Annotated in this window: 65 protein-coding genes (2 of these 65 only partly in view); 24 read left to right on the top strand and 41 right to left on the bottom strand. The window is 62.9% G+C overall.

Annotated elements, in window-relative coordinates; all coding sequences use genetic code 11:
- The 7 genes from ACVMIH_RS00580 to ACVMIH_RS00550 form a co-directional block, all read right to left on the bottom strand.
- Positions 1 to 791, bottom strand: partial view of a glycosyltransferase family 4 protein gene (locus tag ACVMIH_RS00580; protein ID WP_456860350.1) — the 5' portion only. It extends 325 nt beyond the left edge of the window; the window shows 791 of its 1116 coding nt (coding positions 1-791); its start codon is at positions 789 to 791; the stop codon falls past the left edge of the window.
- Positions 792 to 794: 3 nt separating this feature from the next.
- Positions 795 to 1553, bottom strand: a complete 759-nt coding sequence (locus tag ACVMIH_RS00575) for a class I SAM-dependent methyltransferase (RefSeq protein WP_456860348.1) — start codon at positions 1551 to 1553, stop codon at positions 795 to 797.
- On the bottom strand, positions 1550 to 2392 hold the full coding sequence (locus ACVMIH_RS00570) for a hypothetical protein (protein WP_456860346.1): 843 nt from the start codon (positions 2390 to 2392) through the stop codon (positions 1550 to 1552). The genes ACVMIH_RS00575 and ACVMIH_RS00570 overlap by 4 nt, the downstream gene beginning before the upstream one ends.
- Entirely contained in the window at positions 2376 to 4649 is a 2274-nt protein-coding gene (locus ACVMIH_RS00565; protein ID WP_456860344.1) for a polysaccharide biosynthesis tyrosine autokinase, read from the bottom strand. The genes ACVMIH_RS00570 and ACVMIH_RS00565 overlap by 17 nt, the downstream gene beginning before the upstream one ends.
- 129 nt (positions 4650 to 4778) lie before the next feature.
- The gene (locus ACVMIH_RS00560; protein WP_456860342.1) at positions 4779 to 5444 is read right to left on the bottom strand and encodes a hypothetical protein; all 666 of its coding nucleotides are present in this window, start codon (positions 5442 to 5444) and stop codon (positions 4779 to 4781) included.
- 58 nt (positions 5445 to 5502) lie between these two features.
- Positions 5503 to 7017, bottom strand: a complete 1515-nt coding sequence (locus ACVMIH_RS00555; protein WP_456860340.1) for an O-antigen ligase family protein — start codon at positions 7015 to 7017, stop codon at positions 5503 to 5505.
- Between the two features lie 31 nt (positions 7018 to 7048).
- Positions 7049 to 8233, bottom strand: a complete 1185-nt coding sequence (locus ACVMIH_RS00550) for a polysaccharide biosynthesis/export family protein (protein WP_194295410.1) — start codon at positions 8231 to 8233, stop codon at positions 7049 to 7051.
- A gap of 221 nt (positions 8234 to 8454) precedes the next feature.
- Here ACVMIH_RS00550 and ACVMIH_RS00545 point away from each other — a divergent pair, with 221 nt between their 5' ends.
- From ACVMIH_RS00545 to ACVMIH_RS00535, 3 genes are all read left to right on the top strand, one after another.
- The gene (locus tag ACVMIH_RS00545; protein WP_143271189.1) at positions 8455 to 8763 is read left to right on the top strand and encodes a hypothetical protein; all 309 of its coding nucleotides are present in this window, start codon (positions 8455 to 8457) and stop codon (positions 8761 to 8763) included.
- Between the two features lie 104 nt (positions 8764 to 8867).
- Positions 8868 to 9152 carry a hypothetical protein gene (locus ACVMIH_RS00540; RefSeq protein ID WP_143271187.1) on the top strand — a complete coding sequence of 95 codons (285 nt, stop codon included), beginning with the start codon at positions 8868 to 8870 and terminating at the stop codon, positions 9150 to 9152.
- A 109-nt stretch (positions 9153 to 9261) separates the two neighbouring features.
- Positions 9262 to 10545, top strand: a complete 1284-nt coding sequence (locus ACVMIH_RS00535) for a hypothetical protein (RefSeq protein ID WP_456860338.1) — start codon at positions 9262 to 9264, stop codon at positions 10543 to 10545.
- On the opposite strand, the gene ACVMIH_RS00530 is transcribed toward ACVMIH_RS00535, so the two are convergent.
- Complete coding sequence (locus tag ACVMIH_RS00530; RefSeq protein ID WP_456860336.1) at positions 10517 to 10651, bottom strand: hypothetical protein; 135 nt, start codon at positions 10649 to 10651, stop codon at positions 10517 to 10519. The genes ACVMIH_RS00535 and ACVMIH_RS00530 overlap by 29 nt on opposite strands.
- A gap of 34 nt (positions 10652 to 10685) precedes the next feature.
- Between ACVMIH_RS00530 and ACVMIH_RS00525 the strand changes: the two genes are divergently transcribed.
- Together ACVMIH_RS00525 and ACVMIH_RS00520 are read left to right on the top strand one after the other, a co-directional pair.
- The gene (locus ACVMIH_RS00525) at positions 10686 to 11330 is read left to right on the top strand and encodes a metallophosphoesterase (RefSeq protein ID WP_456860334.1); all 645 of its coding nucleotides are present in this window, start codon (positions 10686 to 10688) and stop codon (positions 11328 to 11330) included.
- A 16-nt stretch (positions 11331 to 11346) separates the two neighbouring features.
- Positions 11347 to 11931, top strand: a complete 585-nt coding sequence (locus tag ACVMIH_RS00520) for a hypothetical protein (protein ID WP_057020211.1) — start codon at positions 11347 to 11349, stop codon at positions 11929 to 11931.
- 29 nt (positions 11932 to 11960) lie between these two features.
- Here the strand turns inward: ACVMIH_RS00520 and ACVMIH_RS00515 are convergent, their stop codons facing one another.
- A complete protein-coding gene (locus ACVMIH_RS00515; protein ID WP_245311754.1) occupies positions 11961 to 13379 on the bottom strand; it encodes an undecaprenyl-phosphate glucose phosphotransferase in 1419 nt (472 codons plus the stop codon).
- 119 nt (positions 13380 to 13498) lie between these two features.
- Here ACVMIH_RS00515 and ACVMIH_RS00510 point away from each other — a divergent pair, with 119 nt between their 5' ends.
- Positions 13499 to 13804 (top strand): hypothetical protein, encoded by a 306-nt coding sequence (locus ACVMIH_RS00510; RefSeq protein ID WP_016841787.1) that lies wholly within the window; start codon positions 13499 to 13501, stop codon positions 13802 to 13804.
- 13 nt (positions 13805 to 13817) lie between these two features.
- Here the strand turns inward: ACVMIH_RS00510 and ACVMIH_RS00505 are convergent, their stop codons facing one another.
- Entirely contained in the window at positions 13818 to 14192 is a 375-nt protein-coding gene (locus ACVMIH_RS00505; protein WP_018270679.1) for a helix-turn-helix domain-containing protein, read from the bottom strand.
- A 667-nt stretch (positions 14193 to 14859) separates the two neighbouring features.
- Between ACVMIH_RS00505 and ACVMIH_RS00500 the strand changes: the two genes are divergently transcribed.
- Positions 14860 to 15048: a hypothetical protein gene (locus ACVMIH_RS00500; RefSeq protein WP_028331611.1), complete on the top strand. Its 189-nt coding sequence runs from the start codon at positions 14860 to 14862 to the stop codon at positions 15046 to 15048.
- Positions 15049 to 15234: 186 nt separating this feature from the next.
- On the opposite strand, the gene ACVMIH_RS00495 is transcribed toward ACVMIH_RS00500, so the two are convergent.
- From ACVMIH_RS00495 to ACVMIH_RS00460, 8 genes are all read right to left on the bottom strand, one after another.
- A complete protein-coding gene (locus ACVMIH_RS00495) occupies positions 15235 to 15444 on the bottom strand; it encodes a hypothetical protein (protein WP_016841790.1) in 210 nt (69 codons plus the stop codon).
- Positions 15445 to 16210: 766 nt separating this feature from the next.
- A complete protein-coding gene (locus ACVMIH_RS00490; RefSeq protein WP_225641843.1) occupies positions 16211 to 16468 on the bottom strand; it encodes a hypothetical protein in 258 nt (85 codons plus the stop codon).
- 182 nt (positions 16469 to 16650) lie between these two features.
- Complete coding sequence (locus tag ACVMIH_RS00485) at positions 16651 to 17679, bottom strand: NAD-dependent epimerase (protein WP_456860333.1); 1029 nt, start codon at positions 17677 to 17679, stop codon at positions 16651 to 16653.
- A 94-nt stretch (positions 17680 to 17773) separates the two neighbouring features.
- Positions 17774 to 18190, bottom strand: a complete 417-nt coding sequence (locus ACVMIH_RS00480; RefSeq protein ID WP_057020208.1) for a hypothetical protein — start codon at positions 18188 to 18190, stop codon at positions 17774 to 17776.
- Between the two features lie 55 nt (positions 18191 to 18245).
- Complete coding sequence (locus ACVMIH_RS00475) at positions 18246 to 18524, bottom strand: hypothetical protein (RefSeq protein ID WP_057020207.1); 279 nt, start codon at positions 18522 to 18524, stop codon at positions 18246 to 18248.
- A gap of 169 nt (positions 18525 to 18693) precedes the next feature.
- A complete protein-coding gene (locus ACVMIH_RS00470) occupies positions 18694 to 19008 on the bottom strand; it encodes a hypothetical protein (RefSeq protein WP_141342555.1) in 315 nt (104 codons plus the stop codon).
- A gap of 44 nt (positions 19009 to 19052) precedes the next feature.
- Positions 19053 to 19211, bottom strand: a complete 159-nt coding sequence (locus ACVMIH_RS00465) for a hypothetical protein (RefSeq protein ID WP_168856472.1) — start codon at positions 19209 to 19211, stop codon at positions 19053 to 19055.
- 415 nt (positions 19212 to 19626) lie between these two features.
- Complete coding sequence (locus tag ACVMIH_RS00460) at positions 19627 to 19779, bottom strand: hypothetical protein (RefSeq protein ID WP_016841798.1); 153 nt, start codon at positions 19777 to 19779, stop codon at positions 19627 to 19629.
- Positions 19780 to 20032: 253 nt separating this feature from the next.
- Here ACVMIH_RS00460 and ku point away from each other — a divergent pair, with 253 nt between their 5' ends.
- Both ku and ACVMIH_RS00450 read left to right on the top strand, forming a co-directional pair.
- Positions 20033 to 21010: a non-homologous end joining protein Ku gene (gene ku / locus ACVMIH_RS00455; protein ID WP_057020206.1), complete on the top strand. Its 978-nt coding sequence runs from the start codon at positions 20033 to 20035 to the stop codon at positions 21008 to 21010.
- Positions 21011 to 21064: 54 nt separating this feature from the next.
- On the top strand, positions 21065 to 21292 hold the full coding sequence (locus tag ACVMIH_RS00450) for a hypothetical protein (protein WP_016841800.1): 228 nt from the start codon (positions 21065 to 21067) through the stop codon (positions 21290 to 21292).
- Between the two features lie 30 nt (positions 21293 to 21322).
- Here ACVMIH_RS00450 and ACVMIH_RS00445 read toward each other — a convergent pair whose 3' ends face one another.
- Positions 21323 to 21487 (bottom strand): Flp family type IVb pilin, encoded by a 165-nt coding sequence (locus tag ACVMIH_RS00445; RefSeq protein WP_016841801.1) that lies wholly within the window; start codon positions 21485 to 21487, stop codon positions 21323 to 21325.
- A gap of 424 nt (positions 21488 to 21911) precedes the next feature.
- On the opposite strand from ACVMIH_RS00445, the gene ACVMIH_RS00440 reads away from it, so the two are divergent.
- Both ACVMIH_RS00440 and ACVMIH_RS00435 read left to right on the top strand, forming a co-directional pair.
- Positions 21912 to 23546 carry a thiamine pyrophosphate-requiring protein gene (locus ACVMIH_RS00440; protein WP_057020205.1) on the top strand — a complete coding sequence of 545 codons (1635 nt, stop codon included), beginning with the start codon at positions 21912 to 21914 and terminating at the stop codon, positions 23544 to 23546.
- A gap of 82 nt (positions 23547 to 23628) precedes the next feature.
- Positions 23629 to 24843, top strand: a complete 1215-nt coding sequence (locus ACVMIH_RS00435; protein WP_456860331.1) for an NAD(P)/FAD-dependent oxidoreductase — start codon at positions 23629 to 23631, stop codon at positions 24841 to 24843.
- Positions 24844 to 24998: 155 nt separating this feature from the next.
- Here ACVMIH_RS00435 and ACVMIH_RS00430 read toward each other — a convergent pair whose 3' ends face one another.
- The 7 genes from ACVMIH_RS00430 to ACVMIH_RS00400 all read right to left on the bottom strand — a co-directional run bounded on the left by ACVMIH_RS00430 (position 24999) and on the right by ACVMIH_RS00400 (position 33656).
- The gene (locus ACVMIH_RS00430; RefSeq protein WP_456860329.1) at positions 24999 to 26243 is read right to left on the bottom strand and encodes an ABC transporter substrate-binding protein; all 1245 of its coding nucleotides are present in this window, start codon (positions 26241 to 26243) and stop codon (positions 24999 to 25001) included.
- Positions 26244 to 26284: 41 nt separating this feature from the next.
- Positions 26285 to 27763 carry an ATP-binding cassette domain-containing protein gene (locus ACVMIH_RS00425; protein ID WP_141342550.1) on the bottom strand — a complete coding sequence of 493 codons (1479 nt, stop codon included), beginning with the start codon at positions 27761 to 27763 and terminating at the stop codon, positions 26285 to 26287.
- Complete coding sequence (locus tag ACVMIH_RS00420) at positions 27764 to 28690, bottom strand: branched-chain amino acid ABC transporter permease (RefSeq protein WP_057020202.1); 927 nt, start codon at positions 28688 to 28690, stop codon at positions 27764 to 27766.
- A gap of 1 nt (position 28691) precedes the next feature.
- On the bottom strand, positions 28692 to 29567 hold the full coding sequence (locus ACVMIH_RS00415; protein ID WP_050424320.1) for a branched-chain amino acid ABC transporter permease: 876 nt from the start codon (positions 29565 to 29567) through the stop codon (positions 28692 to 28694).
- 94 nt (positions 29568 to 29661) lie between these two features.
- A complete protein-coding gene (locus tag ACVMIH_RS00410) occupies positions 29662 to 30885 on the bottom strand; it encodes an ABC transporter substrate-binding protein (protein ID WP_456860327.1) in 1224 nt (407 codons plus the stop codon).
- 479 nt (positions 30886 to 31364) lie between these two features.
- Positions 31365 to 32960, bottom strand: coding sequence for an MDR family MFS transporter (locus ACVMIH_RS00405; protein ID WP_456860325.1), 1596 nt, complete (start codon positions 32958 to 32960; stop codon positions 31365 to 31367).
- Between the two features lie 159 nt (positions 32961 to 33119).
- Positions 33120 to 33656 carry a YcgN family cysteine cluster protein gene (locus ACVMIH_RS00400; RefSeq protein WP_076833185.1) on the bottom strand — a complete coding sequence of 179 codons (537 nt, stop codon included), beginning with the start codon at positions 33654 to 33656 and terminating at the stop codon, positions 33120 to 33122.
- A gap of 288 nt (positions 33657 to 33944) precedes the next feature.
- On the opposite strand from ACVMIH_RS00400, the gene ACVMIH_RS00395 reads away from it, so the two are divergent.
- From ACVMIH_RS00395 to ACVMIH_RS00385, 3 genes are read left to right on the top strand one after another with little or no spacing between them, the layout of a single operon-like run.
- Positions 33945 to 36230, top strand: coding sequence for a transglycosylase domain-containing protein (locus ACVMIH_RS00395; protein ID WP_456784353.1), 2286 nt, complete (start codon positions 33945 to 33947; stop codon positions 36228 to 36230).
- A 1-nt stretch (position 36231) separates the two neighbouring features.
- Positions 36232 to 36810 (top strand): DUF1214 domain-containing protein, encoded by a 579-nt coding sequence (locus ACVMIH_RS00390; protein WP_057020198.1) that lies wholly within the window; start codon positions 36232 to 36234, stop codon positions 36808 to 36810.
- Entirely contained in the window at positions 36807 to 37427 is a 621-nt protein-coding gene (locus ACVMIH_RS00385; RefSeq protein ID WP_057020197.1) for a DUF1254 domain-containing protein, read from the top strand. Before ACVMIH_RS00390 ends, ACVMIH_RS00385 begins: the two co-directional genes overlap by 4 nt.
- Here ACVMIH_RS00385 and ACVMIH_RS00380 read toward each other — a convergent pair.
- Complete coding sequence (locus tag ACVMIH_RS00380; RefSeq protein ID WP_456860323.1) at positions 37424 to 38266, bottom strand: MBL fold metallo-hydrolase; 843 nt, start codon at positions 38264 to 38266, stop codon at positions 37424 to 37426. The two genes, ACVMIH_RS00385 and ACVMIH_RS00380, sit on opposite strands and share 4 nt — an antisense overlap.
- Positions 38267 to 38357: 91 nt before the next feature.
- On the opposite strand from ACVMIH_RS00380, the gene ACVMIH_RS00375 reads away from it, so the two are divergent.
- Positions 38358 to 39218 carry a LysR family transcriptional regulator gene (locus tag ACVMIH_RS00375; protein ID WP_057020195.1) on the top strand — a complete coding sequence of 287 codons (861 nt, stop codon included), beginning with the start codon at positions 38358 to 38360 and terminating at the stop codon, positions 39216 to 39218.
- Between the two features lies 1 nt (position 39219).
- Here the strand turns inward: ACVMIH_RS00375 and ACVMIH_RS00370 are convergent, their stop codons facing one another.
- Complete coding sequence (locus ACVMIH_RS00370; RefSeq protein WP_038379546.1) at positions 39220 to 39987, bottom strand: hypothetical protein; 768 nt, start codon at positions 39985 to 39987, stop codon at positions 39220 to 39222.
- 16 nt (positions 39988 to 40003) lie between these two features.
- Complete coding sequence (locus ACVMIH_RS00365) at positions 40004 to 40198, bottom strand: hypothetical protein (protein ID WP_026192521.1); 195 nt, start codon at positions 40196 to 40198, stop codon at positions 40004 to 40006.
- 238 nt (positions 40199 to 40436) lie between these two features.
- Here ACVMIH_RS00365 and ACVMIH_RS00360 point away from each other — a divergent pair, with 238 nt between their 5' ends.
- From ACVMIH_RS00360 to ACVMIH_RS00350, 3 genes are read left to right on the top strand one after another with little or no spacing between them, the layout of a single operon-like run.
- Positions 40437 to 41450, top strand: coding sequence for a hypothetical protein (locus ACVMIH_RS00360; protein WP_456860321.1), 1014 nt, complete (start codon positions 40437 to 40439; stop codon positions 41448 to 41450).
- Positions 41450 to 41656: a hypothetical protein gene (locus ACVMIH_RS00355; RefSeq protein WP_456860320.1), complete on the top strand. Its 207-nt coding sequence runs from the start codon at positions 41450 to 41452 to the stop codon at positions 41654 to 41656. Before ACVMIH_RS00360 ends, ACVMIH_RS00355 begins: the two co-directional genes overlap by 1 nt.
- 3 nt (positions 41657 to 41659) lie before the next feature.
- The gene (locus tag ACVMIH_RS00350) at positions 41660 to 42019 is read left to right on the top strand and encodes a hypothetical protein (RefSeq protein WP_456860319.1); all 360 of its coding nucleotides are present in this window, start codon (positions 41660 to 41662) and stop codon (positions 42017 to 42019) included.
- A 662-nt stretch (positions 42020 to 42681) separates the two neighbouring features.
- On the opposite strand, the gene ACVMIH_RS00345 is transcribed toward ACVMIH_RS00350, so the two are convergent.
- A complete protein-coding gene (locus tag ACVMIH_RS00345; protein ID WP_456860317.1) occupies positions 42682 to 42840 on the bottom strand; it encodes a hypothetical protein in 159 nt (52 codons plus the stop codon).
- Between the two features lie 78 nt (positions 42841 to 42918).
- Between ACVMIH_RS00345 and ACVMIH_RS00340 the strand changes: the two genes are divergently transcribed.
- The 6 genes from ACVMIH_RS00340 to ACVMIH_RS00315 all read left to right on the top strand — a co-directional run bounded on the left by ACVMIH_RS00340 (position 42919) and on the right by ACVMIH_RS00315 (position 46682).
- Entirely contained in the window at positions 42919 to 43104 is a 186-nt protein-coding gene (locus ACVMIH_RS00340; RefSeq protein WP_456860315.1) for a hypothetical protein, read from the top strand.
- A complete protein-coding gene (locus ACVMIH_RS00335) occupies positions 43101 to 43487 on the top strand; it encodes a hypothetical protein (RefSeq protein WP_456860313.1) in 387 nt (128 codons plus the stop codon). Before ACVMIH_RS00340 ends, ACVMIH_RS00335 begins: the two co-directional genes overlap by 4 nt.
- 440 nt (positions 43488 to 43927) lie before the next feature.
- Positions 43928 to 44137: a DUF551 domain-containing protein gene (locus ACVMIH_RS00330; RefSeq protein WP_456860311.1), complete on the top strand. Its 210-nt coding sequence runs from the start codon at positions 43928 to 43930 to the stop codon at positions 44135 to 44137.
- Positions 44138 to 44762: 625 nt separating this feature from the next.
- A complete protein-coding gene (locus ACVMIH_RS00325; protein WP_456860309.1) occupies positions 44763 to 45323 on the top strand; it encodes a hypothetical protein in 561 nt (186 codons plus the stop codon).
- A gap of 283 nt (positions 45324 to 45606) precedes the next feature.
- Positions 45607 to 46026, top strand: a complete 420-nt coding sequence (locus ACVMIH_RS00320) for a hypothetical protein (protein WP_456860307.1) — start codon at positions 45607 to 45609, stop codon at positions 46024 to 46026.
- A gap of 137 nt (positions 46027 to 46163) precedes the next feature.
- Positions 46164 to 46682 (top strand): acyltransferase, encoded by a 519-nt coding sequence (locus ACVMIH_RS00315; protein ID WP_456860305.1) that lies wholly within the window; start codon positions 46164 to 46166, stop codon positions 46680 to 46682.
- Between the two features lie 112 nt (positions 46683 to 46794).
- Here the strand turns inward: ACVMIH_RS00315 and ACVMIH_RS00310 are convergent, their stop codons facing one another.
- The 11 genes in view from ACVMIH_RS00310 to ACVMIH_RS00260 are tightly spaced (at most 52 nt apart) and all read right to left on the bottom strand, a layout consistent with a single transcriptional unit that may run on beyond the window.
- Positions 46795 to 47046 carry a hypothetical protein gene (locus tag ACVMIH_RS00310; protein WP_456860303.1) on the bottom strand — a complete coding sequence of 84 codons (252 nt, stop codon included), beginning with the start codon at positions 47044 to 47046 and terminating at the stop codon, positions 46795 to 46797.
- Positions 47043 to 47435 carry a hypothetical protein gene (locus ACVMIH_RS00305; RefSeq protein WP_456860302.1) on the bottom strand — a complete coding sequence of 131 codons (393 nt, stop codon included), beginning with the start codon at positions 47433 to 47435 and terminating at the stop codon, positions 47043 to 47045. Before ACVMIH_RS00305 ends, ACVMIH_RS00310 begins: the two co-directional genes overlap by 4 nt.
- Positions 47436 to 47447: 12 nt before the next feature.
- Positions 47448 to 47612 (bottom strand): hypothetical protein, encoded by a 165-nt coding sequence (locus ACVMIH_RS00300; RefSeq protein WP_456860300.1) that lies wholly within the window; start codon positions 47610 to 47612, stop codon positions 47448 to 47450.
- Positions 47609 to 48130 carry a hypothetical protein gene (locus ACVMIH_RS00295; protein ID WP_456860298.1) on the bottom strand — a complete coding sequence of 174 codons (522 nt, stop codon included), beginning with the start codon at positions 48128 to 48130 and terminating at the stop codon, positions 47609 to 47611. Before ACVMIH_RS00295 ends, ACVMIH_RS00300 begins: the two co-directional genes overlap by 4 nt.
- Positions 48127 to 48369: a hypothetical protein gene (locus ACVMIH_RS00290; RefSeq protein ID WP_456860296.1), complete on the bottom strand. Its 243-nt coding sequence runs from the start codon at positions 48367 to 48369 to the stop codon at positions 48127 to 48129. The genes ACVMIH_RS00295 and ACVMIH_RS00290 overlap by 4 nt, the downstream gene beginning before the upstream one ends.
- A complete protein-coding gene (locus tag ACVMIH_RS00285; protein ID WP_456860294.1) occupies positions 48369 to 49295 on the bottom strand; it encodes a peptidoglycan-binding protein in 927 nt (308 codons plus the stop codon). Before ACVMIH_RS00285 ends, ACVMIH_RS00290 begins: the two co-directional genes overlap by 1 nt.
- A 52-nt stretch (positions 49296 to 49347) precedes the next feature.
- Complete coding sequence (locus ACVMIH_RS00280; RefSeq protein WP_456860292.1) at positions 49348 to 50190, bottom strand: hypothetical protein; 843 nt, start codon at positions 50188 to 50190, stop codon at positions 49348 to 49350.
- Between the two features lie 9 nt (positions 50191 to 50199).
- Complete coding sequence (locus ACVMIH_RS00275; protein WP_456860290.1) at positions 50200 to 51897, bottom strand: hypothetical protein; 1698 nt, start codon at positions 51895 to 51897, stop codon at positions 50200 to 50202.
- Positions 51894 to 52451 carry a hypothetical protein gene (locus tag ACVMIH_RS00270; RefSeq protein ID WP_456860288.1) on the bottom strand — a complete coding sequence of 186 codons (558 nt, stop codon included), beginning with the start codon at positions 52449 to 52451 and terminating at the stop codon, positions 51894 to 51896. Before ACVMIH_RS00270 ends, ACVMIH_RS00275 begins: the two co-directional genes overlap by 4 nt.
- Positions 52448 to 52789, bottom strand: a complete 342-nt coding sequence (locus ACVMIH_RS00265) for a hypothetical protein (protein WP_456860286.1) — start codon at positions 52787 to 52789, stop codon at positions 52448 to 52450. Before ACVMIH_RS00265 ends, ACVMIH_RS00270 begins: the two co-directional genes overlap by 4 nt.
- Before the next feature lie 7 nt (positions 52790 to 52796).
- Positions 52797 to 53539 carry the 3' portion of a hypothetical protein gene (locus ACVMIH_RS00260; RefSeq protein ID WP_456860284.1) on the bottom strand. 409 nt of this gene lie beyond the right edge of the window, so 743 of the gene's 1152 nt are visible here — the last part of the coding sequence; its start codon lies beyond the right edge, outside the window; its stop codon occupies positions 52797 to 52799.

Genomic DNA, 53539 nt, shown 5'->3' with positions numbered 1-53539 from the left:
AACAGCCGCGACTGCAGAAAAGCGTCCGATATCGCCTGCCACGGCAGATAGCGGTCGTGGCTGACATCGATGCCGGCACCGCCGAGCCGCGCCAGCATGCGCCGCTCGGCTGCACCCGACCCGACCACGCGCACCTTCAGTCCGGGCACGATCCGGCCAAGCGCGATCGCGACGTTCTCGAAGAAGATCGCGTTCTTGGCGTCGTCATTGAGGCGGGCGCACCAGAGCAGATGAAATGGACGGTCGTCGAATGCCGGCACAATCGCCGGCGGATCCCATGCCGGCACCAACGGCACCACGAACAGATCGTCGGCGCGAACGCCTTCGCCGCGGAAATACGCCCTGCCCTTGTCGCTGCAACACACCACTGCGTCGCACTGGCGCAGCAGCCAGGGTCGCGCCAGACGGTGATAGGCGGTGTTGGGCATCGTCTCGCGCCAGCCGTCGATCGTCAGCGCGAGCGCCTTGCCGTTGGCGCGCGCCCATGCCGCGCCCGCCAGCATCGAGGGATAAAGACCGTTCACGAACAGCAGGTCGGGCGCGAGCGCATTCAAGGCGCGCCCAACCCCGATATTGACATGGGTGTGACGCGACCGCGACAGCGGAATCGATACACCCGGCACCGTGCGCGTGATGTAGCGCGGCGTGAACGAGCCGGCCCAGGAGCGATCGGCCTCCTGCTGTGTACAGGACAGCACGGCGAGATCCAGCCCGCGGCTGGCCAGCTCGTTGTAGAGACGGTTGGTGTAGGGTGTGATCATGTTGTTGAAGACGACCACGCGCGGCGCCATGGCTTACCGGTCCCGAGGCAGCGCCTGCGCCTCGTCACGCCGGCAGAGCGCCCCGCAATGATAGGTCGCAAGCCTGGTCGCGAACGCCGGGCCGACCGACAACAGCGACTTCCGCACAATGCTTTTGGCGAGCCCCTTCACCCGCGACGAATGGAACGCATGAACCGGCAGGCTGTGATCATAGGTGCCGAAGCCGGTGACGCGGAGCCCGGCCGTCTCCAGCACCAGGCGGAACGTGTCGGGCGTGTAGAAATTGATATGGCCGATGTCGAGCGTCGATTGCAACGCCCGGCGATTGGTCCGCGCATGCAGCTCGCACGGCACCTCGACATAGACGAAGGTCCGCGCGACCCGGGCAAGCTCGTGCAGGAATGCGCGCGGTTCGGACACGTGCTCCAGGACGTGGCTGGCATAGACGAGGTCGAACGATCCGTCGGCGAACGGGATCGTCACGCCGTCATAGCTGGACCAGCGAAACGGGGCTGAAGCGGCGCCGTCGATCTCCAGATTGGTCGCGGGATCGATCACGTCGATGCCGGTGAAGTCGCGGCCGATGCCGATCGCCGACAGCCGCGCCAGCACGGCGCCGGTGCCGCAGCCGACCTCGAGCACATTGCCGACCTTCGCGGCGGCTGCGCCGAGCAAGCCGGCGATATGATCGGCCTTGTCGACCGCGCAGACGCGGCGCCAGTCGCGCTCCTCCGCCGAATAGACGCCCTCATAATGCGCGTTGTGCTGTCCGATGCAAAATTCCATCGTCATGGCCTAGCGCTCGCCTCCGGCGGCATTCGGGCAGGCTCGTCGAGGCGGTCGTTCGATTTGCGCTCCCAATTGCGCCGCTCCGCCGGCGAGCGGCGGTCGAGATCGTATCCAATGTCAGCCATGGTGCGGGTCAGGATATCGACGTTCCGTTGCGGAACAGCTGCAAGGCCGGCGAGCAACGTGTCACGGTGCGCCCAGCCCGGTCCCTTCAGCAGATCGATTGCCTCCGTGTACAACTCAGTCTTCACGAGACGCGCGAACTCGGCAACCACGTCGGACGAAAGATCAGGCGGCAGCGCGTCGAACATTGCGAGCGCCATCGCGCTGCGCTTGACCACGATCCAGCCCTCATTGGGTCCGAGCCGGTACGACATCCGCAGCAGGTCGAAATTGGCGTCGCTCAAGCCCTGCCGTATATTGCGAAGCCAGAACAGCACGAGCCAGAGATAGGGATCGGCCGGCGCGCAGCCCAGCGATTTGCGGACGGCCGCGTCGAGCTCGCCCATCCGGTCATCCAGTCGATCGCCGGATGCAAGCGCGTTCTCGGCGAGCCGCAGCCGGATCACCGCCGCGCTGCGATCGATGGCCGGCATGCAATCCCTCTCCGCCACGGCGCGCGACAGCAGCAGACCGAGGTCATCGAGCTCGGCGTCGCTGACCGGTACGTTGCGAAGGATCAGGTCCTTTGCGCCGTCGAGTCGGGTCTGGTCGACAAAGTCCGGCAAGGTGGTCGTGCCCCAGGCGACGGACGAGCACGCGACCGCGGCCAGCAAGCCGCGCGCAAGCCAGGCGGCTGCGCGCCCGGGCAACCCGCCGTGCGTCTCACTCGGTGTAGCCATATCGCCCATAGTGCGAGTTGTAATAGTAGTTCTTGCCGCCATAGCCGCTATAGCGGCTCATCGCGGCGATATCGGCCTTGTTGAGCACGATGCCGAGCAGGTTCTCGTTGACCGCTCGCGCACTGCGCAGCGCACGCTCGACCACCTGCACCTGGGTCTTGCCCCATTCCACGATGAAGACGAAGGAATCGACGAAGTGGGCGGTGATGCGGACATCGACCACCGGCGTGAGCGGCGGGAAATCGACGATCACGTAGTCATAATGGCTGCGGGCCCCGTCGATGAAATCCCTCATCTGGTCGGAGGCCAGCACTTCGTGCGAATGGGCGATGCGCGATCGCGTGGCGCCAGGCAGGAAGGCGAGGCCGGTCTCGGGATCGCGCCAGAGCGTGTCCTGCAAGGTCGCATTGTTCGACAGCACGTCGAGGATGCCGCGCTCGGCAGTCGCGGCGACCTTGCGGCTGAGCGATGGATTGCGCAGATCGCAATCGATCAGGAGCACGCGGGCCCCGCTCTGGGCAACCAGTTGCGCAAACACGAAGGCCAGCGTCGACTTGCCCTCGTTGGGCAGCGCCGAGGTCAGCCCGAGGATCTTCGACGGCTTGGTGACGTTGAGGTCGGCATTGACCTTGATCGAGCGGATCGCTTCCGAGAACCGCGAGAACGGCGAATCGATCGCCGCCCACAGCACCGGCTCGTCGCCGCGCCGGATCGTGCGCGGACCGATCGGCAAATTGGGACGACTGGCGACCGGCGCCTTGATCTGGCCCGGCGAGACGCGGGGAACGATGGCGACGCAGTCGGCCTCGAGGATCGTCTCGACCATTTCAGCGGTGCGGAACACCCGGTCATAGAGGTCGCGCAACACGCCGAGCCCGAGCCCGGCGATCAGGCCGCCGAGCGCCGAGAGCGCGAGCACGACCAAGGTCTGCGGATGGCTCTTGCTGAGCGGACGCGAAGCGCGGGTGATCACCCGCGCCTCGCTGACCGGGAACGACTGTTGCTGCACGTTTTCCATGTAGCGCTGCAGGAAATTGTCGTAGAGCGAGCGATAGGTCTGCGCCGAGCTCTCGAGCTCGCGGAGCGTGACCTGCGCCTGGTTGGTCGACTGCGACTGCGACACCGAGTCGTTCACGGCGCGCTCGATCTCGTTCTGGCGCTGCAGGGCGATCGCATAGTCGCTCTTGTAGCTCTCGGCGAGCCGCTTCAGTTCATCGATGATCGACGACTGGATCTCGCGCATCTGGTTGCGCAGGTTGACGGCGGCCAAATGATTGTAGCCGTAGCGCGACGACCAGTCGGCCTCGCGGTTGGCCAGCTCGAGATATTGCGAGCGCAGCTTGGTGATGACCTGGTTGTTCAGGGTATCGGCCACCGTCGCATCGGGGACGCCCCCCTTCACCACCGCCTCGATGCGGTCGAGCTTGGCCTTGGCGTCGGTGACCTGCGACTTCACGTGGAGCAGCTGGGTGTTGAGTTCGCCGAGCTGCTGCTCGTTGAGCAGCTTGCCGCTGGAGGTGACGATGTTGTTGGTCTTCTTGTAGTCGAGCACCGCGCGCTCGGCGTTGGATGCCTGCGTGCGCAGCTCCTGGATGCGGTCCTGCAGCCAGACACTGGCGCGGCGCGTCGCCTGATATTTGGAATCGAGCTGATCGACGATATAGGCGTCGGCGACGGCGTTCGCGATCTGCGCCGCGCGCTCGGGATCGAGCGAGCGGAAGCTGACCTCGATCACATAGGTCATGCCGCGGCGGCGGACGTCGAGCTGCTTCTGGAACGTGCGGACCGCGCGCCGGGTCCGGTCGAATTCGGTGGGCGGCGCCCCGCCGGCGAGCAGGCCGGACACGAAATCGAGCACGGCTCCTACCGCGCCGGCCCTGGAGCCGACGAATTCCGGATCCTCGTCGAGCTTGAGGTCGCGGATCACCGCGAGCGCCACATTCTCCGACTTCAGGATTTCGACCTGGCTCTCGACCGCGGCGGAATCGACCGGGGCCTCGCTCACCGGCGATTGCTGCTGGAAGGCCTGGAATTTGCGCGTGTCGATGATCATCGTGGCAAGCGCCGTATAGCTCGGCGCCGCCGTCGCCAGATAGCAGATGCCGCCGAACAGGCAGAGCGCGGCGGTCCCGAGGATGACCCAGTATTGCCGGAGCAGATAGGTGACGAAGGCGTCAAAGGTTTCCGCCAGCGACGGCAATTCAGCCGGACGATTTCTCAGATCGACAGACGGCGAAATCTGGTTGCGCTGAAGCATCTCGTCCTATCGCCGCGCCGGCAGGATGGATCCTGCCCTCGCGCCCTCCAATGATCCTGGGAAGCGTCCCGCCGCCGACACCGAAGCGCGTTGCTGCAGAAAGTTCTCCATTGGCGATCGGACGTCCGCTCAGGGGGTAACTGTTGAAATGAGTGTGGTGCCGGTGCCCGTGGCGGTACCGGTCGTCGTGCTGCCCGAACTGCTGACCGACGAGGTGAAGCTGAAGATGCCGGTGTTCACGCTGTTGCCGTCGATGGCCTCGAGCGTTCCGCCGCCGGCGCCGCTGGCGCCCAGCGCGCTGGTCTGGCCGCCGGATGCACCGGCGCTGCCCGCGCCGCCGGCGCCGGTCGCCGCGATGCCGCTGTCACCCGACGCAGCGGCAAACGCCATCACGGTGTCGAGATCCTTGGTGTCGGCAATCGCCTGCTGGATGCGCGTCGCGTAGGGCTGGTTGCTGCGCACCACGATGCGCGCGGCCTGGGCGAGGCCGGCAGCGATCGCCGTCTTCTGGTCCTTGCTTGCCTTGGCGAGCAGCGCAATCAGCGGATCGAGCGATGTCGGATCGTTGAGGGCGAAGTCGCGCGCCCGCGAGGTCAACTCCACGCCTGCATTCGGATACTGGGTCAGCAGCTGCTCGGGATTGGCCTTGAAATTGGTGACCGCCTGGGACAGCTGGATAAGCCCGCCAGGTGTCTCCGCCAGCGCCGCGCCACCGGGTGTCGCGAGCACCAACATCACCACCAACGTCGCCAGGCGCGGGGCGGAAAAGCCGCCGGATCGCTCAAATGTGAACACAGCTATCTCCCTAACGAATACTAACAGTTCGTTAGCATAGTCAGAGTTATCGCGCCAATTAAATAGCCGCGCCGGCCGCGGCCGGGCCGTGTCGCGCGAAATCAGCGTTAACCGGCAGCCCGACCGTAACACTGGCGTCACGGTCGGAGCCGCCACCGCCGGCGCCCCGGCCGGAGCGGAAGGATTGCGACAGGCCTGCCCCGAGCAAGGCCGCGATAACAACGGCATAGCCGGTGATCTGGAGCGAGAAATCGATCATCGAATGGAGTGCGCCGGCGACCGACGCGCAGAGCGCCGCGAGCGGCACGATCACGTCGCGGCGACGGGTCCGCACGCCATGCGCGAGCACGACGAACGCCGCGAGCAGCGCGATCATGGCGGCGCCGGCCATTAACATTCCGCCGTCGGACGCCAGTTCGAGCCAGCTGTTGTGTGCCCGGTTCCAAGTCCCGCGCAGCGAGATGTCGTCGGTGCGATAGGCCGGATAAACCCATTCGAAGGTCCCGAAACCATCGCCGAGCCACGGGTGATCCCAGATCATCCGCAACGTTGCGCGATAGGTCGAGAACCGTCCCTCATCGGACAGGCCCATCGTGCTGAAGCGCGCGCCGACACCGCCGCCGAGAAGCTGCAGCAGTGCCAGCGCGACCATGCTGCCGACCCCGAGCGCCACGATCATGCCGCAGCGGCGCGGCACCCGGTTGCGAAAAAAGATCGCGACAGCCGCGACCGCGGCGAGCAGCGAGACCCCGACGCCGCCGCGCGAGCCGGTCAGAAACATCGCCAGCAGGCAAGCGAGCCAGCCGAACGCATGGCCGGCGAGCCGGCGCCGCGCCGGCATATCGAGGCGCGCGAGCAGCCGTGACAGGCCGGCACGGCGCGGCGGCCAATGCCGCTCGATCAGCTCGCAGCCGAACAACAGCCAGATCAGCGCACAGCAACCGTAATAGATGCCGGCAGTGTTGCGATTGACGAAGGGAGATGTCAGCCACGCCAGGTGCGCCTGCTTCTCGTGCAGCAGGTAGATCCGGGTGGGATCGATCACGAAAGTGATGATGCCGCAGATCGCATAGACCAGCCCCGCCGCGGCCACCGCCCGCAACAGCCCCCGCGCCAGTCTGCGGTTGGCACCGAGCACGACGCCGATGGCGAAGCTGAGCAGGCAAACGATTCCGACGCCGATCGAATAGAACGGCTGACCGCGCGCGATCGACACGGCCGGCGGCAGCTCGGCAGGCAGCAATCTGCCGGCCTGCGCCCACAACGCGTTCGGCGCCGCACCCGACCAGGGCCGGACGACCGACTGCTCGTGCAGCACCAGCATGGCAAGCGCCGTCAACAACGCCGTCACGGCGAGGATCATGAGCTGACTGCCGCGCAGGCGCATCGGTAACACCCCGAGCAGTGCAATCCCGAGCAGGATCGACCAGATCGCGGGCGCAACCGTACCGACCGAGCCGAGCGGCAGCGGCGCCAAAGCGACGACGGCGCAGAACAGCCACGATGACCAGCGCACCGGCCACGGCAATGCCGTCGCCTCGCTTGAGCCGGAAGCTAATCGCAAACGTGTCATGAAGCCGGCCGTGCCGGCTCACGCCCAAATATCAGGGCGCAAGCTTGATCGAATTACGAAGTAGGGTTGCGTTGTAGGCGGCCACGATCGGATCGTTCGCCGTTGCGGTCACGAGGCGGATCTGCTGCATCACCTTGGCGTCCTCGACGGATGCCGCGTTCGACGCATAGAGCACGTCCTTGTTGCGCAATTGGAAACGCGTGGCCAGGAAATAGCCGGCCGGATCGCGGAAATTGATGTTGTAGACGACCGGGATGATCGGCCCTGAATATTTGCTGACGTCGACGCCAAGCTTGGCGGCCACTTCCGGCAGTTCGCCGCGATAGACGAACACCGAGGCCGGATCGGCCGAGGAGTCGTTCAGGCCGCCCGCCTTGGCAACGGCTTCGGCGAGCGAGATGCGCCAGGCCTCGAAATTGAACTGGCCCTGCGCGCCCGACGCGCCGAAGGCGACGAAGGTTTGCGGCTCGCGGTAGACATAAATGGTGTCGCCGGGATGGGCGTAGATATTGCTCTTGGGCTCGTAGACCAGCTGGCCGAACGGCACCGTAGTACGTTTGCCGTCGCGCTCGAGCATGACCCATGTGTCAAAACCCTGCCCTTTCGGGCCGCCGGCGCGCGTGATCGCGTCAAGCACGTGCTCACCCGCGGCATTGGCGGGGAAGCGGTTCGGCGAATTGACCTCGCCGAGCACGGAGATCAGCGAGGTGCGCTGCTCGATCAGGGCGACCACGGCCTGCGGCTCGATCGCGCGATTCTTCAACGCATCGACGATCGAGCGCTGCACTTCGGTCGGTGTGCGGTTCTTGGCGCGGATCGCGCCGGCATAGGGCACCGAGATATTGCCGTCGGTATCGACGTTCTGGTTCGGCAGCGTGATGTAGTTGCCGGGACGCACGCCGGCCTCGACCGGAATGAACAGGCCGCCGGCGGCGGCCTCGAAGATCGTGACGCTGACGACGTCGCCGATGCCGAAGCGGATGTCCTTCGGCGGCGGGCCCTGGATGCCACCGGCGAGTTGCGGCGCGAACGACGCCAGCACGTTCTCGATCTGCGGTGTGATCTTGACCATCGCATAGGGCAGGCTTTCAGGATCGCGCTGCCCGGCCACGACATCGGAGCTCGTCGGACCGTTGGTCGGCATGTAATGGCAACCGCTGACCCAACAGGCGGCCGCAAGCAATAACATCACCCGAATGAAAATCGCACGCGACATCTAAATACTCCGGCCGTGCCGTAACACGCCGACTATCACAATCACAAGTTTCCGCGATATATTGCGATGCAATTGATAAATAATGTTAGCGAGGTGAGGCAATTCGGCGACACCGGCGCACCGCCGTGAGACAAAGCCCCGCGCGCCGTCACTCCGGCTTTGCTTTCGTCCGATCTCCCCGTTATCTGTGAATGAGATGGTTTGAGTTAACCGAGGGTTCGATGGCCCGCAGGAAGCTACCCGCGATCGCGTTGGGAATGGTCGCCTTGCCGCTGATAGGCGCCCTCGGCGGCTCCGGGGTTTTCGCCGCAGAACTAAGCGTTTCCCCGGCCCCGCGCGCCGTGCAACGGGTCAGCGGCAATTGTCAGCGGCTGCAATATTGTCATGGCGACGTCTGCCAGTGGAAACGGGTTTGCTGGCACGGCTGTCCCGATCGCTACTCCTGCGCGCCGCTCTACGGCGCCTATGGACCGTTTGGCGGCCGCGATTATTGGGCTGCCTATAGTTACGGCGATCTGCGCCCGTTCTGAATGTTAATCGACTAACAAAACCACAGGCCATCGAGCTCGGCCAGCACCGCGCCGGCCCGCTGGCGACGCGCGGGTTAACCCCGGCTTAGGCCCGGCCCGATACCATGCGGGCGCAGGGTTTGATTATGTTATTTGTTTTCCTTGGCAATTTGATCGGCGGCACCGTTCTCGGTCTGCGCCAGCACTGTCTGGTGCTGGCGCCGGTGGCGCTCGCGGAACTCGCGCTGTTGGCCGCCATCGGAGTCGGGCGCCTGTCGTGGTCGGAAACCGCGCTGCTCATGATCGCTGCGATCGTAGCGCTGCAAATCGGATATCTGGCAGGCGCCTTCGCGCCGCTGTTCTGGTCTCGCACCTCGACGCCACGTCTCGCCCTGCGCCGTTCGCAATAGCAGGGCATGACACTGCCCGCTTTGGCGTGGCCGATTTCCGTTGACCTCGCGGCAAGCCCGGGGCATCCCGCTGCCTTGCGTCTCATCCTCTGCAGGACCTCCCCCTCTCGTGTGGAACGTCACGGCCTTCATCTGCATCTTGATCGGGGCGTCGATTCCGCTCGGTCTCGTCGACGCATCGCTCGCGACGGGTGCCGTCGGCGCGGCGACGTCGCTAGGGCTGCTCGCAAGCCTGCTGGCGATCCGTCCGGGTGAGCTGTCGTTCCTGAAGTCGGTCGCCGGTCCCGCTGTTGCGGCGGCGCTTCTGCCGGTGCTCTGGATCGTCCTGCAGATGTTTCCGCTGGCGGCCCTGGCGCATCCGGTGTGGAAGTTCGCCGGCGAAACGCTGGGAGCACAGCTCAGCGGCAGCATCACGATCGACACCGGCGCAAGCTTCGGCGCGCTGCTGATCTGGCTGTCACTCATGTCAGCCATGATCACCGCCGCCGCTGTCGCGATCGACGCCCGCCGCGCCGATATGGTGGCCCGCACCGTTGCAGCAACCGCGGCCGTCGCGGCCCTGATCCTGCTGCTATCAAGCGATCCGGTCAAAGTCTGGTCTGGCGCTGCACGCGATGAGACGGCAAACGGATTCCTGGTCGTCGTTCTCGTTGGCGTTCCGCTCGGCCTTGCGCGCGCGCTCGACGTCGGCGGACACGCCGATGGCCGCACCGCCGCCCAATTGACACGGCTGCGCTGGCTGCTCGCTGCCGGCGCGCTGCTCTGCGCCGCCAGCGCCTGCTGGGTTGGGCGGCGCGGCGCCGCGATCGCGATCGCCGCGGGCATCGCCCTCGTCCTGATGACCTTCGCCGCGCGGAAACTTCATCTGCACCGCAGGAGCAGCGCTGCTGCGGCGACAGCGATCGCGCTGATCGCCCTGGCGACGGCGATCGGCAATCGTCATCCCGACGTGCCGCTTGCGGTCGCCTTTGTTCATGCACCGTCCGAGTTCGTGCAATCGACCCACAATCTGCTCGCCGACCTGCCCGCGCTCGGCAGCGGCGCCGGCACCACGGCAACGCTGGCGTCGACCTATATGGACTGGCAGGGCGCCACCACGCGGCCCGTGGTTGCGACCAGCGCCGCGGCCTTGATCGCGCAATTCGGTTCCGCCATGTTCTGGACTTTAGTCGCGGCTATCATCGTCTGCATCGCAGCGTTCACGGCCGGTGCGCGCAATCGCGGCCGCGACTGGTCCTACCCTGCATCGGCCGCAGCCGTCCTGCTGACGCTGCTGCTGGCTAGCTTCACCTTGCCGGAATTGCCGGCGCTGCCCGGAGTGATCGTGTTGGGAGCCGTGATCGGAACAGGACTGGCACAGCGGATCAGCCGTTCACGGTCGCAGGCGGGCTAGACGCCAGATGCGCAGCTTCCTCCAGCGTCTTGTCGGCCAGACCGGCGATCTCGAACATGAGGGCGACGAGACCTGCATCTACGCCGTCGGCGATATCCACGGTCATGCCGACCTGCTGCACGAGATCTGCGCCCGCATCGATGCCGACATCCGTCGGTTCCGGCCCGGCGCGACCGATCCAGGTGTTCCTCGGCGACTATATCGATCGCGGACCGGATTCGCGCGATGTCATCGCCATGCTCGAACAACGCCGCCGCACCCGCAGCATGGTCTGCCTGCTCGGCAATCACGAGGCCTGCCTGCTGGAATTTCTCGTCAATCCCGACATGCTCGCGCAATGGCGGCAGTTTGGCGGCTTGCAAACGCTGATGTCCTACGGCCTGACGCCCTCGCCCAATCCCGACGCTTCCGAACGGAGGGCGCTCGCCCGGCAATTGATCCGCCAGATGCCGCCGGCCCATCTCGCCTTCCTGCGCTCGCTGCCGCTCTGTTATGTGCACAAACGCTATTTCTTCGTCCATGCCGGCGTCAGGCCCGGCGTCGCGCTCAACCAGCAGCGCAAGGAGGATCTGCTCTGGATCCGCGACGACTTCCTGATCTCGGAAGATGACTTCGGCAAGGTCGTGGTCCACGGCCATACGCCGGTGCATGAGGCCGAGCTGCTGCGCAACCGCATCAATGTCGACACCGGTGCCTATGCGACCGGCCGCCTGACCTGCGTCAAGCTCGAGGGAGCCCGGCGAACCCTGCTGATGACCGGCAACCGGGCCGCGCGCCATGGCTAATGCGATGGCTAACACGATGGCTGACGCGATCGGCCGGAATGCGAGGCGTCTCTCGCCGGCCTTCGTGCCGGCCGCCGCTGCGATCGGCGCGGCGACGCTCGCCTTGTCGGCCTGGTGGCTTGCCGCCGATGCATTGCGCGCCAAACCGGCGATCGCCGCAGAGGTCGGCATGGTCCGAGGCGAGCTGTGGCTGCGCGACGGCTGGAGCCAATTGCAGACGTCACCCGAGGCGGCCGAAGCCGCGTTCACGCGGGCGCTTCGCCTCTCGCCGATGGACGCCGGCGCCTGGTTCGGCCTCGCCTCGGCAACCGGACGGTTCGACTGGCTGAACCCGACCGCGTCGAAGGCGCTCAAGATGTCCTACTATACCGGCTTCAACCGCAGCGACTTGATCGCGCCGCGCCTGATCCTCCTGGCGCAAGTCGACACCACGCGCGATGTCGAATTGGTCGACCTGCTGCAGCGGCAGATCCGCCTGATCCTCACGCGGGCGCCGGAACTGAAGGGCGCGATCGGGCAGGCCTATCGCGTGGCTGGCGACGCCAACCGGCGCATCATCGAGGCGGAGTTCAAGGACGCCAACCAGAGCATTCCGCAGTAACGCGCGCCTGGCGCCCAGATGCCCAGCCGTCAGATACCCTTGTGACGCAACACCGCGCCGACCGTGCGCAGCAGGATGCGCAGGTCGAGCACGAAGCTCCAGCTCTTGATGTAGATGAGGTCATGCGCCACCCGCAGCTGCATGTCCTCGATCGCCGGCGTCGCGCCGCGCAGCCCTTGCACCTGCGCGAGACCGGTGATGCCGGGCTTGACGTGCTGGCGCTCTGCATAGCTCGCGATCACCTTCGAATATTTGTCGTCATGCGCCAGCGCGTGCGGCCGCGGCCCGACCAGCGACATGTCGCCGCGCAGTACGTTCACCAGCTGCGGCAATTCGTCGATGCTGCGGCGGCGCAGGGTCGCGCCGATCCCGGTCAGCCGCGGATCGTTCGGGCGGGCCTGCGTGATGATATCGCCATCCTCGAGCACGTGCATCGAGCGGAATTTGAGAATGGTGAATTGCTTGCCGTCGAAGCCGTTGCGGCGCTGCCGGAACAGGACCGGCCCCCTGGAGTCGAGCTTGATCGCAATCGCCGTTCCGATCAGCAGCGGCGCGAACAGCACAAGGAGGCCGCTGGACGCCACGATGTCGAACAGTCGCTTGCCGGCGCGCTCGAGCGAAGTAAGCGGCGAGCGCTGCATTTCCAGCGTCGGGATCGGGCCGGTCGCCACCATCCGCAGTGCCAGGAACCGCTCCGCGGTCCGGTCCGGCAGCAGCCGCACCGGCAGCGGCGATGCCCGCAGCTGATCGCACACGAACTGGATGCGCGGCTCCTGCTGCCAGGGCATGGCCAGGATGATCTCGTCGGCGCCGCACTCGCGGGCTGCAAGAATGGCCGACGCGACGGCGGCCCGGTCGCCGGCGTCGTCGGACGATCCGGAGAGCTGGACCCGTCGCACCTCGCTGAGGCCGAAATCGCGCAGCAGGCTCGCTTGCCGCACCCGGGACAATTCGTCCGCCATCCCGACCACGACCGCGCGGCGCGTTGCCAGCATGCCGCGGTCGATCGCGCGTTGCAGCGGCGCCTGCAGCAGCATCCGTCCGCCGACCAGCCCGAGGCCGCCGATCAGGCCAAATGACAGCACCGACCCGCGCGAGACGCCGGAACCCACCTTCAAAAGGAAGATGATCAGGGTCATCAGCAGAACGACCAGCAGCCATCCGCCGAGCAGGCTGCTCCAGCGCCGGTCGAGACCGGCCAGCACCTGCGCATTGTAAAGGCCCTGCGACTTCGCCACGAACATGTGAAGGATGGCGGCGAGGACCCCGATCCCTAGAAAACCCTCGAAGCTGTTGCTATAAACCGTGTGGTAGTAAAAGAGGTGATAGGCCGCGCCGCCGACGATGCTGGACAGCACGACGATTATCATCTCGAACGCGACGGCAAACGCCTCGAGGGAGGCGAAAGCGAACGAGAAGGCGCCGAAGTTAACCGGTACCTTCGCCAATCGAGCGTCCGAAAGGTCGGTCATCGGGAATTAACATTCGTGTTAACAATTCATATGTGTATTATCAGGCGGGTCGTGAGCTCGCAAGAGCTGCTGCGGATATCGGATAGAGAGCGCGCATGAGTTCATCGGCTGGCGAAACCGAGGCCGCGCTGGTGGCCCTCCTCCATCTCATCCGCCTGATGGGCGCCGAGCTCGTCGCGGGCCAGCACCGCGACGACGTCGAGGTGCTGGTCAAGGCGATCGAGACAAAGCTGCGCGCGGCCCGCTTCCCGGCCGATATGCCGAATCAGGACATCGTCAGGGGCCTGGACCTTGCGCAGGCCAGACTGCGTCCGATCTTCGAAGAGCTGCGCGCAAGGTCGGAGAAGGCACATCTGAGCGACCAGCTGCTGCTGGCTCCCAGGCCTTCACGCATCCACTAACGGATAGCTTACGTCAGCTTTGGGCTTCACCACGGCGGGGCAAGCCGCTCCCGCCGCCGGACCTGAGCGCAAGCTTTTCCTCGATCTTCATTTTCTCGAGCAGCAAGTCGGTCACGATCCGGCGCAGCCGTTCATTTTCCAGCCGTAATTCATCAATACGGTTATGGACAGGGGGGATCCCATCTCTATCATCGGTGCGAGCGGCGAATTCGGTAACAGTACCATTCGCCTGGTGGCCGCGTGCGGCCTCCTGCTTGCGCCAGCGATGAAACGTCATCACGCTAACGCCCAGCACCTTGCACGCTTGGGCCTGGGACTGCCCCCGCGCCATGAGTTCCTCGGCCTGTTTGACCTTGGAACTGATCTCCTCAGTAGAATGACGCCTCATTGGTCATCTCATTGCCCCCTAGATTAGCAATCATCGCATGGCCTATAAGCTATGTAAATGCAACAGGAAATTCAAATTGAGGGTTTCCCGGGGGCCTTTCGGGAGCCTCGAACTTGCCGGTCGGCAGCAACACATAGTGCGAAGAAACGCCGAAGCTGCAAGGTATTGAGCGGAATATACGGGGAATATTCCTCCGCTGAAAGGGCCCGATAAAAAAAGTTATACGACTTTCTGTGTATGAGAGTTTGATCGGGATAACTGGCGCACTGTTTGCATTCTCAAACGGGAAGCAAATGAGAATATTCAATCGGTCTCTCGACAGATTGTGAGTGCGCCATGCCTCGCCGCGATAATCGCCCCACCGGTCAAGCGCAACTTTCACAAATTTCTAACAAATTAATCCCGCGAGTTTCGCGTCCGGCCGCTTGCGGGCATACACGCCCAGCAGTAGTTACTAGGATGTTAGGTGTCACGAGGGTTTCAACATATTTGAGGATTATTTTCACGAAACCTAACGCTCATATCTCGATCCACGAATTATCAATTAAGCGCTTTCCCACCCGAGGCCATCAGGCGGAACCACGTCCGCCCGATAATCCGCGAACCATTCTGTGCTGACGCTTGTCAGAGTCAGCCTCTGATCAACATTTTTGCGAGGATCGACACCATGGCGCGTCTCAAGGTCTTCGAGGGGAACCAACCCGCGTCAAGCGAGGCGGCCGACATCCTGGAACGCCTCGTCGCGGAGAATTGCGAGCTCCGGCATACCGCGGTCGAACTGGTCTTGCAGAATTGGATCCTGCGCGAGCGTCTGTCCGATGTCGGGGCACGCAAGTCCGTGCCGCTGGAGCACTGACCGCCCCCACCCTCACGACCGCGATTATCCGCAGCAACGTCCGCCAGCTCGCCTAAACGAGCATCGGGCCAGCGCATCATTCAATTTAGAATTGAAATGTCCGCAACTGCAGGCGCGCGAGCATGCTCGCCGGATTGGCGAGGATGTGGCCGCATATTCTGCCGATGAGAAAGAGGCTGACGGACTTCAGCTGTGAACCCGGCGCAGCGCGACGCGCGGGGTGTTCTGCTCTCGAGACATGCCGAACGAACGCGACGAGCCCGGGCGTTCCTGGATTTCACGTAACTCAGCGATATCAAGCATCAGCGCAACGACTTCGTTGCGCAGCGATTGATTGGTCGCGAGCAACGCCTCTTCGATCGGCTGATGCAAATGTTGAACTTTGTGCTGCTTCATGGCGCGCCCTCGCTCTGCGGTTAAGGGTATGAGCGATGTGATTGAAGTTTCGATGACAGGGTTATTCCGCGCACATGGAAGGCGGTTAATGGGGCAGGTTTGCGACCAACATGGCTCCGAGTTAAATTTTCTCAATCAGGTTCCACAACCTGATCGCGAAACGCCCGATCGGCGGCCTTTGATGTGTCGTACAGATGAGTTGGCAGCGGCAGCTATGAGGCGCGCGGCTGGACAACGCGGCTCAATGTGGGTCGGAAGCTCTACCAAGCGCATGATATTGCTTGGTGATCATTGATGGCTGCCAAGTCGTTCAACCGAACGTGCATTGTCCGGCTATCACAATGTCGCCGTGTTACAGCGATCGCGCTTCAAGGGACGCGCTCAGGTGCACACAAGATATTCCACCAAAGCTGCTCCGTAGACGCAAAATCTGCTGCTGCCACGTCCATCAAGGATCGCAGAGTGTTTCGACCGGTTGCGAATATTGAAGCGGCTGACGGTGTCCTGAAGCGCTCGAGCAATCCAGCGAAATGAATTCAACGCTGAACATCGGACCAAACGCGATTTCGCCTCCGCCGGACCCAACCGCGCTAACGCTATTCTAATTAAAATGAGCGGGACCGAAGCGTCCGGCTTGAACAGTGGGAGTGAACGCGTTTCGCGCGCCTGTCGCTGCATTCGCACGCTTGCACAGTCCCCACGAACAGCAGCGACAGCGAAGATTCGCCATAAGCATCGCTAATTCGCCCCGCGTCGCGATCGCGCGCTATTTCGATTTAGGAGGCGTATCGTCGTCCATCTTGCCACCATTGGCGACGCACTTGTTGAAATAGTCCCGCTGGGCTTTGGCGCCTCCCCGCGCGCTCCCGGAAGCGGGATTGCCGGGCTGTAGCGGCGGAAATGCCTTCGCGACCAAGGCATCGCAGGCGCGCGCCACCTGCACGTCGATCGCATGCGCGGGAACCATTGCGCTGGAGATCATGATCACGGCTGAGGCGATCGCAAAACCCGAGATAACTCGCATTGCCACACTCCGTTCCAAACTGAATCAGTTTTTTTTCTCGAGCCCCGACTCGCAATGAGCGCACTAAAGCATGATCCGGAGAAGTGCGAAGCGGTCTTCCGTCGCAACAAAACGCGGATCGCGTTTGCGCGAAGATCAAGCTTTGACCGCGAGCTGGAACACGACGACGCTTCTCGCGGCGCCTAGGTCCGATCGACGTCGTGATAGGCCCGATACCAGGCGACAAACCTGGCAATGCCATCCTCGATCCGCGTCTGCGGGCGGAAGCCGATTTCACGCTCCAGGTCGGAGACGTCGGCGGACGTCTCCAGTACATCTCCCGGTTGCATCGGCATCAACTGCTTTTCGGCCTGCCGCCCCAAGCCCTGCTCGAGCAGCGCCACCACATGCATCAGTTCTTCCGGCCTGCTGTTGCCGATATTGTAGACCCGCCACGGCGCCCGGCTCGAGCCCGGATCGGGATGCGCTCCCGACCAGTTGACGTCGCCTTCCGGCGCGCGGCCGATCAACCGCACCATCGCCTCAACCACGTCGTCGACATAGGTGAAGTCGCGCCGCATGTTGCCGTTGTTGAACAGCTGGATCGGCTTGCCCCTGGTGATCGCGTCGGCGAACGCATAGAGCGCCATGTCCGGCCGATACCACGTCCCATACACGGTGAAAAACCGCAGCCCGGTTGCCGGCACGCGATACAGATGGCTATAGGAATGGGCGATCAGCTCGTTGGCCTTCTTGGTCGCGGCGTACAGGCTGACCGGATGGTCGACATTGTCGTGGACCAAAAACGGCAATTTGGTGTTGGCGCCATAGACCGACGATGAGGACGCAAACAACAGGTGCCTGCACGCAGTGTGCCGGCAGCCCTCGAGGACGTTGAGGAAACCCTCCAGATTGGAATCCGCATAGGCGTGCGGGTTCTGCAGGGAATAGCGCACGCCGGCCTGCGCGGCGAGATGCACCACGACCTCGAAGCGATAACGCTCGAACAGCGCCTTCATGCCGGCTCGGTCGGCGAGGTCGAGCTCCACGAAGGTGAAGCCACGGTGCTGCTTGAGCAGATCGAGGCGCGCGCGCTTGAGCGCCGGGTCGTAATAGTCGTTCAGATTGTCGAGGCCGATGACCGGCTGCCCTGCCCGCAGCAGATGCTCCGCCAGATGGAAGCCGATGAAGCCGGCGCAGCCCGTGACGAGTAGATTGCCTGCGATCACCACGTCTTGCCCGTGCCTTTCGCCTTGCGCCGGACCATTCGAATAAGCCGTTACACGCGGCAGCCGCAGCCGTCTTCGCGTTGCGCGCCGCCAGGCGTCAGTTGCTGGCGGCCGGAGGCTTGTAGTCTGGAAAGCGGCTCAGGACCGCGGCCTTCATGAACTTGAAGTGCGCAATCTCGGTCGCCAATTCCTTCAGCCGGCGCTGGCCGTTGGAGATCTCGGCGTCAAACAGGTCTTGATGATAGTTGTCAAGCGCCTCGCGTTCCAGATATTCGTCAGTGCCGTTGCCGAGAGTCACCGCGGCACGGGCCAGAACATCATCGACGCGGCGGCCAAGACCGGATTGCTCGCTTTCGGCCGCCTGCAACGCGGCCTCGATCGCGGCCATGATCGATCCGATCCGGGCGCGATCGGTCTCGGCATCGCGCTCGGCCGAGCGTGCCTTGAAACCTTCCTCGCCGCGCCGCGATTTGATCAGGTCCTGCGCGCGAGACCGCAAAAACAGCTGAAACATCTGTCAGTATCCGGTTCGGGCCCATTGAGGCAGCACAGGTCAAAATCGCCCGGTCTTAGTTAAAAAAGGGTGAATTGCCCTCGTGCCCGGCCCTCAGGTCGGCTTTCCACTTGATCCAGGCCTTGTCGTGCTTGTCATAGAGCTCGAGCCACCGTCCCTCACCGGCTGACGGCACCAGGCCCGTCCCGTTATCGTGCCCGTCCGCCAGTCCCGGCAGCGAGGAGTCCAGGTCCTCGAACTCCGACGTCTCCTCAAGCGTCAGCCCGACCAGCACACGCTTGCCACTGACATCGACGACATACCGCCTTGGCGAATGCCCCCTGAGATCACTCATGACGTGAAAGTTCCCTTGCGATCCGCGGGGCTGGCGACGAGATCAGGGGCACGCTGGCATGCAACCAACCCACCTGCCGCGACGGACGCCGACATGATGACCGATTGCATGTTGCCAGCCAACCCCAACTCACCGCACACCGTCGCGCTACCTCGATCGAACTACTCCGCTAGAACGCGCGACGCATGTGGCCGAACGCACTGACCGGCTGTTCCCGCCTCGACGATTTCGCGGCTGATGGCGCCACATACGGTGCATAGATCCGATATTGCGCGCGGCGCTTGTGCGACCGCCACGAGCGCGCGGCGAAACCGGAGAAGAAGCCTGCGACGAACACCGCCGCGAGAATCAGAGCAGGAGAAACCATCACAACCGTCCACGTTCGCCCCGATGTTATTAACATTCGAAGTTGTGACGACATCATGATTGGACGCGCCGAAAGATTGTTCAGCCGCTGGAATTTTTGTGCAATCGAACGACGCATCAATGATCAGGCGTCGACAATAATTGTTCTCGCGAGAGAACGTCTCAGGAGAACCACCAGAGCATGAATTTCAGGAACATCGAGCTGAGAAGATAAATCCACCCCGCCATCGCCAGCACCGTCAGTCCGACGAAGACACCTGAAACGCTTTTCTCCTTGAAGCGCGCCAGCAACGAGTTTTTTTCTTCTTGCGAATAGAACATCTCAGGCTCAAGGCGTAACTGATTCAGATCAGCTAGCAGTCAATTTCGATGATCTCGTGACGCGTCGCAGCAGCCATTCGCATCGCGCAGCACAGATCAGCGCTGCAAAACGCCGCCAGGCCGCACGCCATCGCGCAGTGGAAATTCCGTTCGACACGATCAGGAATTTTACGTCGGCGATCGCGGCGGCCCGCGCGCCGGAATTTCCCTTCGGATCCTCGCCCGATCGGCGTCACATACGTCGATCAAGACGGTCGTGCAGCTTGACCAGGCGATGTGGCCGGCATGCAGGATAGCCGCGCGCCGGAGGCCGGCGCGACCGAACGGATTCTTCCCGGGAGCAATCTGCCCGCTTCGCCCTGCCTCTCAGTTTAACAATCAAGTCCTCGCACGCGGTCAACCAATGATAATCGCCTCACACGCGGAAAAAGGCGAACCAGACAATGCCGAGGATCAGGACGGCCAGCCCTGTCGAGGCCGTGAGCAGCGCGAGAACCGAAGGTCCAGGCTCGGCCTGCCGTGCCTCGGTCGGGGTTTCGACGATTTGACCGTGTCGTTCCGTTGCCATGGCAACCTCTTTGCTTAAGTGCCTGTAATTCCGGCGTTTGCCGCGCCCCTTCGACAGCCAACGCGTGATCGGGAGCGATGTTCCGAGAGCGTTGACGGCTGGGCCGACGGCAGTCCCGCCCGCCGCGTCAAACGGGCGCAGCGCGAGGACACGGTTAACGCCGTTGCGAGATTCACCGGGCCGTGTTGTTTCAAACTGGGGTTCCCGGTGTTATCCTTGACCGTTCCGTCGGTTGCGTAATCGGAGTTTCCCCATGGCCCCTCGCGCCAATTGGAAGGGCTTTTTGCGCCTTTCGCTCGTGACTTGCCCGGTTGCCCTGTACCCGGCGACATCGGATACCGAAAAGGTCTCCTTCAACCAGATCAACCGCAAGACCGGCCACCGGATCAAATACGCTAAGGTCGACGCCGAGACCGGCGAGGAAGTCTCCACCGAAGACATCATGAAGGGCTACAAGGTCGACACCGACACCTATATCGAGGTCACCAAGGAAGAGCTCGACGACATCGCGCTGGATTCGACCCGCACCATCGAGATCGACGAATTCGTGCCGCGCAGCGAGATCGACAGCCGCTATCTGATCCGTCCCTACTACCTCGTTCCCGACGGCAAGGTCGGCCACGACGCCTTTGCGGTGATCCGCGAGACCATCCGCAGCCTGAACAAGGTCGCGATCGGCCGCGTGGTGTTGACCAATCGCGAGCACATCATCGCGCTCGAGCCGCTCGACAACGGGCTGATGGGCACACTGTTGCGCTACCCGTATGAAGTGCGCAGCGAGAAGGAGTATTTCGACGACATCCAGGATGTGAAGATCACCAAGGACATGCTCGATCTCGCCAGGCACATCGTCGAGCAGAAGTCCGCCGACTTCGATCCGGAGGAGTTCGAGGACCGCTACGAGCAGGCGCTGATCGACCTGATCAACCAGAAGCGCAACGGCATCAAGGTCGCCAAGCCCGCGGCGAAGACCAGCGGCAACGTCATCAACCTGATGGACGCGCTGAAGAAGAGCCTTGCCAACGAGAAGCAGGCCGCGCCCGCCAAGGCCGAGGCAAAGGCCGCGAAGGGCAAGAAGCCGAAGAAGCGCATCGAGGGCCAGCGCGAAATGCTGCTGCCGATCTCGGGCAGCGGCAAGCGCGAGCCCAAGGAGGCCGCCAAACCCGAGCCGAAGAAGGCCGAGAAGACAACGCGCGCCCAGGGCACCGCGGCGCGCAAGAAGGCAGGCTAGCGCAGCGACCGCAAGATGAGCCCGGTCCACAGCGCCTGAGATGTTCCGGTCGAGATGCCCTGGTCGACGCCGTTTGACGAACCGATCGCGCTGCATCGCGGCGGCACACTGGTGACGCTGCAGCACGCCGCCGACTACATCATGAAGCTATCGGAAGACACCCAGCAGGAAACGCGCTGGCAGATCGCGGTCGAGCATCTGATCAATGCGGCGGAACAAGGCGCCGGCTGGTTGATGTTCGCGCGCATCGCGATGCTGCGCGCGTTGAACGGGGACGACTGAATCCGGAAAATGCCGAGCTGCCGGCAGGGCTTACTTGAATGCCGAGCTGACGGCATTGAATTGGCCGCTCACGCTGGTGCCGATGCCCCTGACGCCGGCGACGATCACGATGCTGATGCCTCCGGCGATGATGGCGTATTCAATGGCCGTCGCCCCGACCTCATCACGCAGAAACCTTGCCATCAACGCGCGCATGAAAAGCTCCTGTCCGACGCTCGCGGCTTTTTCTCCCGCGCCGTAGTAATATGCCGGCCAAACTAGGCCACATTGGTTGACGGCCCATTGAGGGAAAGGATGAACGGTCGCTTAAAAGTTGCAGCGAATTTCCGTGCTAGTTCTGCCTGCATCGGGTTGCCGCCGGGCGAGGCACTTGGCCGCGGCCGGAGCGCTTTCCAGCGAAGTGGACACCGGCTCGCGCAAAGAAAACGCGTCAAAACAAGTATCTAGAGCTCCGTTCTGATCCTGTCTGACCGGAAACAACTCCAGTCGTAAACGCATATCAGAACTACCTGATCCGGCCCCGGCCGCGCTTTACCGGTGCCGCGGAATCCTGTTCCTTTATCGGACAGGCGACAACGAGGCCGGAACGAACCGGCCGCATGCAAAGGGAGTGACCGTCATGAAGCTCGGCACCGCGATCGCGGAAATCATGAAGCGCGAGGGGATCGAGATCCTCACGGGCTACCCGGTCAACCACCTGATCGAATACGCCGCCAATGCCGACATCCGCCCGGTGATGGTGCGCCAGGAGCGCATCGGCGTGCACATGGCAGACGCGATCTCCCGCGTCACCTCGGGCGAGAAGATCGGCGCCTTCTGCATGCAGCACGGCCCCGGCGCGGAGAACGCGATGGGCGGCGTCGCGCAGTGCTACGGCGAATCCGTGCCCGTCCTGGTGCTGCCGATGGGCTATGCGCGTCGGCTGGCGAATATCGACCCGAACTTCAATTCCAGCCAGGCGATGAAGGCGTTTTCAAAATCGTCGGAGCCGATCAACATCGCAGCCGAGGTCTGCAACATCTTTCGGCGGGCGTTTACAAAATTGAAGAACGGCCGCGGCGGGCCGGTCATCGTCGAAATCCCCGCCGACATGTGGAACGAGGAGGTGCCGGAGCCCTTGAACTACACCCCGGTGCTGCGCACCCGCTACGGCGCCGACCCTGTCCATGTGAAGGAAGCGGCCGCCCTGCTCGTTGGCGCCAAGCGTCCGGTGATCTATGCCGGCCAGGGCGTGCACTATGCAAAGGCCTGGCCGCAGCTGAAGCGCCTCGCCGAACGGCTCGCGATCCCGGTCACCACCAGCCTCGGCGGCAAGTCGTCCTTCCCCGAGACGCACCCGCTCTCGCTCGGCTCCGGCGGCCTCGCGGTGCCGCGCGCGGTGCCGAAATTTCTTTCCGAAGCCGACGTGATCTTCGGCATCGGCTGCTCCTTCACCGAGACGTCATTCGGCATCGCGATGCCGAATGGCAAGACCATCATCCATTCGACGCTCGATCCGAACCACATCAACAAGGATGTCGAGGCCAAGGTCGGTTTGGTCGGCGACGCCGGCCTGGTGCTCGACGCGCTGCTGGAGGAGATCGGCAAGACCGTGACCTCGGACCGCAACGCAAGTGCGGTCGCCGAGGAGATTGCCGCTTCCCACAAGGAGTGGCTCGCCAAGTGGATGCCGAAGCTGACGCACAACGACGCGCCGCTCAATCCCTACCGCGTGCTGTGGGACCTGCAGCACACCGTCGACATCCACAACACCATCATCACCCACGACGCCGGCAGCCCGCGCGACCAGCTTTCGCCGTTCTGGAAGTCCGTCGAGCCGCTGTCCTATATCGGCTGGGGCAAGACCACGCAGCTCGGCTACGGCCTTGGTCTCGCGATGGGCGCCAAGCTCGCCAAGCCGGACAAGCTCTGCATCAATGTCTGGGGCGACGCCGCGATCGGCTTCACGGGGATGGACTTCGAGACCGCGGTGCGCGAGCGGATTCCGATCATGTCGATCCTGCTCAACAATTTCTCGATGGCGATCGAATTGAAGGTGATGCCGATCTCGACAGAGAAATACCGCTCGACCGACATCTCCGGCGATTACGCCGCGATGGCCCGCGCCTTCGGCGGCTACGGCGAACGGGTGACCAAGCCCGAGGACATCATCCCCGCGATCAAGCGCGGCATCCAGAAGACCAAGGAAGGCGTGCCGGTGCTGCTGGAATTCATCACCAGCAAGGAGACCGAGGTGTCGCGGCCGGGGACGTGACGGCACCTCACACGCCGCTCTGCACTTGATTTGACCGCGCCAGCGCAGGCAAGCTCCCTCCGGTGCAACTTCGGAGGGAGAGATGGCGCGCATCCTGGTGCTGGGGGCCGGCTTTTCCGGGCTATGGGCCGCGCTCGGCGCAGCCCGCAAGCGCGACGAGATCGGTGCGCGGGCAGCAGACACCGAAATTCTCGTCGTCGATCGCAACGCCTATCACAACATCCGGGTGCGCAATTACGAGGTCGATCTCGGCGATGTCGCGCTGCCGCTCAAGGACCTGCTCGATCCGGTTGGCGTCGGCCACATGGTGGCCGAGGTCGCGGCGATCGATCCGGCGACGCGCGCGGTCACGATCAAGACCAGCGCGGGCGCGGAGGTTCTGAGCTACGACCGGCTGGTGCTAACCACCGGCAGTGAGCTGGTCCGCCCCGCCATTTCGGGCCTTGCCGCCCACGGCTTCGATGTCGACACGTATGAGGCAGCGATGCGGCTCGACGCGCATCTGGCGGCGCTCGGCAACGAGCCGCCGTCAGAGGCACGCGCGAGCATCGCGGTCGTCGGCGCAGGGTTCACCGGGATCGAGGTCGCGACCGAGATGCCGGCCAAGCTGGCGCACGCCGGCATCACCGGCGATCATCGGGTCATCCTGATCGATCCCAATCCCGTCGTCGGCGCGACCTTCGGCGCGCATGGCCGCCCGGTCATCAACGAGGCGCTGGCCACGCTCGGCGTCGAGACGCGGCTGAACGTCCGGGTCAGTGCCGTCGGCGCCGACAGCATCACGCTCGATAGCGGCGAGATCATTCCGACCAAAACCGTGGTGTGGTGCGCCGGCATGCGCGCCAGCCCCCTCGCCGCCTCGCTGCCGGCCAGGCGCGACGCGCTCGGCCGCATCAAAGTCGACCACACCATGCGCGTCGAAGGCCTTGCGGACGTCTTCGCCGCCGGCGACGTCGCCGCCTGCCTGATCGACGGCGAGCACCCGACGGTGATGTCCTGCCAGTTCGCGCGGCCGATGGGCCGCTTCGCCGGCCACAATGTGGTCGCGGACCTGTTTGGCGAGAAGCTGCTGCAGCTCAATATCGACTGGTATGTGACGGTGCTCGATCTCGGCGCCTGGGGTGCGCTCTACACCACCGGCTGGGATCGCGAGGTGCACACCACAGGCGCCGCCGCCAAGCTCACCAAGCAGACCATCAACCAGCAGCGCATCTATCCGCCACGCAACGGCGACCGCGCCGCGCTGCTCGCGGCGGCCGCGCCGACGATCCAGACGGCGCCGCCGACGCGCAAGTAGTTTGGGACTCACATTCGCCGATCGTCATTGCGAGCCACCCGGTCGGCGCGAAGCGCCGCCGGATGACAGGCTCCGCGAAGCAATCCACCCCTCCACGCCGGGATAGATGGATTGCTTCGTCGCTACGCTCCTCGCAATGACGGTGAGTACATCAGCTACTGCGACAGCTTCACGAAGTTCGGAAACTTCATCTGGCCCTCGGCGATCGCCTTCGGCCAGACCGTGATCTGCTTGCCGCCCTGCCACTGGAACACGAGGCCGGTCACGGCGCCCGGACCGGACTTGATGCCGTGGGTGAACTCGTCGTTCTTGCCGTAGAACTGGATCTTGCCGATCGTGCCCTCGAAGTCGGTCTTCTCGAGCTCGGTCACCATCTTGTCCGGATCGGTCGAGCCGGCGCGCTGAATCGCCTCGGCGATGATGTAGACCTCGTCATAGGCGGTGTAGCCGGTATAGGCCGGCGGCGTGCCGAACTTGGCCTTGAACGCCGCCGCGAACGGCTTGGTCTTCGGCGTGACGGCAACATCAGGCGTCGCCACCGCGAGCGAGGGCACGCCCTCGGCGGCGCCGTTGGTGTCGCCCCAGAAGGTCGGGCTCAGCGCCTGCGCGCTGATGCCGAACATCGGGATCGGTACCTGCTGGTTCTTCCACTGCACGGTCGGCTGCACGCCGACATGGGAGATGCCGGTGACGATCACGTCGGGCTTGGCGGCTTCCATCTTGTTGAAGATCGGCGTGAAGTCGGTGGTGTCGGGCGAGAAGCGAATGTGCTCGACCACCTTCAGGCCCGCTTTCGGCAGGCAGGCCTCGTAGCCGACGTCGAGCGGCTTGGTCCAGGCCGCGTCCTCGCTCATGATCGCGACCGACTTGAACTTGAGCTGGTCGACCAACAGCTCCTTGGCCGCGTCGCAGACCAGCTGCGCCTGCGCGGCCGAGGTCAGGTAGCCGTGGAAGGTGTACTTGTTCTTCTCATAGTCGTTGTGGATCGCTTTGGTGATCTCGTTCGAGGCGGCGCCGGGCGTGATCAGCGGCATCTTCAACCGCGCAGCCCACGGCTCGAGCGCCAGCACGACCTCGCTGATGTAGCTCGCGATCACGGCGGAGACCTTGTCCTCGCTCACCGCGCGCTGGAAGGCGCGCACCGAGTCCGCCGACGAGCTCTTGTTGTCGTAGGTGACGATCTCGATCTTGCGGCCCATCACGCCGCCCTTGGCGTTGATCTCGTCGGCTGCGATCTGCGCGCCACCCGGCGTCGCCGCACCCGCGATCGACTGTACTTCGGCAATGATGCCGATCTTGATCGGGTCCTTGGACTGCGCATAGGCCGGCGCGGCGAGGCAGAGCGCGAGCACCGAGGCCAACAGGCTCACGCGGGTCGCGGTTGAATATACCGTCATCATGATCTCCTTTGTTTTGCTTTCTTCTTTTCAAACTGCGAACGTCAGAGAAAGTCCTTGCCGGCCTCCGCGGCGAACCGGCCCGGATCGCCCTCCCAGACGATCCGCGCGTGCTCCAGCACATAGACGCGGTCGGCATGCGGAAGTGCAAACGTCACGTTCTGCTCGCCCAGCAGCACCGTGATCTTGGTGGTCTGGCGCAGCTTCTCCAGCGCCTTCGACAGCAGCTCGAGGATGACAGGCGCAAGCCCCAGCGTCGGCTCGTCCAGGATCAGGATCTGCGGCTGCATCATCAGCGCTCGGCCGATCGCCAGCATCTGCTGCTCGCCGCCGGACAGCGTCTGCGCCATCTGGCCCTGGCGTTCCTTCAGGATCGGGAACAGCTCGAACAGCCAGGCGAGTTGCTTGGCCCGCGCCGCGTCGTCGAGATGTTGGCCGCCGAGGTCGAGATTTTCCCGCACCGTCATCTCGCCGAACAATTCGCGCGATTCCGGACATTGCACGAGGCCGGAGCGAGCGATCTTCGCAGGTCCCGTGCCGCGCAGTGGCTGCCCGCCGCGCAGGATCTCGCCGGTATACGGCAGGAAACCCGAGATGGTGTTGAACAGCGTGGTCTTGCCGGCGCCGTTGAGGCCGACGACGGAGACGAACTCGCCCTCATGGACGTGGATCGAGACGTTTTCCAGCGCCTGCGCCTTGCCGTAATGCACGCTGATATTCTCGACCTGCAGCAGCGGCACCTTGTCCTTGAACGAGGTCTCGGGCCGCGCGTGCGTCTGGATCGCGCCGCCGAGATAGACCCGCCGCACGGTCTCGTTCTTCATCACGTCCTCGGCGCGGCCGGTCGTGATCTCCTCGCCGAGATACATCGCGAGCACGCGGTCGACCAGCGCCGCGACGCTCTTGACGTTGTGGTCGACCAGCATCACCGCGCGGCCCTCGTCGCGGAAGCTGCGGATCAATGCGGAGAAGGTACCGACCTCGGCGCTGGTGAGACCAGCAAAGGGCTCGTCGACCAGCACGACCTTGGGGTCGCGCGCGATCGCTTTGGCCAATTCCAGCCGGCGCAGGTCGGCGAACGGCAGCGTCGGCGGGCGGCGGTCCATCACCGCCCCCAACCCGACGCGCTCGGCGATCCACTTGGCGCGCTCAGTCAGCGCCTTGTCGGGAAACAGCATGAACAGGCTGTCGGGCAACAGCGCGACCATGATGTTCTCCAGCACAGTCTGCCGGTTCAGGGGCCGCGAGTGCTGGAACACCATGCCAAAACCCTTGCGCGCGATCTTGTGCGCAGGCAGCCCGGCGACGTTCTCGCCCTCGAACAGCACCTCGCCCGCGGTCGGACGCTCGATGCCCATCACGCTCTTCATCGCGGTCGACTTGCCCGACCCGTTCGGCCCGATCAGGCCGAGAATCTCGCCGGGATGCAGGTCGAACGAGAGATTCTTCACGGCGGTCAGGCCGCCGAATCTTTTGGTCAATCCACGGACGGTGAGCGTTGCTGTGGTCACAGTCTGATCCATTTAAGAGCGCGCCTCGCGTGACAGGGCCGCTCCGAGGAAACCGCCGGGGAAGAACAGGACGACGAGCAGCGCCACCGCCGAGACGATGAAGGTCGCAAGCTCGCCGGTCGGGCGCAGGAATTCGCCGGCGACGATCAGGAAGATCGCGCCTAATGCGGCGCCGAGCACGGTGCGCCGGCCGCCGAGCACTGCGGAGACGATCACGTTCACGCCGACCGCAACGTCTACCACGGTGCCGACCGAGGCGGTGCCGAAGTAGAACACGAGCAGCGCGCCCGACAGTCCCGAGAAGAAGGCGCTGACGATGAAGGCCGCGAGCTTGTGCTTGACGATGTTGAAGCCGAGCGCACCGGCCTGCACCGGATCCTGCCCGCTCGCCTGCAGCACGAGACCGACCGGCGATTGCGACAGGCCGTAGAGGATGGCCGCGCTCACGGTCATGAAGCCGAGCGCGATCCAGTAATTGGCGCCGGCATTGATGGTGATGACGTCGGGGATGGTGAGCCCGATCTCGCCGCCGGTGAGATCGGCGAACACCACGACGAAGTTCTGCAGCATCAAGACCGCCACCAGCGTGGTCAGGCCGAAATACGGCCCCCTCACCCGCAGCGCCGGCAGCGCCAGCACGAAGCCCGCGACGACCGACGCCAGCGCGCCGAGCAGGATGCAGAGATAGACCGACCAGCCGAACTGGTTGTTGAGGATCCCGGCGGTGTAGGCGCCGGTGCCGATCAGGAAGGTCGGCCCGAAATTGACCTCGCCGGCGAAGCCGAACAGGAGGTCCCAGGCCATCGCGAACACGCCGAAATAGAACGCGACGGTCAGCAGCCCGAGGATGTAGCCCGAGACGTAGAACGGCAGCGTCGCGGCGACCACCACGCAGACCAGCGAAATGAAGAACAAGCGCGAGGAAAAGAAGCTGGCCATCTCAGCGCCTCCCGAGCAGGCCCTGAGGCCGGATATACATCACGAACACCAGAAGCAGCAGCGCCGGAATGGTGCGATAGGCCGGCGAGATCATGTAGGCCGTGATGGTCTCGAGATAGCCGACGACGAAGGCTGCGATCAGCGAGCCCGACACGCTGCCGAGGCCGCCGAGCACGACGATCGAGAACGCGCTCGCTGTCAGCGGCCCGACGCTGTAGGAGCTGACGCCGAGGAACATGCCGAGCAGCACGCCGGCGATGCCGGCGAGAATGCCGTAGATGCCCCACACCACGATGTAGATCTGGGTGAGCTCGAGCCCGAGCAGCGTGACGCCGCGCGGGTTCATCGAAGCCGCCAGTACCGCCTTGCCGGTCCTGGTGCGGTTCACCAGTAGCCACAGCAGGCCGATCACGAGGCAGCAGACCAGCGCGGTGAAGATATTGTTGCGCGGTGTGCGGTTGCCGAAGATATCGACGACACCCTCGACGATCGGCAGCACCGTCTTGGCGTTGTTGGTGAAGAAATAGGCGATCAGCTCCTGGATCATGATGCCCCACAGCAGGGTGCCGGTGAGGACGAAGATTTCCTTCTCCTCGTTGGGGATCCGCGTTGAATTCTGGATCGGCTTGACGACCGCAAAATAGGTCGCGAACGACACGATCAGCGCGACGCCGACACCGAACAGCGCGCCGGTGTAGATGTCGAGGTGCAGCACGCTGGCCGCGGCCCAGGCCGCGACCGCGGCGGCCACCATGATGGCACCGTGGGAGAGGTTGAGGACGCCGGAGACACCGAAGATCAGGGTGAAACCGGTGGCGCCGAGCGCATAGAGCGCGCTGATGGCAAAGCCATCGATCAGGATTTGTAAGGCAAGCATCTCAGATTGGCCGCGGCAGCAGGGCTGCCTGTTGTGGAGGACACAGAACCGAACAGGGATGCTCCCGGGTGGGGCCCGGGAGCATGATCATCAGTCAGTTCGTGGTGACCTTGATGAAGCTCGGGAACTTGAGATCGCTTTTGGCGACCTCCTTCGGCCAGACCGCGACCTGCTTGCCGCCCTGCCACTGCAGCATCAGTCCGGTGATCAGGCCCTTGCCGTATTTGATCGAATGGGTGAACGGATCGTCCTTGCCGTAGAACTGGACGCGTCCGATGGTGCCTTCCCAGTCGGTCTTCTTCAGCGCATCGACCATCTTGTCGGCCTCGACCGAGCCGGCGCGCTTCACCGCATCGGCGATGTAGTAGACCTCGTCATAGGCGGTGTAGCCCGCATAGGACGGATAGTTGCCGTAGCGCTTCTTGAAGCCTTCCGCGAACGGCACCGACTTCGGCGTCACCGCGACGTTCGGGCCGGACACGCCCTGATACAGCACGCCTTCCGCCGCATCGTTGGTGTCCTTGCCGAAGGTCTCGTTGGTCGCCTGCGAGGAAATGCCGAACATCGGGATCGGCACCTGCTGGTTCTTCCACTGCACCGTCGGCTGCACGCCGACATGCGAGATGCCGGTGATGATCACGTCGGGCTTGGAGCCTTCGACCTTGTTGAAGATCGGCGTGAAGTCGGTGGTGTCGGGCGAGAAACGGATATGGTCGACGACCTTGAGCCCGATCTTCGGCAGGCACTCCTCGTAGCCGACATCGAGCGGCTTGGTCCACGCGGCATCCTCGCTCATGATGACCGCGGTCTTCATGTGCTTCTGATCGACCAGCAGCTCCTTGGCGGCGTCGCAGACCGACAGCGCCAGCGCGGCCGAGGTCAGGTAGCCGTGGAAGGTGTACTTGTTCTTCTCGTAATCGGCGTGGACGCTCTTGCTGATCTCGTTGGAGGCGGCGCCGGGCGTGACGAACGGCGTCTTCAGGCGCGAAGCCCAGGGCTCGAGCGCCAGCACCACTTCGCTGATGTAGCTCGAAATGACGACGTTGACCTTGTCTTCGTTGACCGCGCGCTGGAACGCGCGCACCGAATCCGCCGAGGACGAGTGGTTGTCGTAGCTGACGATCTCGATCTTGCGGCCGTCGATGCCGCCCTTGGCATTGATCTCGTCGGCGGCCAGCTGCGCCGCCTGCGGGATCGATGCACCGGCAATCGCCTGCGCTTCGGCGATCACGCCGATCTTGAGGGTGTCGGCAGCCAGCGCTCCGCTCGGCGCCGCAGCCAACAGGCCCAACACGGCCGCTCCTGCAAGTTTCTGCATCGCGTGCACGGGGAGTCGCAATGTTCTTGTCACCCTGTTTCTCTCCTCTTTTTCTTCGGCTGCTTCGAGCTCTTGGGGCGCGACTATAGCCGCGACAAAATGCGCAGCAAGTGAAACTGCGCGCAGATCGCCATGCAAGGACGGCGACTAAAGTAGTGGGTCGGCGCTCACCAAATGAACAAACATGAGGCAGCGGGGGAATAAAGTGGTGGTGCACCGATCGCTCAGATCGTCATTCCCCGCTGCGCAAATTACGCGGGGCGAGCGAAGCGGAGAGAGCGGAACGAAAAGCACGGCTCGGGCAATTCATGTCGCGAGAACGCGGATTGTTGCCCGCTGGCCGTGCGACAAGCTCAGTGCCGTCCCTGCGAAAGCGGGGACCCACAACCACGGATGCTCATTGTTACGCGATTTGGAACGACGAGTCCGATTCACAACATCCGCCTCGGCGACGACAGCGGTGTATGAGGCGACTGCCTCTACTCCGCCATCTCCGCCGGCGGGTGGGCGGCGGGACCAGCGAGCGGGCGCTCTTCCATCGTGATCATGCAGATCGAGGCGGTGGTCAGCAGCACGGCGGCGGCGCCGAACACGTAGCGGAACGCATGGATCATGTCGGCCATCGGGATCGCGCTGACGGTGCCGGCGGAGGCGGCATGATGCTCGCCGGCGAGCGAGATGTCGGTCCCCAGCGTCATCAGCAGGATGGTAGTGAAGGCGGCGACCGTGAAGGAGGCCATCATCGCGCGGAAGAAGTTCATCGCGCCGGTCACGGTACCGACCTGCGGCCGCGCCACCGCGTTCTGCAACGACACCACGCTGATCGGGAATGTGGTGCCGAGGCCGAGCGCGAACACGCTCATCAACAGCAATAATCCCCACAGCGGCAGCGTCGTCACCGCCATGCCGACGGCACAGATCGCGGCCACCGAGGTGCCGACGATGGCGACGCGCTTGTAGTGCTTGGCCTTCGCCATGGTCCGGCCGGCGATCGCCGCACCGAAGGTCGAGATCGCCGCGAGCGGGATCAGCGCGAGGCCGGCCTCGCTGGCGGTGAGATGATAGACCACCTCGTAATAGAGCGGCAGATGCACGGTGAGGCCGACCATGGCGCCGAGCGCACAGCCGCCCGCCCCCATCGCGAACGGCACCACCGAGCCGCCGAGCAGCGACAGCGGCAGGAACGGCTCGTCGGCGCGGCGCGCGTGCCAGACGAAGGCGCCGGCGAGCGCGATCGAGGCGCCCACCATCGTGGTGATGGTCGGCGACAGCCAGGACAGACGGGTGCCGCCCCAGGTCAGCACCAGCATCAACACGACGGCCGAGGCCATCAGCAGGATGCCGCCGAGCCAGTCGACCTTGCGCTTGCGGTGGAACACTGGGATCTTGCCCATCTTCGGCAGCAGCAGCGCCAGCGCCGCCGCCGCGAGCGGCAGGTTGATCCAGAAGATCATCGACCAGTGCAGATGCTCGGCGAACACGCCGCCGACCACTGGGCCGAGAATGCCGCCGGCCATCCAGACGCTGGAGAAATAGGCCTGATAGCGGCCGCGCTCGCGCGGGCTCACCACGTCGGAGATCACGGTCTGGACCACCGGCATGATGCCGCCGCCGCCGAGCCCCTGCAGGCCGCGGGCAACGATCAGCATCGTCATGCTGGGCGCGATCGCGCACAGCACCGAGCCGACCACGAACAGGCTGAGCGAGGTGATGATCATGACGCGGCGGCCATAGATGTCGCTCAGCGTGCCGAACACCGGCGCGACCGCCGTCGAGGCCAAGAGATAGGCGGTGATCACCCAGGACAGATTGGTGACGTCGTGAAACTGGCGCCCGATCGTCGGCAGCGCGGTCGCGACGATGGTCTGGTCGAGCGCGGCCAGGAACATCGTCAACATCAGGCTGATGACGATGGTGCGGACTTCGTCCGGATTGAGCGGTGCCGGCGGCGCCAGCGGCGGCGCTTCGCTGAGTTCGATCACCTCGCTCGGAAGGCGGGACAGCTCTTCGGCAATGTCGTCGGGCAATGTCTCTTGGTCGGCAGGAATCCGGCTCTGCCGTTCATACTTGTTCATTTGAGGCGTAATGCTGCTGCGCGGGCGCGTCCCGCGATGGAATCATTCTCTGCTTCGCAATTTATGCAGCAATTGAATGCTGAGGCAGGCACCCCAGCGCATGGGTGCATCCCGCCGCGATGTTCTCGCGGTGACGTGATCGCGGACGCGGCGACGACGTCACGCTTTGGTCGTCTTGCCCAGCGTTTTCGGCCGCTTCTTCAATTGTGCCCGTTTCGGCAGCAGCGCCGGCCATCGCACGATATGATCCTCGAGATCGGCGTCGTTGACATCGAGCTCGGTGCCCTCCACCCGCCCGCGCACCGAGACGCCGGCTTCATGGACGGTGTTGGGATCGCCCGAGATCAGGGGATGCCACCAATAGAGGTCCCGCCCCTCGGCCACCAGCCGGTAGCCGCAGCTCGGCGGCAGCCAGTTCAGCGTCCGGACGTTTTCGGGTGTCAGACGGACGCAATCCGGAACCTGGTCGGAACGGTTCGGGTAGTCCTTGCAGGTGCAGAGGCCGGAATCGAGCAGCTTGCAGGAGATATGGGTGAAATAGATCTTGCCGGTGTCCTCGTCCTCGAGCTTCTCCAGGCAGCACCGTGCGCAGCCGTCACACAGGCTCTCCCATTCGGCGTTGGACATCTCTTCCAACGTCTTGGTTTTCCAGAAGAATCCCTCCTGGCCCGACGGGCGCTTGGGCGATGCGGTCATGATATCCCTGAAATGGCGGTGCAACTCTTCTTGGGATGCCGGCAACGCTTGCGCAAGGGGGTGGTATTGCGGGGTCGAAAAAGCCGGTGGGCAGCGTTAGGGCTCCCATTAAATTCACAAGCCGCGCCATTGGTTTATGGCAGCCGCTCGGATAGAACAACGAACGAGTCCCCATCGACGCAAAAGCGCCTTGGGATTGCCGCAACATCGAAGCAAGACGCTGCCCTGTGCCCGGTTTGGGCGCCCGCAGCGCAGTCGAACTGATCAAGGGTCCGGTCCTTTCAGATCATGCCGTCGCATTGGAAACAGAGGGTCCGGAACTTCTTCCTGGACCTCGATGCGCGTATCGACTCGACGCTGTTCTCGTCGGGCAAGGGCCTGCGCGAGCTCTACGAGCGCTATTCCACCTTCATGGACCGCTTCTATGTCGGCCGCTGGAAGCGCTGGGTGTTCATCGAGCCGCTGTCGGAGGCCGCAACCCTCGGGCTCGGCGGCATGATCCTGATGCTGACGCTCGCGATCCCCGCCTTCCGCGAGACCGCCGACGAGGATTGGCTGAAGAAGTCCGACCTCGCGGTGACCTTCCTCGACCGCTACGGCAACCCGATCGGCAGCCGCGGCATCAAGCATAATGACTCGATCCCGCTGGAAGATTTTCCGGACAATCTGATCAAGGCGACGCTCGCGACCGAGGACCGCCGCTTCTACGACCATTTCGGCATCGACGTGCCGGGCCTTGCCCGCGCGCTGGTCACCAACGCGCAGGCCGGCGGCGTCCGCCAGGGCGGTTCGTCGATCACCCAGCAGCTCGCCAAGAACCTGTTCCTGAACAACGAGCGCACCATCGAGCGCAAGGTGAAGGAAGCCTTCCTCGCGATCTGGCTGGAGACGCGGCTCACCAAGAACGAGATCCTGAAGCTCTATCTCGACCGCGCCTATATGGGCGGCGGCACCTTCGGCGTCGACGGCGCGGCGCATTTCTATTTCAACAAGTCGGTGCGCGACGTGAATCTCGCGGAGGCCGCGATGCTCGCCGGCCTGTTCAAGGCGCCGACCAAATACGCCCCGCACATCAACCTGCCCGCGGCCCGCGCCCGCGCCAATGTCGTGCTCGACAACCTCGTCGATGCCGGCTTCATGACCGAGGGCCAGGTGTTCGGCGCCCGCCGCAATCCGGCGGTCGCGGTCGACCGGCGCGACGAGAACTCGCCGAACTACTATCTCGACTACGCCTTCGACGAGATGCGCAAGCTGGTCGACACCTTCCCGAAATCCTACACCGAGCGCGTCTTCGTGGTCCGCACCGCGATCGACATGAACGTGCAGAAGGCGGCCGAGGAAGCGATCGAGAACCAGCTGCGACAGTTCGGGCGCGACTATCACGCGACGCAGGCCGCGACCGTGGTGTCCGATCTCGACGGCGGCATCCGCGCCATGGTCGGCGGCCGCGACTACGGTGCGAGCCAGTTCAACCGCGCCACCGACGCCTATCGCCAGCCGGGCTCGTCGTTCAAACCCTATGTCTACACCACGGCGCTGCTGAACGGCTTCACGCCGAACTCGAAGATCGTCGACGGCCCGGTCTGCATCGGCAACTGGTGCCCGCAAAACTATGGCCATTCCTATTCGGGTCAGGTCACGCTGACGCAGGCGATCACCCGCTCGATCAACGTGGTGCCGGTCAAGCTCTCGATCATGATGGGCGGCAAGGAAGGGCCGAAGGCGGGCCGCGCCAAGATCGTCGAAGTCGCGCGGCGCTTCGGCCTCAAGGCGCCGCTGCCCGATACGCCATCGCTGCCGATCGGCTCCGACGAAGTCACGGTGCTGGAGCACGCGGTCGCCTATGCGACCTTCCCGAACCGCGGCAAGGCAGTGACGCCGCATTCGGTGCTCGAGGTGCGCACCGGCGCCGGCGACCTGGTCTGGCGCTGGGACCGCGACGGCCCGAAACCGCGGCAAGCGATTCCGCCGAACATCGCCGCCGATATGGCGGGCATGATGAGCCACGTGGTCAGCGAAGGCACCGCGCGCCGCGCCGCGCTCGACGGCATTCCGACCGCCGGCAAGACCGGCACCACCAACGCCTATCGCGACGCCTGGTTCGTCGGCTACACCGGCAACTTCACCTGCGCGGTCTGGTACGGCAATGACGACTATTCGCCGACCAACCGCATGACCGGCGGCTCGCTGCCGGCGCAGACCTGGCACGACATCATGGTCGCGGCGCATCAGGGCGTGGAGGTCAAGGAGCTCGTCGGCGTCGGCATGGGCCAGAAGCTGCCGCCGCAGCCGGCGCAGACCAATGCCCAGGCCAACGCGGCGCCGCGCGTATTGGAAACCAAGCCGGGTCCGCCGCCGGTCTTGACCAAGCGCGGCGCGGATATCCTGGTGCGGGTCGAGAAGATGCTCGACGACGCGGCCAGGACGGCTGAGAAGACCACCGGCAAGACCACGCTGAACGAGTCCTCGAAGACCGGCAAGGCCGAGTCCTCGAGCGCGCTGGCGTTCCCCGAAAACTACGTTGCCGCGGCCGGGCCGGACGGCGCGACACCGGCACCGCCACGCAAGAACTGACGTGCGGCTCCTCCTCACCACTTTGCTGGCACTCGTCATCGCCACCGCCGTCGGCCTCGGCCTGACCTACGCGACGGCGACCCGCGGCACCGATCTCGGCACGCTGAAGATCGGTGCCTGGACCGCGCGGCCGAAGAGCGGCACCTCCGATGTCGATCCCTACTCGCGCGCCACCATCGCGCGCAGCGGCGAGTTGCCGATCGGCACCGGCGACGGCATCGCGTTCTCGGCGACCACAGACGACAAAAACAAGCCGCTCGACGGCCGCTGCGACATCGTGGTCAGCGGCGTGACGCCGGCGGCGCGGTTCTGGACGCTGACGCTGTTCGACCGCAAGGGGCACCTGGTCGCCAACACGCTGCAGCGCTACGGCTTCACCAGCCAGGAGATCATGCGCGCCTCCGACGGCACGTTCGAGATCCACATCGCCTCGCGCTCGCGCGCCGGCAACTGGCTGCCGACCGGCGGCATCGAGCGCTACGCGCTGATGCTGCGGCTCTACGACACGCCGGTCGGGGTCGCGACCCGCACCCAGCGCGACGCGCCGATGCCGTCGATCACAACGACGGGCTGCCCATGATCCGCGTGCTGCTCACCATCCTCGCAGGCGTGCTGCTCGGCGGCGTGGTGCATCTCGTCAGCGTGCTGGCGCTGCCGCGCATCGCCTCGCAGGACGCCTATTCGCGGCTAACGCCGATGACCAAGCTCAACGAGGTGACGCAGCTGCCGCTGGCCGACCCGAGCCATTCGCCGATGCCGCTGATGGATCCGGCCTTCGCGGTGGCGATCTGCCGCTACGATCTCTCGACCGGGCCGCTCAAGCTCACCGTGCCGGTCAGCCAGGCCTATACGTCGGTGTCGTTCTACACCCGCAACGAGGTCGCCTATTACGCGATCAACGACCGCTCGGCCGGCAAGAAGGTGATCGAGCTCGACCTGATGACGGAAGCGCAGCACAACGAGCTGCCGGAGGACGAGGAAATCACCGCTGCCGACCGGCTGATCATCGACTCGCCGACCTCAACCGGCCTGATCCTCCTGAAGGCGCTGGCGCCGGAGCCCGGCTTGATGCCGCAGGCGCAGGCCTCGCTCGCCGCCTCCTCCTGCAAGGTGCAGACCGAGCCGGTCGCGGCCAAGCAGGAGGCGCCGCCGCCGCTGCCTGTGCCGGCCCCGCCGCCTGCGGCACGCAAGCGCTAGCTCGCGGCGAGCGCGTGCCGGCCGCAGCGGCAGGTCTCGTAGTCGACGGGATCGTGGCTGTTGACGATCGTCACATCAGCGCCATGCGCCGCCTTCAATTGCCGCAGCCGCTCCTGGTTCTGGATGCGCATCGCGCGATCCATGTCCGCCCGGCGCTGGAACATGCCGAGCACCAGCGGGATCCGCGGCCTGGCGTCGAGCTGCGCGTGGTGGAAATAGGCGTCGCCGGCGTGCAGCAGCCACCTGTCCTTGTCGCGCACCGCGATCCCGCAATGGCCGAGCGTGTGGCCCGGCAACGGGATCATCAGAATGTCCGGCTCGCGGTCGCCGAGCGCGCGCACGCTCTTGAAGCCGAACCAGTCCTCGCCGCCGGCACCATAGAACGTCCAGTCCGGCCCGTGCTGCCACTGCGCCGTGATGTAGCGCCCCTGCGGCGGCGTGACCTGATGCGTCACCGCCATGTCGTACTCCTTGCGATGGACGTGCACCCTGGCCTTCGGAAAGTCCGGCACGCCGCCGGCGTGATCGCGATCGAGATGCGTCAGCAGCACATGGCGCACATCGCCCGGCGAGAAGCCGAGCGCCTTGACCTGCCGCACCGCCGTCTCGGCCGGATCGAGCCGCGGCGTCGTCTGCCGCACCCATTTGCGTCCGAGCCGCGGCGGGTCGCCGATGTCGTCGAGCCCGATCCCGGTGTCGACCAGCACGAGGCCGTCATTGCTCTCGACCAGCAGGCAATGACAGACCATCCGCGCCCGTTGGAAGATGCTGCCGCTGCCGTTCACGAGCCGCTTTCCGATCGGGCACATCGTGCCGGTGTTGAGATGGTGGATGCGCATGACAAGTCCTCCGCTGTAACAGGCGCAGACTTGCCACTCGCATTTCCATAGGTAAAATATTGTATTTCTATCGATGTGATAGGATGTGCCTATGGATATCCGCGAACTCCGCTACTTCGCCGCAGTCTACCGCGAGCGCAACCTGACCGCCGCGGCGAAGCGCTGCTTCATCTCGCAGCCGTCGATCTCGGCGGCGATCACCAATCTCGAGGCCGAGCTCGGCACCACGCTGTTCATCCGGCACAAGAAGGGCATGGCCCCGACCGCCTCAGCCGCGCAGTTTCACGGCATCGCCCGCAGGATCATCGACGAGGCGGACGCGGCGCGAAATCTCTTCCGCAAGCCCGCGACGCGGCAGGCGCTGACGCTCGGCCTGTTGCGGACGCTCGATCAGGCCCGGACCATCGCGTTGCTGAAGCCGTTGACCGGCAATACCGATCTTGCGCTCCGGCTGGTCGGCGCCAGCGAGAAGGCCGACGCGCGGATCGTCGCCAAGACCATGGTCGGCGCCGGCGAGCACTTCATCCTGCTGTGGAGCGAGCGCTATGTCGCGGCTCTGCCGCCCTCGCATCCCCTGACGCTGAAGGAGACGCTGCGGACCACCGACTTCGCCGGCGTTCCGATGATCGATCGCTGCCATTGCGAGCAGCAGGAATTCTTCAAGCGCACGTCACCGCCGCGAAAGCCGGTGGCGATCGCGGAATCCGAGGAGTGGGCGATGGCGCTGGTGGCAGCCGGAGTCGGCATCGCCATCGTCCCCGAGGGCGTGGCGCGCGGCAATCCTGATGTCGCAATGCGCGCGATCGATATCGACGTGACGCGCCAGGTCGGCCTCGCCTACCCCTCGGCCCACCCGCCCTCCGATGCGCTGAAGGCATTCATTGCGAGCTTGCCACGGCAAGCCAACAGTCGCCGGGTCAAATCGACGGCGAAGAAAACGAAGCGTGCCTAGACTAGCCCTTCGTCACCACGGCCTGGCCCGTCACCGGCGCGGAGATGAGCGGCGCATTGGCGGTGAGCCGGGCGAGTTCGTTGATCTGGCGTTCGGCGTCGGCGGCCATGCCGTCGGGCGCCTGGATCACCAGTCGCTCCAGCGCCCAGCGATAGGACGAGATCCGCCGCTCCAGGGCCTGCTGGACCCATTGCACGATCAGCGTGTTCTCTTCCATCCGCGCCACCGCATCGGCCCGCTCGCGCGGCGACACGTCGGCGATCATGTGGAGGCTGGCATTGCGCTTGCGATCGAGCTCGATCACCTGGATCGCGGTGGCGAAGAACGGCTCGAAGCGGGTGATGTCGTCGCGCACCTCGTCGATCAGCAGCGAATAGCGCGAGGCGAACGAGCGATGCGGCTCATCGATCAAATTGCGGCCATAGGCGGTGCGATCGAACACGACCCTCTGCCGCCACGGCGATGGCAGCGGCTGGTAGTCGCCGAATACGCTCTTCCATGCCGGACGCGACAGCGGCGGCTCGATGAACTGATAGGCGAGGTCGCGCAGCTGACGTTCGTGTTCGGTGAGCTGGAATTGCGAAGCGTTCTTGCCGATGCTGCCGGTCGCCTCGGCACCGATCCAGCGATGCATATCGTCGTTGCGGAAATCGGCGCGGGTGCGGCCGAAATCGCCGCCGCTGCAGCCGGCGAGCGCCGAGCCTGCCAGCAGCAGGATCAGCGCCGGGAGTGACCGCCGCGCGACGGTCCGCTGCACAAGCTCCGGCATTGCCCGATGTCCGCGATCAGGAGCGGCGTCGGCGACGGCGGCCCTGCGCAGTGCCCTGCTCCGGTCCGCGACCACCGCCGGTCTCCTCCGTCGTTCGCTCGATCCGGACGACGGGAAGGATCAGTACGGTCCCCATGCCTTCGCCGGCAGCACCGGCCATGCCCGGCCGCCGTGCAGCCGCATCCGCCGGAAACTCAACGATGGTGCCCATGTTCCGTTCTCTCTGGCCCCGCACGGACATGATTTGCCCCGCGCATGCCGAGTTAAGAACGCGCATGGTTAATGACATCTTAAGCCGCCGGTACGGACGGTTACGGATATGGCGCTGTGCCTTAATAGACACGCGCAAATTCGAGCATTCACCTTCACGGCTTGTTTTCCTTAACTGCCTCTTACCGTTAAGTCATTGATCCGGAATGCATTCGGTCCTCGCAAAAACGGGGAAGGCAATGAACATAGGCACTTCTAATGCTCTCTGCGGGCTGACGCTTAGCCAGCTTATCGAAGACTATAAAACCGAACCGGAATCGACGTGGCACGGCCTGCGCTGGCACGTCCGTCAGAACCACGAGAGCCTGCTCCGGCGCCTGATCGCCGACCATGGCGACCGCGATCTCTCAAGCATCGACACCCGCGATCTGAAGGCCTGGCACCGGGCGTGGACCGAGGGCGGGAAAATCGCCACCGGATCGTCCTTCATTGGCAAGCTGCGCACCATCATGACCCACGGCGCGCTGCTCCTGCCGCACGGACAGCCCCGCATGGAGTGCATCAGGGTCAAGGCCCTGCTAAAGGATCTCCGGTTCCCGCAATCGCCGCCCCGGGAAGTCTGGTTGACGGCTGAGCATGTCATCGCAATCCGAAGGAAGGCGCATGAGTGGGGCTCGCATTCAATCGCCCTTGCTCAGGCCATCCAGTTCGAACTGATCCTGCGGCAGAAGGATGTGATTGGCGAGTACGTGCCTTTCGCCGAACCCGGCGAATCCAACGTCGTCTGGCGCGGGCAGAAGTGGCTGCGCGGCCTGCGGTGGTCTGAGATTGGCGAGGACATGGTCCTGCGCCACACGACCAGCAAACGTCTGAAGAAGCTCGAGGTTGACCTGAAGCTCAGCCCCATGGTTTTGGAGGAGTTGCGATACTGGCAGGACTTCCGCCACGGCGACGCGCCCATCGTCATCAACGAAGGCACCGGCGCCCCGTGGCTCGCCTCCGAGTTCCGCCGGAAGTGGCGCCAGATTGCCAATGCCGCCGGCATCCCCAAGAACATCCGATCGATGGATTCGCGCAGCGGCGGCATCACCGAAGCCTCCGACGCTGGCGCCGAGATGGAGCACATCCGTCAGGCTGCCACGCATTCGGACATTGCCATGACCGGCCGATATTCGCGCAACGCCGCCGGCAAGGTCGCCGCGGTCCAGCGCAAGCGCCTCGAGCACCGGGCCGCACTCTCGGAGGGCCAGTGATGACAAGTCACGCACAGAAGGCCCTGTCGATCGCCGATCGGGTCGTGACGATGGCGGAGAATGGCCTAGGCCCGCTTGAGCGAACCATCAAGGAATGGCCGGCCGAGTTCCGAGCAATCATTTGGGACGCCGTAGCCGAGATTGCTGTTCGGCGCGCTGAAGCCGCGCGGAGATCCCCCGCCCCGGCCGAACTGACGAAGGAGTGAAGAATGGAAGACCCGGTTAAAGCGCTCCTATGGCTCGCTGGCCTTTGTTTTTCGGGCGGGCTGCGTCAGCGCCTCGTTCATGGCTGGCGCCGCCTTGGCAGGTCGCTGGCTGAAGTGGGCGCCCGTCAATCTGACGATCAAGATCGAAGACCACCGCGATATTCAGTAGGGAGCACCGAGATGGCTGAAAAGCGGTGGCACCGATTCCGCCATTACCAGGGACGATGGTCAACGTTTGATCAGATCGAGGAATGCGAGCGGCCGGCCAAATGGTGCTGCGGGTGCGAGTTCAAACATCCGTTTTGTACTGAAATGGGCAAGGTGCTTGACGATCAGCAAACGAACGCCGAGGGCGTGAGATGAGTCATGAATTTATTCTGCCCATTGCCTTGGTGGTTTTCGTCGCCTTTGGCCTTGGGGTCTACTGTGGCCGTTCGTGACCGAGGAGTGAAACCTAGATGCTGAAAGCTATCGCCCCACCCGTAATCGCGATCCTGATAGTCGCCGCGATTTTCGTCTACCGCTCGGGACAGCATTTGCCTCTCCTCGATGGCTGCTCTTCCAAACATCAGGAGGATTGCCGATGATTCGAGCACCTAGAGAGCGCGGATATTTGGCCCTATTGGACGTTTGCTACGAGGAGGTCCACCACGACCTACCCGATGATTTGTTCGCCGATGACACCGAAACCGACGACATGGACGAGAAGAGCGATGCACATCACGAATGACGCGAGTCTCCGGCGCGCTGGATATGTCTACGATCGCAATGGCGTTGGAACGCCGCTCAGCGCTCAGCCATCGATCAACTGGAAACACGTTGATGGCCCGCTCCTCTATTGCTCGGACGGCCAATTGCATTGGCTAACGTGGAGCGAACGCATCCGACTGTTCTTTGGGTTGGCTGACATCCACGATATCGATTTTGAGCGCCGAAGATGATCGACTGCGATCACGACCGTGACGGCAAGATCATTGAAATCGGAGAAAATGGTTGGGCATCTACTTGCTCCAAGTGCGGAGCGATTACCCCTTCCGCTGGCGCCGGCGCAGCTCGCGCTCGATCGCCTCACGGATCAGGTCAACTCGCGCCTCCCCGTCGTGCAGTGCAGCATCGATCTGCTCCAAAGCCTCCGTCGAGAGAGGAAGAGTGATCCGTTCGGCCCAAAGTTTTTTTCGTCCCATGGCTCTTTTTTCGTATATACGATATTGACGACAACCCGAATATATCGTACATACGAAACATCAGCAAGGGAGATCGACATGACCGCCAAGACCTTTAAGAACCAAGCCGAAGCCGTCGCCCTCCTCGGACCGCTCTACAAGTCCGGCAAGATCGACACGTTCACCCCGGTCACCGCGTTCGGAAAGACCACGGTCAAGGTCTGGTTCTGCGGCGGCTGGAAGCCCCTGACCGAAGCCCTCCTCAACACACTGGTGGCAGCATGACCCGCACCTATTACCAAGATTTTGTCAAAGACGACGGTACCCACGTCACTGTTGAATACACCTATAAGCCTGGGTCCGATACGACCTATTCGCCAATGAACGGCGCTTGCGGAGGCGACCCGTGCGAGGTTTCGGTTGGCGACTCTTGGCCCAGGTCAGATGAATACGATCGCTTCCACGGGCGCCTAACCGCGCTTGAGGCTGTGGAGATGGGCTTTCGATCGGCTCATTGGTACGAAGAAAAGGCCGAACTGGAAGCGAAGATCGCAGAGGGCGACAAATTGGCCGAGCTATCCGATGCCGAGCGTCTGCGCATGGAAAATTGGCTAATCGAAAATCACAAGTACGATCCCGAGGAATACGAAGATCAGAATGGATTTTGATGCGGATGAGTTTACCAGCACCCAGAGCGCCCCTGAATAAAGGTAAGTGCATCGACGGCCGGGGATATGAGGGATCGCGGATGCACCGCGAAGGGCTCACTGTATGGGAGCCGGCTGGCCCTCAGAGTTACATCAAGCTTCGGGGGATCGGAGCATACGGCGCTCTACCGTCGCGCCGGCGACTACTACAACGGAGAGTGTGAGCCCTGAGTGATCTTGGCTTTGCGCGATCCCCCGGAGACTGAACTTGTTATCACTCTTGATGACCAAGCCTTGCGCGAGTTCAAGGAAGCTTCCGAGCGAATTGCTAGTCACCACACCTGAGACTATCCCGGTGCTAGATGCAGAGCTTAAGCCTACGGGCCAGGAAAGCCGAACAGGGACTGCGAAATCCCGACCGGGACCAAACTTATACGCACTCTTGAGCAGGGAGAGATTTGATGGAATGGCAGCCGATCGAGACCGCACCAAGGGACAACAGCGCCGTGCTAGTTTACGTCCCGATGAAAACGATCAAGTTTATGGCGACGGCTTTCTGGGATACCGTCGCATGTGAGTGGCGCGTGGCGTGGACCGGCCTCGACAACAAACCGAGCGCGATCAAGGATCCGACCCATTGGATGCCACTGCCCGCTCCTCCGCAATCCTAAACAGGCACCGCCATGGACCTACAAGGCTACATCGATTTGATCTGCTACTCGGCCGTGATTGTTGGTGGAGCGACGCTGCCGGTCCTAGCTTGGATATTCGATTTCTAAACAGCGACTATAGCCCAGCCGAAGGTGGCGCAAATAACATCGGCAGTTGGAGGAGAAAGCCTGTGATTAGCTTCTCAGCAAGAAAACGACGGCTCTGTGGACGCCCAATAGTGGTCACCGTTCTGTGGAGTGCGTGCCAAGATTCTTGCTTTTCTCTGATCCAACATTGCGAGGCGTCTGGTGATGCGCCACGTCCGATCGGTTCCGGCCGAGGTGTCCCCGGACACGGGACGGCTTGGCGGCCAGGTTCGATCCCTGGTCCTCGCTCCACTTACTTTTCGTCCTAAGCCAGAGGTGGGCATGACCCAACACGATCTCATGGTATTGAAGATGATGGCTGGCACCATGATCTCCGGAGTCGGGTTGATTGCCATTGCCTACGGCGCCGGCCTGATCTGGCGCAATTGGGGATGGTGAAGCTGAGATTCCTCCTGACCGTGGTTTTCCGGTCACGGTAGCTGCCTAGCGCCCGGCCCTCTTTTGTGGCATTCTGGGGCATTATTTCGAGGGATTTTTCATGAAGATTGTTGGATCAGCGCCGATTCTGGCTGTTTGCGTTCTGCTGTCTGTCCCGGCCCTGGCCGCGGAGCCTGAGACTCAGCAGAAGAATGGGCCTCCACCGCGGGAGCGTACCGGCCCTACGACAAGCGGCGACGTAATCACCCAGGCAGCGATACCGGCTCCGGAAAACGGAAACATCATCGTTAAATTCGGCGAGACCACCAAGATCTATTTCAAGCGACCGATCAAGTCGGTTCGTCTCGATGATGATCTTCTCGTCAAGGTCATGCCTTTGTCTGACCATACCGTCGCCTTCACTGGATTGTCGCCGGGGCGCGCCAGCGTGACCGTTGAATCGAAGGACGGCAAAACTGATAGCTGGGGCCTGGTCAGTGTGGTGCGTGAGCCGCATATCGTGAAGATCTATCAACAGGGCGAAATAAATAAGCAAACTGGCGAGCGCCGGTCAGACAGTAGTTCGGCCGTCGGCGGCTATGTCACGCTGAGCTGTAACGAAATCGGCTGCACCGAGCTGGAGCCGGAGCTCCAGCCGAAATGGCCGGTCGGTCGCCCCTGAAGCAAAGAAGAGCCCGACGGTCACTGACCTGCAACACTCGGCAGCATTAGCTGAAATGACTAGAAAGATTTTTTCACCCCTGCCCACTCAGGGGTTCCATATTCTTTTCTGACCGGTTATGTAGGTTGCTGATTTTATCTGATGCAACCTCAATTTTGCCCCTCATGCACTCAATTGCACTAGCGGCCGGCGTAACCGTGCTCCTCGTCCTCTGCTGGCTAGTAGCCTATCGCGCTGGCTTTCGTAAAGGTCGAGAGGCTGGGATGACGGACGGATTCCAGCTTTGGCAAGGGCAACGTTCCAACTCCGCAAAGTCAGTGAAGTGCCCTTAAATTTTTCGAACACCTCGCTTGTCGTGATCGGCTCAACGCTATTCGCCATCGCTTCGAGCACATTCCTCTATGCGATTCCCCCCAGCAGAATTGACCAAGGCCTTCTCCGTGGCACCTTTCGTCTCTATCGCGGGCACGCGTACCTAATCCCCGTCAAGTACGTCGATGGCGATCTTAGAACGGCTCATCTGTACGAAGATGACAAGCTGCTAGGTCCAGCTAACAGCACTCCACCTGAAATCGAAGCGAATGGTGCGGGACGATTTGCTCTCATCAAAGATTACATCGGCTACCAAGGACCAGTCTTGTTGCTTTCAACAAGCGACAACACGGATCCAAACGCAAACGGCAGAAAATATCACCTCAAATAGAAGAAGACTTGGACGTAAAGGGTTAAACCCATGTGGTGGACAATTCTGGTGGGTATATTGGTCGTCGTTGGCCTTGTCTCCCTTGTCGCCATCCTAGTTCGCGCAATACTTCGTGAGGTCGGAAATCGACCACAAATATGAACTGGAATTTCAATTATCTCGCAAAAGTAGCTCTCGGCCGATCAACGTGTGAATTGGCTCCAGGAGCGAAAATTGGTTCTAAAGCCAGAATATTAAATCCGCGAGACAGCAACCGTTATATCCGAGTTGGCCGCAATACATTCGTCAATGGCGAACTCTGCGCCCTTCCTCACGGCGGAGACATTGAGATCGGACAGCGCTGCTATATCGACGTTGGGGTTCGCATTTGGTCCGGCGTCTCGATAAAGATCGGAGATGACGTAATCATAGGACCGAATGTCAACATCTTCGACAACATCTCACATCCGTTATCAGCAACGAAACGCAAAGTGCAGGCTATTTCGATCTTCACCATTGGCCACCCCAAAGACATGGGAGGCCTGCTTCTTGACAAACCTGTCAATATCGGAAGCGGGTCTACAATTGGAGTTGGCGCATTCATTCTGAGAGGCGCCACTGTGGCGCCAAACTCAATCGTGCCGCCGGGCACGATCGTGACCAAGAGCTTCCCTTAAACAAAAAAAGGCCAGGCCACCTCGCGGCAGCCGGGCAAGTCTAGGGAGGAAACGGCCTGAAGGCATTCAGGCTGAGCATCGCCGGGTCAGACATGCCGGCGATTGGGATTGGCTACAGCTTGCAGCTGCGCCGAATTTGCCAAATCTGACGAAGTGAAAGACCGCTTTCGATCGCGAGAGCCATCGCCCTCACCTTTCCGACCTCAGCCACGACGCGACGCGCGTCTTCGCAGGTGTATCCGTTAAACTTCGGCTCCTCAGCGTGCGCGGTTGATAGGTAGGCGACCACCAGGAGAACGATCGAAGTGGCGAGGACAATGACGGTCCATACCGCCAAATCGCCAATGCAGCGCATCTGCTTCATTGTTTTTTGGAAGCTATGAGCGCTTTGAGATCCCTGATGTCTTCGCGGTACTCTTCACGGAAATCCCGGAAATCGTCCTTCAGCATGAACCGCTTTTCGACATCGAGCTTGAGATCGTCGTGTTGGCGACGGATGCCGTCGAACGACTCCTTGAATTGAGCCACCAACAGATCATTTCCGTCTTCGACTTTCTGAGCATGCGAGGTCATGTCCTTCCTCACTTCCTCCCGAAGAGCCGTAATCTTGCCGGTGTAATCGTCCTTGACGGCCTGCTCAGCCTTCGCACTGGAGCGGCCCCATTTCCAGATTCCAATAAAGACGCCGCCAGCCCCCGACGCCAATGCAATGATCGCCTTGATGGCGAGTTCGCCCCATTCAGCCCCCGCCATCTGCACTTATCTTCACAGCTTGCGCGCTGCTGCTGCAATCGCATCCGCCTTGGCATGAAGCTTTGCAGAGAGGGCATTTGCGCCAATCACGAGCACCTGGATGCGCTCCTTAAAAAACCAGACCACAGCGCCGCCGGCAGCGAATCCGATTGCGCCCGAGATAAGCCAGGTCGTCATGAGGAAGTCCCTTTCGTGGAGGTGGTTTGTTGCGTGACTGCGAGGGTCGCGGCCATCTTCTGTTGACCGCGGAGCATCATGCGGTCGCCGAACCAGAAGCCGATGATCGCGCCGAACATGGCTTGGGTTTCCGCCGGCCACATCAGTTTGACCAGTTGCCCGAGGTCGTATCCGTTGTTCACACCGTAGATGAACAAGCCGATTTCCATCAGAACCCAAAGGTGGAAGAAAACCAGCGTGACGTAGGGGCGGACAAATACTGCCAGCGCGTCAACAAACTTGTTGCCAGAAGGGCCGTTGCCAAAACTGTAAATAGCGTCTGCCTGTCGAACATCAGCCTGAGCGTTAGCGAGATCGACCTGTAGAGCGACGCCTTCCTTTTGAGCCTGTAGCTGGAGCTGAGCCATTGCGAGTTGCTGGGCATTGTTGGCCTTCAACGTGAATAGTTGAACGATGGCCGGCACCATGCCAGCGAGCGCGCCAAGGATCGCTGGCAGAGCGGCGAGTATCGCGATCATGGTTTGATCACCCTATCCAGCGTCGCGTCTTTCGCGCTTGACGAGGCTGAAGAACCGATCCAGTAGCCGACAACTGCCGTGAAGTTCGTGGCGAGCGCGCCAAGAAGGATCGACAGGATTTCCGGGACCGGATTCCCGTCAAGCTTCCGAGTCATGTAGATAACAGTGATCCCGATAAAACCGCTAACCACGACAACAGAAACCAGAACGCGGCCCCAATCATTCAGACGTCCAATCATCAGCCCACCTTCGCCTTGAAGAGATCGAGAAAGCGCCCCCAGAACGTCGGCGCCAGATCCGCACGCGCCTTTGTACCTGGCGGCGGCAGCGTGATCTCAGGCGGTACCGGCATCGTCGGGACAGGCTTGCCAACCGCCAGTGCAGCCTCGATAGCTGCGCTTGTTGCCGGGCCCACCAAGCCGTCCACCACAAGGCTCTTGGTCATTTGGAACGCGCGCACAGCATTGCGGGTAGCTGGCCCGACAATGCCATCGACAACCAACGGCGGGTTTGCGCCGAGGGTGTTCAGCGAACTCTGCAGCCATACGCCGTCCTGCACGTTCCCGGTCGCCGGCAACGGAGGGTTGGCGATTGCCGGCGCCCCATCGAACTTGATCGACGGATCAAGCTGCATCATCGCCATCAACAGCCCTGCGCAGCCGAGCTGCACATCGACCTCCTCAGGATCAAAAACACCGTCCGCGACATACTTCCCGCGGCTGTATTGATCCGTTCCGGACCACACATAGGGAGACGGCAGGCCGCGCTTGTAGTAGCCGAGCCCATTGTACTGCTCGAGCAACGCCAGCGTTCCACCGATGCTCCAATCCTTGTTGCGGGCCGCGAAGGGCCCACAATTCACCAACGCATCATAAGCGCCGTCCTCCCAAGTCTTGAACGGGCCTCGTCCCTTTGGGATATGCGTAGAGACTTTGTTCAGCGGGTCCCCCTGCCCGAGCTGGGTGTTCCAGTTCTGGGAAGCCTCGCGCTCATGAGCAACAGCGATGAACGGCCACGGAACGCCAGTCTTGGCGGATACCGCCTGGTAGCGAGCCTTGGCCTCTGGCGCGACGAGCCGCTTTGCGACGCCGGTAAAGTTCCGCGTCAACTTGGCCTTTGCCCAGCGTGCAGCGTTCGCGGCCTTGAGGGCAACGAGGTCAGTCATTGGATCTCCAAAGAAAAAGCCGCCCGAGGGCGGCTGAAACTCGCGCGTCTGCCTAATTGACCGCAGAACTGTTAGCCCAGTTCATTTGAGATGACCCTGAGCGCAAGCCAGACACACAGCAGTACGATGCTGTATTGTCGTTCGAGATCGAAACGCCGCCTAGCGCGCCGATCGATACAAACCGAGCGTTGACCCCAGAGCATTGTGTCAGGATGATCTGGTTACAGGTTTGAATGTCGATGACGATGCCCGCGGACGGTACACATGCTGTTCCGGAAATAGCGAGCGCACCGGCATATTGAGACTGGGATCCGGCGGGATAGATGCCTCCACCGTGCCACCACAAACCATCGCAGCCCTTAAATGCCGCTGATGCATAATTTGCGCCGAACATGATCACGTTGCGCAGTGCGTTGACTCTACATCCTTTGGCGCCAGTCGCCTTGAGCGATCCATCAAAGCGGACCATGTAGTCTGGACAGATGTTGTCGAGCGTCGATAGATTTAGGTCTTCCAGCACCAAATTGGTCATCGTGAGATCGGCGGTTGCTTTCGCCGCGATCAACGTACCTCCGCCGAGTTGGTTCTTGATGAAGAACCCACCAAATCTGGTCCCGTCAGCGCCAGGAGCGAACTCGATCATTCCGTTATCAGAGACCGCTTCTGCGTAATTCTTGATCAGCATCGCGCCAGTATTCGACTGACCAGCACCAATCCAGTGCGCACAGAAATCCAGCTTTTCCGGCCTACTGTCGAAACGGTAGGTGCCCTTGGGAACGCTGATGTTCTTGCCACTTGCCTTCGCTGCAGCCGTCATCGCGTTCCAAGCTGCAGTGACACAAGCCGAGCCGTCGTTCGCCGCGCCGAAGTAGGAAAGCGAGATTCGATCCGTCATCGTCGGCCTTTATGAGTTATAGAACTCTTCAACGATGATATAGCCGGCCGCACCAGCTCCTCCGGCTGCGCCAGAACCGCCCGCCGTCCCGCCAGTGCCACCAGCACCAACAGTGTAGGTGTAAGATGCTGCCGGCGTGCCGAGAACGAACTTGCAAGTCCCGCCCGCGCCACCGCCACCGCCCGACACGTTACCCGTTGTCGCCGTCGCCCCGCCGCCACCGCCGCCGGTATTCGTGCCGCCCGAGAGCGGAGCCGAGGTATTGCCGAACTGCGCTCCCGCGCCGCCGCCGCCCATGGTGGAAGAGCCGCCCATGCCGCCTTGCGATTGCACGTTAGCATTGCCCTGCCCACCGCCGCCGTTGACCGTGGTAAGGTTGCAGCTACCGGTCCAGCTGCCGCCAGCTACAGCAGCGCCGCTATTGCCACCACCTCCGGTGGCCGAGGCGAAAGGTGCGGTGCAGGCGGCGCCAGAGGTATTCCAACAGGTCGCCCCGCCAGCGGAGCCCGCTCCGGCGCTGGTGCCCGAGGCCTGACCACCACCGCCCCCGCCGATCAGCGTCACGCGAATCCACTGGACGTTTGCTGGCGTATTGTAGGTGCCCGAACCCGACGTGAAGACCTGTGTAGTCGGCAGCGTGCGCCGAGCAGCAGTCAATTCGATGACGTTGCCGGCGGTCGTGTCGATGCCGTTTCCGGTCGTAAACGAGCCGGTCTTTGCGTCGATCGAAGCAACAGAGCCCGCAGACGCGATCGACGAGACAGTCGCTTTCTTCAGCGCGCCAGCCGCGGCTTGATCGGAAAGAAGAACGTAGTCGCCAGCTCCCGGGCTGGCCTTTGATGTCAGTGTCGAGATATCTACTGCGGTCGGAGACGCAGACGAACCGGTTGCGTTGGCGACGAGCGTATTTGCAGCTTGGGTAGTAAGGCCCGAAAGCGGCAGTCCAGTCGCGTTAGTGAGGGTGCCCGAAGTCGGGGTACCAAGGGCTCCAGAGAATCCGACGAGGCCGCCAGATGCATTCAAGGCATTTGCAGATGCGGTTGCAACACCGGTCCCAAACGCAATCTTAGTCGTAGCGATAGCGGCACTTGAGAAGACGTTGGCATCAACGATAAGCTGACAAGCAACGTTGCTGGAACCGTTGCGCCCCACGACGCCCCCCGTGGGGCAGGCGATATCGGTTGGCGCCGCGACCCCCGCGGTGCCGTTGGCCTTGACGGTATTCGCAGCCATGGTCGCAAGGTTGGCATTCGCAACAGGCGAAGTGACAAAGCCACCCGCGCCATTCGTGGCGATGCCGAGCGCAGTTGCAACTCCGGTTCCGAGGCCAGTAATGCTGCCAACAGCGGGCGTGCACGTCGTTTGTGATGCCGCTGTTATCAGGCCCTTGGCGTTGACCGTGATGGTCGTGCAGTTGGTCGCCGAACCGAACGAGCCAACGTTCGAATTGACCGTCGCTAAAGTGAGTGCACCAGCAGCCGAGAGTGTCGCATCGCCGGACATTGTTCGGCAGATTGGATCTGCTGCGGCTTGGCCGACCGCGAGTTGGGCGGACGTGCACAGCAGCGACGCATATCCAGTCGTCCCCGGCCCCTTCCCGATCGCAAAAGCGTGGTTCGTGACCGCGCCGGAATTCTGGGCGAGTGCCGATGAGGCAAGAAAAAAGGCCGCCGAAGCGACCGCGAGAAGCTTATGTAGATGTTTCACAGTGCGTATCCAACTCCAGCGATGGGCCGCAAGAACACACTTCCTGTGTCTCCCGCGATCGTCCATGACGTAAGACCGCCCGGGAACTTGTCGGCCCCGGCAAGATTGATCGTGATGTTGTTGGTGCCGGCGTCGCCCTTCCAATCCGAGATCAAGACGGGGCACGTTTTGGCCGACGCAAGCGGCAGCGTGAGCGTGATCGGCGCTCCGACCGCCTGATCTACGCGAACGATACCGGCATTGTTGAGAATCGGAACAGGGCCAGCCGCGGTGATGTGCTGATCAATCTGCGTCGTGCTGGCGATCAGCGCCGAAAGCGTGATCTGCTTGAAGATGCCCGCACCAATGTCATACACCGCCACGAGCGTGGCAGCCGGATCAAGGATCGCTGAGGAATCCAAGATTGTGAAGTCCGGCCTAAAGACGTAGCCGCTACCAACACGCTCGACGACAAGAAATGGATTGGCAGCAACGTTCGCCGGGAAGCGAACGTCCATCTTCCCCCTGATGGTCGGCTTGGGGAGAACCTTAATCTTGAGGAGTGCAGTCGTCATAAGCGCGCCACTCCTGAGACGACGGCAAGAGATCCTGTGAACAGCGAAATTGTGTCACCGTTCAACGAGTACACGCCACCGATCTGATACGACGCGGGGCACAAGCAGGCCATCTCGCTTGCTGGCACGTCCAATTCGAATGTGCCTGGAGCTGTGATGGTGATCTTCCCGTTACCGGTAGACGCGCAGATGCGGCGGCATCCGTCATAATCCTTCACATCGATTTCGATCGTCGCGCCCGTGAAATCGATCAGGTCTCCGGTATCCGAATCTGTGAACTCGAACACCGTTTTCCAGTCAGCGTTGTTCGTCGCCGCAGCGTTCAGGATGATGGACATCCGCGCCTCAAAGTTTGATGTAGAACGTGGTGAGAAGCGTTGGCTGAACAACCGAGAATGGCGCGCTCGTTCCACCTTGCGCTGAGCCTATAAAGCTGCCAGTTGGCGTCGCCGTTGACGTGGCAGAAGATGAGGCGGATGCAGAGATAGAGCCAGTTGACGTTATACTCGTCGCAGTGGCTGGCGGCTGGAGTTGAATATTGGCGCCTCCCGCAGCGTTCGACGATATCACGTTATTGGCGGTAACAATGTTGGCAACTGTAGATACAACGGTTGCGCTACCCGTGACCGTCGTTGTGACCGACGTTGAAACAGGAGTAGAGAGCGACAGAGAACCGACCGGCGTGTAGGGCGGCAAATTTCCAGTAGTCAACACCTGGCTCTGTGAGCCGGATCCGATACCTAGCACCGTTGGCAAATTCCCGCCGAAGTAAGTGGATGTCAGGCGCCCTGCAGTCGTGCTTCCCATATCGTCCAAGCCGCCGACTACTCGACCTCGGAGGTCTGGCAACACTATGGTCTTGTTCGCCGCCCAGTCAGCGGCTGCACTCGCTCCCCGGCCGCCGGCTACGGCAAGGTTTGGGTCGGCGCCCCACAGGTAAATAAACAGCGCTTGGCAATCGGCATTCGCTCGTTCAGTGGCACCACTCGTTGCTGATCCAATCGTGCGCCCGTTCATGCGCACCCATCCGGACAGGACTGAAGTCCCATAGGACGCCTTCATATCGCCAGTTGCTGCGATAGTCGTAG

It is taken from the genome of Bradyrhizobium sp. USDA 4503 (genome assembly GCF_054055815.1).
Note: the sequence above shows the minus strand (reverse complement) of the source record. Positions and strands in the feature narration are given on the sequence as shown.

Bases quoted from the DNA above. Each gene is read 5' to 3' on its own strand.
- ACVMIH_RS00575 (WP_456860348.1), bottom strand. From the start codon at position 1,553: ATGACGATGGAATTTTGCATCGGACAGCACAACGCGCATTATGAGGGC.
- ACVMIH_RS00570 (WP_456860346.1), bottom strand. From the start codon at position 2,392: ATGGCTACACCGAGTGAGACGCACGGCGGGTTGCCCGGGCGCGCAGCC.
- ACVMIH_RS00565 (WP_456860344.1), bottom strand. From the start codon at position 4,649: ATGCTTCAGCGCAACCAGATTTCGCCGTCTGTCGATCTGAGAAATCGT.
- ACVMIH_RS00555 (WP_456860340.1), bottom strand. From the start codon at position 7,017: ATGACACGTTTGCGATTAGCTTCCGGCTCAAGCGAGGCGACGGCATTG.
- ACVMIH_RS00550 (WP_194295410.1), bottom strand. From the start codon at position 8,233: ATGTCGCGTGCGATTTTCATTCGGGTGATGTTATTGCTTGCGGCCGCC.
- ACVMIH_RS00545 (WP_143271189.1), top strand. From the start codon at position 8,455: ATGGCCCGCAGGAAGCTACCCGCGATCGCGTTGGGAATGGTCGCCTTG.
- ACVMIH_RS00540 (WP_143271187.1), top strand. From the start codon at position 8,868: ATGCGGGCGCAGGGTTTGATTATGTTATTTGTTTTCCTTGGCAATTTG.
- ACVMIH_RS00530 (WP_456860336.1), bottom strand. From the start codon at position 10,651: ATGACCGTGGATATCGCCGACGGCGTAGATGCAGGTCTCGTCGCCCTC.
- ACVMIH_RS00525 (WP_456860334.1), top strand. From the start codon at position 10,686: ATGCCGACATCCGTCGGTTCCGGCCCGGCGCGACCGATCCAGGTGTTC.
- ACVMIH_RS00520 (WP_057020211.1), top strand. From the start codon at position 11,347: ATGGCTGACGCGATCGGCCGGAATGCGAGGCGTCTCTCGCCGGCCTTC.
- ACVMIH_RS00510 (WP_016841787.1), top strand. From the start codon at position 13,499: ATGAGTTCATCGGCTGGCGAAACCGAGGCCGCGCTGGTGGCCCTCCTC.
- ACVMIH_RS00505 (WP_018270679.1), bottom strand. From the start codon at position 14,192: ATGAGGCGTCATTCTACTGAGGAGATCAGTTCCAAGGTCAAACAGGCC.
- ACVMIH_RS00500 (WP_028331611.1), top strand. From the start codon at position 14,860: ATGGCGCGTCTCAAGGTCTTCGAGGGGAACCAACCCGCGTCAAGCGAG.
- ACVMIH_RS00495 (WP_016841790.1), bottom strand. From the start codon at position 15,444: ATGAAGCAGCACAAAGTTCAACATTTGCATCAGCCGATCGAAGAGGCG.
- ACVMIH_RS00490 (WP_225641843.1), bottom strand. From the start codon at position 16,468: ATGCGAGTTATCTCGGGTTTTGCGATCGCCTCAGCCGTGATCATGATC.
- ACVMIH_RS00480 (WP_057020208.1), bottom strand. From the start codon at position 18,190: ATGTTTCAGCTGTTTTTGCGGTCTCGCGCGCAGGACCTGATCAAATCG.
- ACVMIH_RS00475 (WP_057020207.1), bottom strand. From the start codon at position 18,524: ATGAGTGATCTCAGGGGGCATTCGCCAAGGCGGTATGTCGTCGATGTC.
- ACVMIH_RS00470 (WP_141342555.1), bottom strand. From the start codon at position 19,008: ATGCGTCGTTCGATTGCACAAAAATTCCAGCGGCTGAACAATCTTTCG.
- ACVMIH_RS00465 (WP_168856472.1), bottom strand. From the start codon at position 19,211: ATGTTCTATTCGCAAGAAGAAAAAAACTCGTTGCTGGCGCGCTTCAAG.
- ACVMIH_RS00460 (WP_016841798.1), bottom strand. From the start codon at position 19,779: ATGGCAACGGAACGACACGGTCAAATCGTCGAAACCCCGACCGAGGCA.
- ku (WP_057020206.1), top strand. From the start codon at position 20,033: ATGGCCCCTCGCGCCAATTGGAAGGGCTTTTTGCGCCTTTCGCTCGTG.
- ACVMIH_RS00450 (WP_016841800.1), top strand. From the start codon at position 21,065: ATGCCCTGGTCGACGCCGTTTGACGAACCGATCGCGCTGCATCGCGGC.
- ACVMIH_RS00445 (WP_016841801.1), bottom strand. From the start codon at position 21,487: ATGCGCGCGTTGATGGCAAGGTTTCTGCGTGATGAGGTCGGGGCGACG.
- ACVMIH_RS00440 (WP_057020205.1), top strand. From the start codon at position 21,912: ATGAAGCTCGGCACCGCGATCGCGGAAATCATGAAGCGCGAGGGGATC.
- ACVMIH_RS00435 (WP_456860331.1), top strand. From the start codon at position 23,629: ATGGCGCGCATCCTGGTGCTGGGGGCCGGCTTTTCCGGGCTATGGGCC.
- ACVMIH_RS00430 (WP_456860329.1), bottom strand. From the start codon at position 26,243: ATGATGACGGTATATTCAACCGCGACCCGCGTGAGCCTGTTGGCCTCG.
- ACVMIH_RS00425 (WP_141342550.1), bottom strand. From the start codon at position 27,763: ATGGATCAGACTGTGACCACAGCAACGCTCACCGTCCGTGGATTGACC.
- ACVMIH_RS00420 (WP_057020202.1), bottom strand. From the start codon at position 28,690: ATGGCCAGCTTCTTTTCCTCGCGCTTGTTCTTCATTTCGCTGGTCTGC.
- ACVMIH_RS00415 (WP_050424320.1), bottom strand. From the start codon at position 29,567: ATGCTTGCCTTACAAATCCTGATCGATGGCTTTGCCATCAGCGCGCTC.
- ACVMIH_RS00410 (WP_456860327.1), bottom strand. From the start codon at position 30,885: ATGCAGAAACTTGCAGGAGCGGCCGTGTTGGGCCTGTTGGCTGCGGCG.
- ACVMIH_RS00405 (WP_456860325.1), bottom strand. From the start codon at position 32,960: ATGAACAAGTATGAACGGCAGAGCCGGATTCCTGCCGACCAAGAGACA.
- ACVMIH_RS00400 (WP_076833185.1), bottom strand. From the start codon at position 33,656: ATGACCGCATCGCCCAAGCGCCCGTCGGGCCAGGAGGGATTCTTCTGG.
- ACVMIH_RS00395 (WP_456784353.1), top strand. From the start codon at position 33,945: ATGCCGTCGCATTGGAAACAGAGGGTCCGGAACTTCTTCCTGGACCTC.
- ACVMIH_RS00385 (WP_057020197.1), top strand. From the start codon at position 36,807: ATGATCCGCGTGCTGCTCACCATCCTCGCAGGCGTGCTGCTCGGCGGC.
- ACVMIH_RS00380 (WP_456860323.1), bottom strand. From the start codon at position 38,266: ATGCGCATCCACCATCTCAACACCGGCACGATGTGCCCGATCGGAAAG.
- ACVMIH_RS00375 (WP_057020195.1), top strand. From the start codon at position 38,358: ATGGATATCCGCGAACTCCGCTACTTCGCCGCAGTCTACCGCGAGCGC.
- ACVMIH_RS00370 (WP_038379546.1), bottom strand. From the start codon at position 39,987: ATGCCGGAGCTTGTGCAGCGGACCGTCGCGCGGCGGTCACTCCCGGCG.
- ACVMIH_RS00365 (WP_026192521.1), bottom strand. From the start codon at position 40,198: ATGGGCACCATCGTTGAGTTTCCGGCGGATGCGGCTGCACGGCGGCCG.
- ACVMIH_RS00360 (WP_456860321.1), top strand. From the start codon at position 40,437: ATGAACATAGGCACTTCTAATGCTCTCTGCGGGCTGACGCTTAGCCAG.
- ACVMIH_RS00355 (WP_456860320.1), top strand. From the start codon at position 41,450: ATGACAAGTCACGCACAGAAGGCCCTGTCGATCGCCGATCGGGTCGTG.
- ACVMIH_RS00350 (WP_456860319.1), top strand. From the start codon at position 41,660: ATGGAAGACCCGGTTAAAGCGCTCCTATGGCTCGCTGGCCTTTGTTTT.
- ACVMIH_RS00345 (WP_456860317.1), bottom strand. From the start codon at position 42,840: ATGGGACGAAAAAAACTTTGGGCCGAACGGATCACTCTTCCTCTCTCG.
- ACVMIH_RS00340 (WP_456860315.1), top strand. From the start codon at position 42,919: ATGACCGCCAAGACCTTTAAGAACCAAGCCGAAGCCGTCGCCCTCCTC.
- ACVMIH_RS00335 (WP_456860313.1), top strand. From the start codon at position 43,101: ATGACCCGCACCTATTACCAAGATTTTGTCAAAGACGACGGTACCCAC.
- ACVMIH_RS00330 (WP_456860311.1), top strand. From the start codon at position 43,928: ATGGAATGGCAGCCGATCGAGACCGCACCAAGGGACAACAGCGCCGTG.
- ACVMIH_RS00325 (WP_456860309.1), top strand. From the start codon at position 44,763: ATGAAGATTGTTGGATCAGCGCCGATTCTGGCTGTTTGCGTTCTGCTG.
- ACVMIH_RS00315 (WP_456860305.1), top strand. From the start codon at position 46,164: ATGAACTGGAATTTCAATTATCTCGCAAAAGTAGCTCTCGGCCGATCA.
- ACVMIH_RS00310 (WP_456860303.1), bottom strand. From the start codon at position 47,046: ATGAAGCAGATGCGCTGCATTGGCGATTTGGCGGTATGGACCGTCATT.
- ACVMIH_RS00305 (WP_456860302.1), bottom strand. From the start codon at position 47,435: ATGGCGGGGGCTGAATGGGGCGAACTCGCCATCAAGGCGATCATTGCA.
- ACVMIH_RS00300 (WP_456860300.1), bottom strand. From the start codon at position 47,612: ATGACGACCTGGCTTATCTCGGGCGCAATCGGATTCGCTGCCGGCGGC.
- ACVMIH_RS00295 (WP_456860298.1), bottom strand. From the start codon at position 48,130: ATGATCGCGATACTCGCCGCTCTGCCAGCGATCCTTGGCGCGCTCGCT.
- ACVMIH_RS00290 (WP_456860296.1), bottom strand. From the start codon at position 48,369: ATGATTGGACGTCTGAATGATTGGGGCCGCGTTCTGGTTTCTGTTGTC.
- ACVMIH_RS00285 (WP_456860294.1), bottom strand. From the start codon at position 49,295: ATGACTGACCTCGTTGCCCTCAAGGCCGCGAACGCTGCACGCTGGGCA.
- ACVMIH_RS00280 (WP_456860292.1), bottom strand. From the start codon at position 50,190: ATGACGGATCGAATCTCGCTTTCCTACTTCGGCGCGGCGAACGACGGC.
- ACVMIH_RS00270 (WP_456860288.1), bottom strand. From the start codon at position 52,451: ATGACGACTGCACTCCTCAAGATTAAGGTTCTCCCCAAGCCGACCATC.
- ACVMIH_RS00265 (WP_456860286.1), bottom strand. From the start codon at position 52,789: ATGTCCATCATCCTGAACGCTGCGGCGACGAACAACGCTGACTGGAAA.